At 72.1% G+C, this 56295-nt stretch carries 51 protein-coding genes (1 of these 51 only partly in view); 22 read left to right on the forward strand and 29 right to left on the reverse strand.

Annotation, left to right across the window (positions count from 1 at the left end):
* Nucleotides 1-236: 236 nt before the first annotated feature.
* Nucleotides 237-1409 (forward strand): acyltransferase family protein, encoded by a 1173-nt coding sequence (locus ACFW6B_RS35475; protein WP_386602862.1) that lies wholly within the window; start codon nt 237-239, stop codon nt 1407-1409.
* A 123-nt stretch (nt 1410-1532) separates the two neighbouring features.
* Here the strand turns inward: ACFW6B_RS35475 and ACFW6B_RS35480 are convergent, their stop codons facing one another.
* Entirely contained in the window at nt 1533-2192 is a 660-nt protein-coding gene (locus ACFW6B_RS35480) for a TetR/AcrR family transcriptional regulator (protein ID WP_386602864.1), read from the reverse strand.
* Between the two features lie 74 nt (nt 2193-2266).
* Between ACFW6B_RS35480 and ACFW6B_RS35485 the strand changes: the two genes are divergently transcribed.
* Nucleotides 2267-3709, forward strand: a complete 1443-nt coding sequence (locus ACFW6B_RS35485) for an FAD-dependent oxidoreductase (protein ID WP_386602964.1) — start codon at nt 2267-2269, stop codon at nt 3707-3709.
* A 3-nt stretch (nt 3710-3712) separates the two neighbouring features.
* Here ACFW6B_RS35485 and leuE read toward each other — a convergent pair whose 3' ends face one another.
* Both leuE and ACFW6B_RS35495 read right to left on the reverse strand, forming a co-directional pair.
* On the reverse strand, nt 3713-4363 hold the full coding sequence (gene leuE, locus ACFW6B_RS35490; protein ID WP_386602867.1) for a leucine efflux protein LeuE: 651 nt from the start codon (nt 4361-4363) through the stop codon (nt 3713-3715).
* A 77-nt stretch (nt 4364-4440) separates the two neighbouring features.
* The gene (locus ACFW6B_RS35495; protein ID WP_386602869.1) at nt 4441-6021 is read right to left on the reverse strand and encodes a methylmalonyl-CoA mutase; all 1581 of its coding nucleotides are present in this window, start codon (nt 6019-6021) and stop codon (nt 4441-4443) included.
* 437 nt (nt 6022-6458) lie between these two features.
* Here ACFW6B_RS35495 and ACFW6B_RS35500 point away from each other — a divergent pair, with 437 nt between their 5' ends.
* Nucleotides 6459-7832, forward strand: a complete 1374-nt coding sequence (locus ACFW6B_RS35500; protein ID WP_386602872.1) for an RNA-guided endonuclease InsQ/TnpB family protein — start codon at nt 6459-6461, stop codon at nt 7830-7832.
* Nucleotides 7833-7885: 53 nt separating this feature from the next.
* Nucleotides 7886-8770: a L,D-transpeptidase family protein gene (locus ACFW6B_RS35505; protein WP_386602875.1), complete on the forward strand. Its 885-nt coding sequence runs from the start codon at nt 7886-7888 to the stop codon at nt 8768-8770.
* Nucleotides 8771-9121: 351 nt separating this feature from the next.
* Here ACFW6B_RS35505 and ACFW6B_RS35510 read toward each other — a convergent pair whose 3' ends face one another.
* The 8 genes from ACFW6B_RS35510 to ACFW6B_RS35545 all read right to left on the reverse strand — a co-directional run bounded on the left by ACFW6B_RS35510 (nt 9122) and on the right by ACFW6B_RS35545 (nt 17203).
* Nucleotides 9122-10240 carry a hypothetical protein gene (locus ACFW6B_RS35510; RefSeq protein ID WP_386602877.1) on the reverse strand — a complete coding sequence of 373 codons (1119 nt, stop codon included), beginning with the start codon at nt 10238-10240 and terminating at the stop codon, nt 9122-9124.
* Nucleotides 10240-10902, reverse strand: coding sequence for an RNA polymerase sigma factor (locus ACFW6B_RS35515; RefSeq protein ID WP_386602879.1), 663 nt, complete (start codon nt 10900-10902; stop codon nt 10240-10242). The genes ACFW6B_RS35510 and ACFW6B_RS35515 overlap by 1 nt, the downstream gene beginning before the upstream one ends.
* A gap of 501 nt (nt 10903-11403) precedes the next feature.
* Nucleotides 11404-12192, reverse strand: coding sequence for a hypothetical protein (locus tag ACFW6B_RS35520; RefSeq protein ID WP_386602882.1), 789 nt, complete (start codon nt 12190-12192; stop codon nt 11404-11406).
* A 288-nt stretch (nt 12193-12480) separates the two neighbouring features.
* Nucleotides 12481-13098 (reverse strand): RNA polymerase sigma factor, encoded by a 618-nt coding sequence (locus ACFW6B_RS35525; protein WP_386602884.1) that lies wholly within the window; start codon nt 13096-13098, stop codon nt 12481-12483.
* 163 nt (nt 13099-13261) lie between these two features.
* The gene (locus tag ACFW6B_RS35530; protein WP_386602886.1) at nt 13262-13642 is read right to left on the reverse strand and encodes a hypothetical protein; all 381 of its coding nucleotides are present in this window, start codon (nt 13640-13642) and stop codon (nt 13262-13264) included.
* Nucleotides 13643-13816: 174 nt separating this feature from the next.
* Nucleotides 13817-14389, reverse strand: coding sequence for a hypothetical protein (locus ACFW6B_RS35535; protein ID WP_386602888.1), 573 nt, complete (start codon nt 14387-14389; stop codon nt 13817-13819).
* 210 nt (nt 14390-14599) lie between these two features.
* A complete protein-coding gene (locus ACFW6B_RS35540) occupies nt 14600-15472 on the reverse strand; it encodes a DUF4328 domain-containing protein (protein WP_386602890.1) in 873 nt (290 codons plus the stop codon).
* 174 nt (nt 15473-15646) lie between these two features.
* A complete protein-coding gene (locus tag ACFW6B_RS35545; protein WP_386602966.1) occupies nt 15647-17203 on the reverse strand; it encodes a glycoside hydrolase family 20 protein in 1557 nt (518 codons plus the stop codon).
* Between the two features lie 558 nt (nt 17204-17761).
* Here ACFW6B_RS35545 and ACFW6B_RS35550 point away from each other — a divergent pair.
* The 6 genes from ACFW6B_RS35550 (at nt 17762) to ACFW6B_RS35575 (ending at nt 22695) form a co-directional block, all read left to right on the forward strand.
* A complete protein-coding gene (locus ACFW6B_RS35550; RefSeq protein WP_386602968.1) occupies nt 17762-18334 on the forward strand; it encodes a 2-oxo-4-hydroxy-4-carboxy-5-ureidoimidazoline decarboxylase in 573 nt (190 codons plus the stop codon).
* Nucleotides 18335-18501: 167 nt separating this feature from the next.
* The gene (gene sdhC, locus ACFW6B_RS35555; RefSeq protein WP_386602892.1) at nt 18502-18882 is read left to right on the forward strand and encodes a succinate dehydrogenase, cytochrome b556 subunit; all 381 of its coding nucleotides are present in this window, start codon (nt 18502-18504) and stop codon (nt 18880-18882) included.
* A gap of 5 nt (nt 18883-18887) precedes the next feature.
* Nucleotides 18888-19379: a succinate dehydrogenase hydrophobic membrane anchor subunit gene (locus ACFW6B_RS35560; protein WP_386602894.1), complete on the forward strand. Its 492-nt coding sequence runs from the start codon at nt 18888-18890 to the stop codon at nt 19377-19379.
* Nucleotides 19380-19402: 23 nt separating this feature from the next.
* The gene (sdhA, locus tag ACFW6B_RS35565; protein WP_386602896.1) at nt 19403-21157 is read left to right on the forward strand and encodes a succinate dehydrogenase flavoprotein subunit; all 1755 of its coding nucleotides are present in this window, start codon (nt 19403-19405) and stop codon (nt 21155-21157) included.
* Entirely contained in the window at nt 21157-21927 is a 771-nt protein-coding gene (locus ACFW6B_RS35570) for a succinate dehydrogenase iron-sulfur subunit (protein ID WP_386602898.1), read from the forward strand. Before sdhA ends, ACFW6B_RS35570 begins: the two co-directional genes overlap by 1 nt.
* 156 nt (nt 21928-22083) lie before the next feature.
* Nucleotides 22084-22695, forward strand: a complete 612-nt coding sequence (locus ACFW6B_RS35575; RefSeq protein ID WP_386602901.1) for a Uma2 family endonuclease — start codon at nt 22084-22086, stop codon at nt 22693-22695.
* Between the two features lie 52 nt (nt 22696-22747).
* Here ACFW6B_RS35575 and ACFW6B_RS35580 read toward each other — a convergent pair whose 3' ends face one another.
* From ACFW6B_RS35580 to ACFW6B_RS35595, 4 genes are all read right to left on the reverse strand, one after another.
* Complete coding sequence (locus ACFW6B_RS35580) at nt 22748-23515, reverse strand: DUF5707 domain-containing protein (RefSeq protein WP_386602904.1); 768 nt, start codon at nt 23513-23515, stop codon at nt 22748-22750.
* Between the two features lie 93 nt (nt 23516-23608).
* Nucleotides 23609-26074 (reverse strand): DUF4132 domain-containing protein, encoded by a 2466-nt coding sequence (locus ACFW6B_RS35585; RefSeq protein ID WP_386602906.1) that lies wholly within the window; start codon nt 26072-26074, stop codon nt 23609-23611.
* Between the two features lie 2 nt (nt 26075-26076).
* Nucleotides 26077-26469, reverse strand: coding sequence for a hypothetical protein (locus tag ACFW6B_RS35590; protein WP_386602908.1), 393 nt, complete (start codon nt 26467-26469; stop codon nt 26077-26079).
* A gap of 49 nt (nt 26470-26518) precedes the next feature.
* Complete coding sequence (locus ACFW6B_RS35595) at nt 26519-27169, reverse strand: Uma2 family endonuclease (RefSeq protein WP_386602910.1); 651 nt, start codon at nt 27167-27169, stop codon at nt 26519-26521.
* 193 nt (nt 27170-27362) lie between these two features.
* Between ACFW6B_RS35595 and ACFW6B_RS35600 the strand changes: the two genes are divergently transcribed.
* From ACFW6B_RS35600 to ACFW6B_RS35610, 3 genes are read left to right on the forward strand one after another with little or no spacing between them, the layout of a single operon-like run.
* The gene (locus ACFW6B_RS35600; RefSeq protein WP_386602913.1) at nt 27363-27770 is read left to right on the forward strand and encodes a hypothetical protein; all 408 of its coding nucleotides are present in this window, start codon (nt 27363-27365) and stop codon (nt 27768-27770) included.
* A gap of 5 nt (nt 27771-27775) precedes the next feature.
* Nucleotides 27776-28291 carry a thiol-disulfide oxidoreductase DCC family protein gene (locus tag ACFW6B_RS35605; protein WP_386602915.1) on the forward strand — a complete coding sequence of 172 codons (516 nt, stop codon included), beginning with the start codon at nt 27776-27778 and terminating at the stop codon, nt 28289-28291.
* Nucleotides 28292-28300: 9 nt separating this feature from the next.
* Nucleotides 28301-29119: a TetR family transcriptional regulator gene (locus ACFW6B_RS35610; protein ID WP_386602917.1), complete on the forward strand. Its 819-nt coding sequence runs from the start codon at nt 28301-28303 to the stop codon at nt 29117-29119.
* 92 nt (nt 29120-29211) lie between these two features.
* Here the strand turns inward: ACFW6B_RS35610 and ACFW6B_RS35615 are convergent, their stop codons facing one another.
* On the reverse strand, nt 29212-31626 hold the full coding sequence (locus tag ACFW6B_RS35615; RefSeq protein ID WP_386602970.1) for an MMPL family transporter: 2415 nt from the start codon (nt 31624-31626) through the stop codon (nt 29212-29214).
* Nucleotides 31627-31786: 160 nt separating this feature from the next.
* On the opposite strand from ACFW6B_RS35615, the gene ACFW6B_RS35620 reads away from it, so the two are divergent.
* The 3 genes from ACFW6B_RS35620 to ACFW6B_RS35630 all read left to right on the forward strand — a co-directional run bounded on the left by ACFW6B_RS35620 (nt 31787) and on the right by ACFW6B_RS35630 (nt 36205).
* Nucleotides 31787-32476 (forward strand): response regulator transcription factor, encoded by a 690-nt coding sequence (locus ACFW6B_RS35620; RefSeq protein WP_386602919.1) that lies wholly within the window; start codon nt 31787-31789, stop codon nt 32474-32476.
* Nucleotides 32473-33927, forward strand: a complete 1455-nt coding sequence (locus ACFW6B_RS35625; RefSeq protein WP_386602921.1) for a sensor histidine kinase — start codon at nt 32473-32475, stop codon at nt 33925-33927. The genes ACFW6B_RS35620 and ACFW6B_RS35625 overlap by 4 nt, the downstream gene beginning before the upstream one ends.
* Nucleotides 33928-34129: 202 nt before the next feature.
* Nucleotides 34130-36205 carry a sulfatase-like hydrolase/transferase gene (locus ACFW6B_RS35630; RefSeq protein ID WP_386602923.1) on the forward strand — a complete coding sequence of 692 codons (2076 nt, stop codon included), beginning with the start codon at nt 34130-34132 and terminating at the stop codon, nt 36203-36205.
* 63 nt (nt 36206-36268) lie between these two features.
* Here ACFW6B_RS35630 and ACFW6B_RS35635 read toward each other — a convergent pair whose 3' ends face one another.
* The 3 genes from ACFW6B_RS35635 to ACFW6B_RS35645 all read right to left on the reverse strand — a co-directional run bounded on the left by ACFW6B_RS35635 (nt 36269) and on the right by ACFW6B_RS35645 (nt 39615).
* Nucleotides 36269-37825 (reverse strand): ABC transporter substrate-binding protein, encoded by a 1557-nt coding sequence (locus tag ACFW6B_RS35635; RefSeq protein WP_386602926.1) that lies wholly within the window; start codon nt 37823-37825, stop codon nt 36269-36271.
* 145 nt (nt 37826-37970) lie between these two features.
* On the reverse strand, nt 37971-39356 hold the full coding sequence (locus ACFW6B_RS35640; RefSeq protein ID WP_386602928.1) for a metallophosphoesterase: 1386 nt from the start codon (nt 39354-39356) through the stop codon (nt 37971-37973).
* Between the two features lie 16 nt (nt 39357-39372).
* The gene (locus tag ACFW6B_RS35645) at nt 39373-39615 is read right to left on the reverse strand and encodes an SCO4848 family membrane protein (protein ID WP_386602972.1); all 243 of its coding nucleotides are present in this window, start codon (nt 39613-39615) and stop codon (nt 39373-39375) included.
* 112 nt (nt 39616-39727) lie between these two features.
* Here ACFW6B_RS35645 and ACFW6B_RS35650 point away from each other — a divergent pair, with 112 nt between their 5' ends.
* Complete coding sequence (locus ACFW6B_RS35650) at nt 39728-41062, forward strand: D-alanyl-D-alanine carboxypeptidase family protein (RefSeq protein WP_386602930.1); 1335 nt, start codon at nt 39728-39730, stop codon at nt 41060-41062.
* Here ACFW6B_RS35650 and ACFW6B_RS35655 read toward each other — a convergent pair.
* The 4 genes from ACFW6B_RS35655 to ACFW6B_RS35670 form a co-directional block, all read right to left on the reverse strand.
* The gene (locus tag ACFW6B_RS35655; protein ID WP_386602932.1) at nt 41016-42059 is read right to left on the reverse strand and encodes a YihY/virulence factor BrkB family protein; all 1044 of its coding nucleotides are present in this window, start codon (nt 42057-42059) and stop codon (nt 41016-41018) included. The genes ACFW6B_RS35650 and ACFW6B_RS35655 overlap by 47 nt on opposite strands.
* Entirely contained in the window at nt 42047-42499 is a 453-nt protein-coding gene (locus ACFW6B_RS35660; RefSeq protein ID WP_386602974.1) for a GtrA family protein, read from the reverse strand. Before ACFW6B_RS35660 ends, ACFW6B_RS35655 begins: the two co-directional genes overlap by 13 nt.
* A 167-nt stretch (nt 42500-42666) precedes the next feature.
* A complete protein-coding gene (locus tag ACFW6B_RS35665) occupies nt 42667-43611 on the reverse strand; it encodes a decaprenyl-phosphate phosphoribosyltransferase (protein ID WP_386602934.1) in 945 nt (314 codons plus the stop codon).
* Nucleotides 43604-44161 carry a phosphatase PAP2 family protein gene (locus ACFW6B_RS35670; protein ID WP_386602935.1) on the reverse strand — a complete coding sequence of 186 codons (558 nt, stop codon included), beginning with the start codon at nt 44159-44161 and terminating at the stop codon, nt 43604-43606. Before ACFW6B_RS35670 ends, ACFW6B_RS35665 begins: the two co-directional genes overlap by 8 nt.
* Before the next feature lie 142 nt (nt 44162-44303).
* Between ACFW6B_RS35670 and ACFW6B_RS35675 the strand changes: the two genes are divergently transcribed.
* A complete protein-coding gene (locus tag ACFW6B_RS35675; protein ID WP_386602938.1) occupies nt 44304-45653 on the forward strand; it encodes an FAD-binding protein in 1350 nt (449 codons plus the stop codon).
* Between the two features lie 111 nt (nt 45654-45764).
* Nucleotides 45765-46520, forward strand: coding sequence for a decaprenylphospho-beta-D-erythro-pentofuranosid-2-ulose 2-reductase (locus ACFW6B_RS35680; RefSeq protein ID WP_386602940.1), 756 nt, complete (start codon nt 45765-45767; stop codon nt 46518-46520).
* An 8-nt stretch (nt 46521-46528) separates the two neighbouring features.
* Here ACFW6B_RS35680 and ACFW6B_RS35685 read toward each other — a convergent pair whose 3' ends face one another.
* Together ACFW6B_RS35685 and trpS are read right to left on the reverse strand one after the other, a co-directional pair.
* Nucleotides 46529-47110: a 2'-5' RNA ligase family protein gene (locus tag ACFW6B_RS35685; RefSeq protein WP_386602942.1), complete on the reverse strand. Its 582-nt coding sequence runs from the start codon at nt 47108-47110 to the stop codon at nt 46529-46531.
* Between the two features lie 228 nt (nt 47111-47338).
* Entirely contained in the window at nt 47339-48352 is a 1014-nt protein-coding gene (trpS, locus tag ACFW6B_RS35690) for a tryptophan--tRNA ligase (RefSeq protein WP_386602945.1), read from the reverse strand.
* 387 nt (nt 48353-48739) lie between these two features.
* Here trpS and ACFW6B_RS35695 point away from each other — a divergent pair, with 387 nt between their 5' ends.
* Complete coding sequence (locus ACFW6B_RS35695) at nt 48740-49444, forward strand: hypothetical protein (protein ID WP_386602947.1); 705 nt, start codon at nt 48740-48742, stop codon at nt 49442-49444.
* Between the two features lie 108 nt (nt 49445-49552).
* On the opposite strand, the gene ACFW6B_RS35700 is transcribed toward ACFW6B_RS35695, so the two are convergent.
* Nucleotides 49553-50998 (reverse strand): glycine hydroxymethyltransferase, encoded by a 1446-nt coding sequence (locus ACFW6B_RS35700; RefSeq protein ID WP_386602949.1) that lies wholly within the window; start codon nt 50996-50998, stop codon nt 49553-49555.
* A gap of 330 nt (nt 50999-51328) precedes the next feature.
* On the opposite strand from ACFW6B_RS35700, the gene rocD reads away from it, so the two are divergent.
* A complete protein-coding gene (gene rocD / locus ACFW6B_RS35705) occupies nt 51329-52543 on the forward strand; it encodes an ornithine--oxo-acid transaminase (RefSeq protein WP_386602977.1) in 1215 nt (404 codons plus the stop codon).
* A gap of 93 nt (nt 52544-52636) precedes the next feature.
* On the opposite strand, the gene ACFW6B_RS35710 is transcribed toward rocD, so the two are convergent.
* Both ACFW6B_RS35710 and ACFW6B_RS35715 read right to left on the reverse strand, forming a co-directional pair.
* Entirely contained in the window at nt 52637-53821 is a 1185-nt protein-coding gene (locus tag ACFW6B_RS35710; protein ID WP_386602951.1) for a glutathionylspermidine synthase family protein, read from the reverse strand.
* Between the two features lie 92 nt (nt 53822-53913).
* Nucleotides 53914-54255 (reverse strand): hypothetical protein, encoded by a 342-nt coding sequence (locus ACFW6B_RS35715; RefSeq protein ID WP_386602953.1) that lies wholly within the window; start codon nt 54253-54255, stop codon nt 53914-53916.
* 132 nt (nt 54256-54387) lie between these two features.
* Between ACFW6B_RS35715 and ACFW6B_RS35720 the strand changes: the two genes are divergently transcribed.
* Nucleotides 54388-55242, forward strand: a complete 855-nt coding sequence (locus ACFW6B_RS35720; protein ID WP_386602979.1) for a hypothetical protein — start codon at nt 54388-54390, stop codon at nt 55240-55242.
* 52 nt (nt 55243-55294) lie between these two features.
* On the opposite strand, the gene ACFW6B_RS35725 is transcribed toward ACFW6B_RS35720, so the two are convergent.
* A protein-coding gene (locus ACFW6B_RS35725; protein WP_386602955.1) for a PLP-dependent aminotransferase family protein crosses the window boundary here: on the reverse strand, nt 55295-56295 show its 3' portion. 391 nt of this gene lie beyond the right edge of the window; 1001 of the gene's 1392 nt are visible here — the last part of the coding sequence; its start codon lies beyond the right edge, outside the window; the stop codon is at nt 55295-55297.

Here is a 56295-nt window from a genome sequence, read left to right on the forward strand (position 1 = left end):
TGCCGGTACATCACATGCCCGTCGCCACCGACAGCCACATCTCCGTCCAACGGCGACGGGCGGATGTACCGGCACGGCCCCGACCCACCCACCGCCGGGAGAGTCTTCAACGCGACGGCAACCCGTAGATGAACTCCCGTGGGCGAGACGACGAACCGGCCTCGTCAGACCGTAAGCATCCCCGACTATCGGACTAACGTGCTGTGGGCCAGCTGAGTCCCATTGAGGGGAACCTTGTGATCGACACGCCCGAGGAGGCCCGCGGGACGTCGACCGGCACCGTGGTCCGTACCGTCCTGCCACCCGCCGAGACGTCCGCCGCGTCCGCCGCTCCCCGACCCGCGGCACCCCGGGAGAACCGGCTGCGCGCCCTCGACGGACTGCGGCTCGTCGCGGCCCTGATGGTGGCGGGGTACCACTACGGAGGCCGGGACGGCGAGGTGGTCCGGGCCTGGGGCAGTTCGCCCAAGCACCAGTTCCCCACCCTGCACCACCTGTTCGCCTACGGCTGCCTCGGCGTGCAGGTCTTCTTCGTGATCAGCGGCTTCGTCATCTGCATGAGCGGCTGGGGCCGGCCGCTGCGCTCCTTCTTCGCCTCCCGCGCCTCGCGGCTGCTGCCCGCCTACTGGGCCGCGATCGTCATCGTGACCGCCGTGTTCGCCCTGCCCGTCGTCGCGTACGAGACGGTCTCCCCCAGTGACACGCTGGTCAACCTCACCATGCTCCAGCAGCCGCTGGGCGCCGACCGGGTGCTCGGCGTGTGCTGGACCCTGTGGGCGGAGGTCCGCTTCTACGCCCTCTTCGCGCTGTGCATCGTGCTGCCCGGGGCGAACCGGCGGCGCGTGATCCTGTTCTGCGCCGCCTGGACCCTGGCCGCGGCCATCGCCCAGGGCGTGCACGAGCCCCTGCTCGACGTGGTCCTGATGCCGGAGTACGCCCCGTACTTCATCGGCGGTGTCGGCCTCTACCTCGTCCACCGCGACCGCCGCGACGCGTACGCGTGGGGCATCGTCGGCGTGAGCTGGCTGATCGGCCAGCACTACGCGGTCCAGCGCCTGTGGCACGCCCCGAACCCGGAGTTCTTCTCCGACCGCTCGTCCTACGGCATCGTCCTCGTCGTCACCTTCGGCTACGTCGCCGTCGCCGCGATCGCGCTGGGCTGGCTGCGCCGGGCGAACTGGCGCTGGCTGACGGTCGCGGGCGCGCTGACGTACCCCTTCTACCTGGTCCACGAGCACCTGGGCTGGGTCGTCATCGAGACCTACCACCGGACGCTGCACATCCCGTCGTACGGCACGCTCCCGGCCACGGTCGCCACGATGCTGCTGCTCGCCTGGCTGCTCAACCGGTTCGTGGAGGACCGGCTCACCCCGAGGCTCCGCACGGCCCTGTCGAAGCCGCGCCCGTAGAACCTGCCGTTCGGACCATGCGGCGGATCGCGGCCGACCTGCCGCCCCCCCTGCTCACCCGCGCGATCCGCGCCGCCCGCGCGAGCGGGGCCCCGGCGGGGCGCCGACGGCCGTCGGCCGGGATCAGCCGATGCCGTAGCGCGCCTCGACGCCCGCCACGATCAGCGCGAGCCCCTCCTCGAAGTGCCGCTCGTAGTCCTCGAAGATCTCCGCGCCCGCCGCGGCCGACAGCGGGAAGTCGGCCATGCGGCGGGCGCGTTCGTCCATGTCGTACCCCTCGCGGCGCTCGCCCGGCAGCGGCTGGACGCCCTGCTCCTCGGTGACGAAACCGATCGTGTACGCGTACGAGGTGGACGTCGCGCGCACCGCCTGCGCGAGGGTGAACCCCGCCCCGGTGAAGAGCGTCAGGGTCCGCTCCATCTCGACGGCGTGCAGGGTGCCCGTGAAACGTGAACCGCTGAAGACCTTGGCGCCGTCGCGGTAGCTCAGCAGGGCGGCGCGCAGTCCGCGGTTGGCCGCGATCAGCCGCTCCCGCCAGCCGTCGCCCCCGGCCGCCCCCGGGTCCTCGACCATCCGGCGGTACATCTCGGTGGCCATCTCGTCGAGCAGTTCCTGCTTGTTCTTGAAGTGCCAGTAGAGCGCGGGCGCCTGGACGTTCAGCTCCTTGGCGATGGCCCGCAGGGTCAGGCCGTCGAGGCCCGCCTCGTTGAGCAGCCGCAGGGCGGTCTCGACGACCTGCTTCTTGTCCAGCCTGGGGGCCCGCTGGGGTCTCTGGGTAACCACGCTTGACAGTTTAACGCCGTTAAGGGCATGCTCGCGGCATGGAACTTAACAGCGTTAAGGAAGAAGGCATGAGCATGACATCCAAGCCCGGTGCGAACGTGGACGTGGACGTGCTCGTCGTCGGAGCGGGCCCCACCGGCCTCGCCCTCGGCGCCGACCTCGCGCGACGGGGCGTGGACGCGCTCGTCGTGGAGCGGGGCGAGGGGCTCGCGCCGGGGTCGCGCGGCAAGGGACTCCAGCCGCGCACCATGGAGGTCTTCGACGACCTCGGCGTCCTCGACGCAATCCGCGCCGCGGGCGGCGACTACCCGGTCGGGATGATCTGGCAGGACGGCCGACGGGCCGGCGAACACCGGATGTTCGACCCGGCCGAGCCGACCGACGACTCGCCGTACAACGCGCCGTGGATGGTGCCGCAGTGGCGCACGCAGGAGATCCTCCTCGCGCGGCTGGAGAAGCTCGGGGGCCGGGTCGCCTTCGGCCGCGAGGTGGTCGCGGTCGCCCAGGACGAGGACGGGGCGACCGTGGAGTTCGCCTCCGGCCCGCCGGTCCGCGCCCGGTACGTCGTCGCCGCCGACGGCGGCCGCTCCGTGGTGCGGCACGCGCTCGGGATCGCCATGACCGGCGAGACCGTCGACCCGGACCCGGTCCTCGTCGCGGACGTGCGGATCACCGGGCTCGACCGCGACAACTGGCACGTCTTCCCGCCGCGCGAGGACGCCGGAGTCGGCTTCATGGCGATCTGCCCGCTGGCCGGCACGGAGGACTTCCAGCTCGTGGCGCAGTTCCCGGAGGGCACGGACGTCGACCTGTCGCCCGAAGGCGTCCGCCGGACCGTCGCCGCCCGCTCCCACCTCTCGCCCGAAGCCGTGACCGAGGTGCGCTGGGCCTCCGACTTCCGGCCGCGCGCGGCGCTGGCGGACCGCTTCCGCGCCGGGCGGGTCTTCCTCGCCGGGGACGCGGCGCACGTCCACTCGCCGGCCGGCGGCCAGGGCCTCAACACCAGCGTCCAGGACGCCTACAACCTGGGCTGGAAGCTCGGCGCGGTGCTGCGCGGCGAGGCTCCCGCGTCCCTCCTCGACACCTACGAGGAGGAACGGCTTCCCGTCGCCGCCGACGTGCTCGGCCTGTCCACGAGGATCCACCGCGGCGAGGCCCGCCGCGGCGGGGAGACCCGTCAGCTCGGCCTCGGCTACCGCGGCTCCTCCCTCGCGGCGGAGACCCGCGCGGACCTGCCGGACGAGGCGCTCCGCGCGGGAGACCGCGCCCCCGACGGAACCGTGGACGGCGTACGCCTCTTCGACGAGTTCCGGGGACCGCACTGGACGCTGCTCACGGTCGGCACGGTCACGAGCCCGCCGGTGCTCCCCGGCGTCCGCACCGTGCGCGTCGGACCGTACGAGTGGTACGGGACCGGGGTCTTCCTCGTCCGCCCCGACGGCTACGTGGGCTGGGCGGGCACCGACGCGCGGGGCCTGCCGGAGTACGCGGCCCGGGTGGGGCTGAGCATCGGCTGAGCGCTACGCGCTGGCGAGCGTGAGCTTGACCGCGAAGCCGAGGAAGAGGGCGCCGGCGGCGCTGGTGGCCCCCGCCGAGAGGCGCTTGCGCCGGCGGAAGGCCGCCGCGAGGCGCGTACCGCTGAATATCAGGGCGGTCAGGTAGAGGACGCTCGCGAGCTGGGCGAAGGCGCCGAGCACGACGAACGAGAGGGCCGGGTAGGCATAGCCCGGGTCTACGAACTGAACGAAGAAGGCGACGAAGAACAGGATCGCCTTCGGGTTGAACAGGCTGATCACCAGCGCCCGCCGGAACGGCCGCTCCCCCGCCACCGACTCGGTCTCCGCGCTCTCGGCGACCGCTTCCCGGCGGGACCGCCACATCGACCGTGCGGCGCGCAGCATCCCGACCGCCAGCCAGGTCAGATAACCGGCACCGGCGTACTTCACGATGCCGAACAGCACGGCGTTCGTCTGGAGCAGCGACGCCACACCGGCGGCCGACAGGGTCATCAGCACGGTGTCCCCGCACCACACACCCGCGGCCGCGGTGTACCCCGTGCGGATGCCCCGGCGGGCGGCGACGGACAGCACGTAGAGCGAGTTCGGCCCCGGCAGCAGGACGATCAGGACGAGGCCCGCGAGATAGGTGGGGAGATCGATGACACCAAGCATGGAAGGGAGTGTCGCACGGGGGTACGACATCACGTCCGACTGTCTCGCCGTTCAGTCGCCGGAGGGACTCACCCGGCTCAGAAGGTGTCCGACGGTACGTACGTCCCCCAGATCTCGCGCAGCGCGTTGCAGACCTCGCCGACCGTGGCGCGGGCGCGCAGGGCGTCCTTCATCGGGTACAGGACGTTGTCCGTGCCCTCGGCGGCCTTCCTCAGGGCGGCGAGGGCGGTGTCGACGGCCTCCTGGTCGCGCTCGGCGCGGAGCCGGGCCAGGCGTTCGGCCTGCCGGGCCTCGATGGCCGGGTCGACGCGCAGCGGCTCGTACGGCTCCTCCGCGTCGAGCCGGAAGCGGTTGACGCCGACCACCACGCGCTCGCCGGAGTCGGTCTCCTGGGCGATGCGGTAGGCGGAGCGTTCGATCTCGCCCTTCTGGAAGCCGTGCTCGATGGCCCCGACGGCGCCGCCGAGGTCCTCGACCCGCGTCATCAGGGCGACGGCCGCCGCCTCGACGTCGTCGGTCATCCTCTCCACGGCGTAGGAGCCCGCGAAGGGGTCGACCGTCGCCGTCACGTCCGTCTCGTGGGCGAGGACCTGCTGGGTGCGCAGGGCCAGTCGGGCGGATCTGTCGGTGGGCAGCGCGATGGCCTCGTCGAAGGAGTTGGTGTGCAGCGACTGGGTGCCGCCGAGGACCGCGGCGAGGCCCTGCACCGCGACCCGGACGAGGTTCACCTCCGGCTGCTGCGCGGTGAGCTGGACGCCCGCCGTCTGGGTGTGGAAGCGCAGCATCAGCGACCTGGGGTTCCTCGCGCCGAACTCGTCCCGCATCACCCGGGCCCAGATGCGCCTGGCCGCGCGGAACTTGGCGACCTCCTCCAGGATCGTCGTACGGGCGACGAAGAAGAAGGAGAGGCGGGGGGCGAAGTCGTCGACGTCCATGCCGGAGGCGACGGCGGTGCGGACGTACTCGATGCCGTCGGCGAGCGTGAACGCGATCTCCTGCGCGGGAGAGGCGCCCGCCTCGGCCATGTGGTAGCCGGAGATCGAGATGGTGTTCCACCTCGGGATCTCGGTCCCGCAGTACTTGAAGATGTCCGCGGTCAGCCGCAGGGACGGCTTGGGCGGGAAGATGTACGTGCCCCGGGCGATGTACTCCTTGAGGACGTCGTTCTGGACGGTGCCCGTCAACCGGTCGGCGGGGACGCCCTGTTCCTCGCCGACGAGCTGGTACATCAGCAGCAGCAGCGCGGCGGGCGCGTTGATCGTCATCGAGGTGGAGACCTCGTCCAGCGGGATCCCGTCGAACAGGACGCGCATGTCCTCGACCGAGTCGACGGCCACGCCGACCTTGCCGACCTCGCCGTGCGCGAGCGGGGCGTCCGAGTCGTGGCCCATCTGGGTGGGCAGGTCGAAGGCGACCGACAGGCCCGTCGTGCCGTGGGCGATGAGCTGCCGGTAGCGGGCGTTGGACTCCACGGCCGTACCGAACCCCGCGTACTGGCGCATGGTCCACGGGCGTCCCGTGTACATCGACGGGTACACGCCTCGGGTGTAGGGGTACGCGCCGGGCGCGCCGAGCTTCTCGGCCGGGTCCCAGCCGTCCAGTGCCCCGGGGCCGTAGACCGGTTCGATGGGCAGTCCGGACTCGGATTCGCGCGTCATTGCTCCGCCTCCCGTGAAGTGGCCCGACGACAGTGATGCGCCCTCGGCGACGGACTGTAGCGGCCGGGGCACGGCCGGTGGAGAGGCCCGCGCCGGGACCTTGCTCACATACTCGTCCGCGGGCCCGTTTCCCGCCCCTTGTCGCCGGACGACGGGTCGTCGCATGGTTCTCTTCCACCTTGCTTTCGGGCAAGGTGACCGGCCCTTCAGGGCCGGGGTGAATGCCCGCTCCCGCGGAGCGGGGCAGGTGAAGCCGAATCGCCGCCAGGGCGATTCGGCGTCTCGGGAGAGACGGCGGCGAGGCCGGCCTTGAGCAGGTGCGGCAACTCGGAGTCGACGGTGGTCGGGCGGGACGGTGGCCGGGAATGGTCACTCGCGCGGGTGATGTCGGTCGATGGCGTGGGCGACCGGGGAACGTGCTGGCTAAGTTCACGGCCATGGCACGGTTTCGGATGTACCCGACGAGTGAGCAGGCGGGCGTCATGCTCGGCCACTGCGCGCACGCCCGGTACGTCTGGAACCTCGCCGTCGAGCAGCACGCGCACTGGTACCGGGGCCGCAGGGCGGCGCCCGGCTTCGCCGAGCAGTGCCGTCAGCTCACCGAGGCCCGGCGCGACAACGCATGGCTGGCCTCGGGCAACGCCGATGTGCAGCAGCAGGCCCTGAAGGATTTCGCCACAGCCAAGAACGCCCGCTTCACCTCCGGGTTCGGTGAGCCGACCTGGCGCCGGAAGCACGTGCACGAGGGCTTTCGCGTCATCGGTACCGACCGCATCGGGGAGTTCGAGGCGGACGGCTCGCCGAGGCTCAACGCGAAGACCGGAAAGCAGGTCATGGGCCGCTCGGTCGTGGTGCAGAAACTCAACCGCAGGTGGGCGCGGGTGAAGGTGCCCGGCTGCGGCTGGGTCCGCTTCCGGCTCAGTCGCAACGGCAGGGGATCTCAGTTACCGAAGGCGAAGACGTTCCGTGTCACCTTCCGTAACGGACGGTGGCATGTGGCGTTCGCCGTCGTCCCCGCCCCCGTCGACGGGCCCGGCACGGGTGAGGTCATCGGCGTCGACCGGGGCGTGGCCATCACCGCCGCCCTCTCCGACGGGCGGAAACTGAACTGCCCGCAGCTCACCGTCAGGGAACGCGCCCGGATCCGCAAGCATCAGCGCCGGGCCGCCCGCGCGCCCAAGGGAAGTGAGCGCAAGGCCGCCGAGTACGCGAAGGCCGCCCGTATCAAGGCCCGTGAGGCAAACCGGCGCAAGGACTGGTGCGAGAAGACCAGCACGATGCTCGCCCGCGGCTATGACCTGGTGCGGTTCGAGAAACTGAACATCACGAACATGACCGCCTCCGCGAGGGGGACGGTCGAACAGCCCGGCAGGAAGGTCGCCCAGAAGGCCGGGCTGAACCGGGCGATCCTCGCCCAGGGCTGGGGCCTGCTCCGGCAGCGCACCGGACACAAGGCCCCCGGCCGGGTCGAGGACGTCCCCGCCCCCTACACCAGTCTGCGCTGCAGTCTCTGTGGCTGGATCGACAAGAACTCGCGCAAGAGCCAAGCCGAGTTCTGCTGCTCCTCCTGCGGCTTCACCTGCAACGCGGACACCAACGCAGCAGTCAACGTCGCGGCAGGACAGGGCGGGATCCCCCGCCCCCGGCGAACAGCCGGTGCCGGAGGGGTGACAACGGCCACCAGCCGCTCGAACACCCGTGAACCCCAACCCGTACGGGTTGAAATCCCCCTCTTTTTAAGAGGGGGAGGATGTCAACATGCCGCCCCGTTCGCAACCGGTCACCCGCGGGGAGCATCTCAGGTGACATGAGGGCGGGACGGGGGCCTGGTGTGCACGACAGGACGGGTGGAACAGGGGTCCGGATGCGTACGACTGGCTTGAGGAGATCGCTGGCCGCGCTCGCGGCGCTCGCCGTGGTGAGCGGCTGCACGGCGCACGCCGTGGACGCGCGGGGGAAGAAGCCGCCGGTGAGGATCGACGGTTCGCTCGCCCCGGCGCCCGGCGAGCGGGGGAAGGACGACGGCAGGCCCGCCGCCTCCCCGCCCGGGGGGAAGGGCGGCGCGTCCGGTTCCGCGGACGCGGGGAAGGACGGGGGCCGGCCCGCCGCGGAGCCCGCCGAGGTGCTCTGGTCCCGGGGCGACCGGGGCGACGACATCCGCAGGGCGCAGGCCCGGCTGCACCAGGTCGCCTGGCTCATCACCCCGCCGACGGGGACGTACGACGCCCGCACGGTCGCGGCCGTGAAGGGGTTCCAGGGCAAGCGGGGCCTGCCGCGCACCGGTGATCTGGACACCGTCACCTGGCAGCGGCTGCGGAGGATGACGCACGAACCGGCCGCCTGGGAGCTCTACCCCTACGGCGGGCAGCCGGCCGCGAAGCCCGACCCGCGCTGCATGAAGGGCCGTGTGCTGTGCGTCAGCAAGACGAGCCGCACCCTGCGCTGGATGGTCGACGGCAGGACGGTCTCGCGGATGGACGTCCGGTTCGGCTCGCAGTACACGCCCACGCGCGAGGGGGTGTTCACCGTCTACTTCAAGTCACGCCACCACGTGTCGACGATCTACCACACGCCGATGCCGTACGCGATGTTCTTCAGCGGCGGCCAAGCGGTGCACTACTCCTCGGACTTCGCGGCCCGCGGCTACTACGGCGCCTCGCACGGCTGCGTCAACGTGCGGGACGAGGGGAAGATCGCGGCGCTGTTCGCGCAGGTCCGCACGGGCGACAAGGTCGTCGTCTACTGGTGAGGGCCCCGCGCGGAGGCGGGGCGGCGAGGAATGGGCGCGGGCGGGACCGGGGGAACGTGTCCCGCCCGCGCCGGTTGCACGAAGCCGTGGGTACGGGGGGAACCCCGGCTCCGTGCTACGGCCGATGACCAGTCGGCTCATCACGTACTGCGCCGGGGCGGTCGAAAATGTCACACCCGGCCGATAAAAGTTTCAACGAATCACAAAAGCGCAGGTCAGAGGGGTTTCACGGCAGGCCGGTTCGGACGGCCGACAGGGTGACGACGCATCGGCCGACGAGCTGACGGCGTGACAGCACGTGGCGGAAAAGCGCTGCTCCGCGGCCGGCGGCCGACGCCCGTGAGGGCCCGTTCACAGGAACGTGGCGACCGGCAGGCCCGGCGTCGTTCCCGGGCCCGCCTCCCGGGCCGGGCCCGACGAAGGGGACCACGACGGCGCGACCGGCAGGAGCGGAGCCGGTCCCGGACGCAGGGGGAACGGGGCTCTGACACCGTTGTCCCGGTGGTCGTTGCCGTCCGGCCCTGTGTGGTGGCCGTCGCCGTCACCGCCACCGTCACCGCCGCCCGAGTCTTCCTGGCCGCCCTGGCCGGAATCCTGCCCCGTCCCCTGTTCACCCCCGTCGCCCCGACCGTCGCCGGTGCTCCGGCCCGGTCCGCGGCCGAGGACGCCCGAGCAGTACAGCCTCACCCGGGCACCGCCGCCCGCCACGTGCTCCAGGATGCGCCTGCGGTCCTCGTCGAGGTCCTTGCCGTCGAGGACGTCACGGCAGTACGAACGCGTCCGCTTCCACCACTCGCGGGTGCGTTCGGTGCCCTGGCCGGAGCCGGGAGTCGGCAGACCGCTCCCGTAGCCGGGCCCCGCGGACGCGGAGGGGTCGGCGGACGGTTCGCCCGACGGATCGTCAGGGACCGGCACCACGGCGCCGTTTCCGCCGGAGACCCCGGGCGAGGGCGAGGCCGTGGGCGGGGCCGAGACGAGCGGACGGTCCGGGGTCCGTACCGCCGTGACCGTCGCGGCCGGGCCCGGGTGTTCGCGCGTGAACGGCGTCGGCAGGACTCCGGTTCCGGCCGCGACGGCGACGCCGCCGACCATCCCGACGGCCAGCACCGCGGCGAGCCCGAAGCGGGTCGGCCGTCCCCAGCGCGTCCGGCGTCCGTGTGCGGCGGGGCGTCCGATGCGTACGAGACCGGTGTCCGCGGCGTGCGCGCCGGACCGCGCGCGACCGTGCCGGCCGAGCTGCGCGGCGACACCGTCCCCGCCCTCGCGCGCCTTGCGGAACGCGGCCAACGCGGCTGCCTCGCCCGGGAGTTCGTCGCTGGTCGGCTCGGGTGCGGCGGCCAGTGCGCCGAGGGCCGCGGCGAGGCGGTCCGCCTGCTCGCGCGTGCCGGGGTCGACGGTTTCCAGCGGCTCCCCGTTCAGCAGACGCTCCGCGGCGTCCCGGTCAAGCCACTTGTACTGCTCGTCGGCCATCACATGTCCTTCTGCGCCCGCGAACGCGTATGCGTCACACCGGCGGACGTCACCGCGCGGACACGGGAACCTCGTTGCGGGGGAACGGCGTCGAGCCCGCCGACGGATTCCGGATCGGTTCCGAGCAGTTCCGCGAGCCGTTTCAGGCCCCGGTGCGCGGCCGTCCGGACGGCTCCGGGGCGCTTGCCGAGGGCCTCGGCGGCCGTCTTGGCGTCGAGACCGACCACGACACGCAGGACGACGGCCTCCGCCTGGTCCTGCGGGAGCTGGGCTATGAGCGAGAGGGTGCTGCCGGTGGACAGCGCCTCCATCGCCTCGGTCGCCGTGTCGGACTCGGCGGCCTTGCCGGTCAGCTCGGTCTCGTCGCCGCCTATCGCGGGACGGCGTCCGCGCATCCGTATGTGGTCCAGGGCGCGGTTGCGGGCGATCCTCGCCGCCCAGCCGCGGAAACGGTCCGCGTCCCCGCTGAAGCGTTCCAGGTCACGGGCTATCTGGAGCCACGCCTCGGACGTGACGTCCTCGGCGTCCGGCTCGCCCACCAGCGTCCGTACGTATCCGAGCAGGCGTGGGTGCACCGCCCGGTACACGGTCCGGAACGCGGTCTCGTCCCCGTCCTGTGCGGCAAGTACCGCGGCGGTCAGCTCCGCGTCGTCCCCCAGCACCCCCGCGCCCCTCTTTGCGCATCGACCGGCACCGCTCTCGCGGGCCGGGTTCTCACCGTCGTGTCTTCCTCGACGGACGGTTGCGGTCTCAGGTCCGCGTGGTCGTGGTCCGCCGCCCCACGCGGTTCTGCTCCCGGGCCCCCCACGTGGTCGTGGTCCCCGGTTCGCCGCATGGCGGTACCAGGTCCCTCGTGGTTGCGGTCGTCCTCTCCCCGCACCGGCGCGAAAGGCACGTTACGGCCTGAAACTGCTCCCCGTCCATGTTCGTACAACGTGCAACTACATGGTGACCGTGCGAGGTGTGACACAAAACGCAGTCCCGGCGCTGTAGAGAGTACGGGTCGCCGCGCGGCCCGTGCCGCGCGACGGCCGGGGCCTCTCCTGTGGGGGGTGGCGGCCCCGGCCGTTGCCATCGGCGAGGAAGCCCGCCGAAGCCCTCGGCGTCCGGCCCCGTGGCCTTCCGGCCCGGCCCGTGCCACGGCCGCCTCCGTCTACCGACGTCTACCGATCGCCCCGGGACTTCGCCGGCTTCGGGCTCGCGGCCCGGCTCCCCCGGCCCGGCGCCCCGTCCGTCCCCCCGGACCCCTCCGCGTCCCGCGCGTTCTCCGCGCCGCCCGCCCCCTTCGCGCCCTTCGCCCCGGTACGCGCGGCCGGTCGCCCGGCGCAGAACGCCTCGACCTCGTCCTCACCCCCGGCGGCCGCGACGAGCCGCCGCCAGGTCCGCGCGTCCAGGGCGCCGCCCCGGTCCTTCACCGACGCGTACGCGCGGCAGTGGGCCTCGGTGTCCCGGGCCAGCGGCGGACGGCTCACCGGGCCGCCCGGGGCGAGGGCTCCGGGAGCGGCCGGCGCCGTGGCCCCGGGGAACCGGTCCGGGGCGCCGGCGGACGGACGGGCAGCGGCTCTGCCCCGGTCCGCGTCGTCGCGCGAGACCGGTCCGATGCCCGCGACGGCGACGCCCCCGAGCGTCAGGCCCGCCAGCAGCACGGCGAACGCGGCCCTCAGCGAGCGGCCCGGCCCCTTCCGCTCCTTCGGGCGCCAGTCGTCCCGCCGCCGGGTGCGCGCGGTGTGCGCGCCGCCGTCCCGGGCGACCCGGAAGGCGGCCACGGCCCGCGTCTCCGCCGCCCCGTCGCCCGCCCGGCCGCGCATCGCCGCGGCGAGGAGCCCCTCCAGCGGGGTCCGGCCGTCCCCGGGGTCCGCCGCGGGAACCACGCGGGGACCGGGGGCAGCGCCGTCGCCGACGCGCCGTTCACCCGCGTCCGGCCGCGCGTCCGGTTCCCTGTGCGGTTCCACGTCCGGTTCCCTCTCCGCCTGCCGCTCCGCCCTGCAGCTCCTCGCCGTACCAGGACTCCGCTCCGCACTCCACGCCGTACAACGTCCCCGCCCCGTGTGCCGTCCCGCGTCCGCGGAACGGCACCCCGGGCGTCCCGGCCACGAACGGCGGCCCGTCGCCGCACGGCAGCCGTCCTCCGCGTGACGGCCGTCCGCCGTGCACCATCCGTACACCGGTCGAGTTCCTTCCGCCGTACGACGACGCGATTCCGGACGACGGCGCGGTGCCGGCCGTTCCGGACGTACTACTCATCCCGACTCCCCCAGCGTCCGGGACTCCTCATCCGTCACACCCGCGACGCCGAGCTGGCGCGCGAGCCGCTTCAGACCGCGGTGGGCGGAGGTGCGCACCGCGCCGGGGCGCTTGCCGAGCACCCGTGCCGCGGACGGTCCGTCGAGGCCGACGACCACCCGCAGGAGCACGGCCTCGGCCTGGTCGCGCGGCAGCCCCGCGACCAGTTCGAGGGCGTACTCGGTGGACAGGCTCTCCAGCGCCTCGTCCTGCGTGCTGTGCCTGCCCGGCAGGTCCAGCGCGTCCTGTTCGATGGTGGTTCCCCGGGGCCGCACCCGCAGCCGCCGCAGGTGGTCAAGGGCCCGGTGCCGGGCGATGGTCGCGGTCCAGCCGCGGAACCCCGCGCCGTCACCCCGGAACCGTCCCAGGTCACGGGCGATCTCCAGCCAGGCGTCGGACGCCACGTCCTCGGCGTCGTCGCCGACGATGCCGCGCAGGTAGCCCAGCAGTCCGGGCTGCACGATCCGGTACGCGGCCGCGAAGGCGACCTCGTCGCCCTCCTGCGCCCGCGCCACGGCCACGCCCAGTTCCGCGTCGTACGGCTGCGCGCGGCGGGTTTCCCCTCCCTGGCCCAACACTGTCCTCGTCCGCACCGAGTTCGCCCGAATGTGCCCGAATGTGCCTGTCGGCGCGGCCGTCCGCGTCGACACCCTCATGGTCATCTGCGTCGGGTCCCACGGAAGTGTCACAGTGCGTCAGACGCTCCGCCCGGGCCCGCCGGAGCGCCCGACCGGGACCTCAGCGGGCGGCCTCGCGGCACAGCAGGCCCAGGGAGCCGTCGCCCGCGTAGCGGCGGCGGGCCTCCTCGATCGGGTCCCACAGCCGTCCGTCGGGCGTACGGAGCCGGTGCTCGCCGCCGGTCTCCCACCACTCGGCGCCGGTGTGACGGGCGACGACCTCACCGGCGTACGCCCCGAACCCGCGCAGCACGCTCTCGACGGCGGCGTACGGGGCACCGTCCCCGCGTATCTCGTCGATCACCCGGTCGACGCGCTCCAGGCTCCGCGCCGAGTAGTCGAGGCGCAGCCGGGCGCCCTCGCGCATGGCCGCGACCGTGTCGGCCGCCCAGCGGACGGGCTTCGTCGCGGCCGGGGGCCGCGTTGTCTGAGTTGCGTTCACACCCGGTAGAGCGCGGCGGCGGCGGGATTCATCACGCGTCCGGGCAGGGGTTCGCGACACCGCCCCAGGACCGCCATCTCCACCCCAGGACCCTCACAGATGCCCCTCGCGATCAAGGTTTGAGGTGCGCCGGAGCCGTTTCCTCCGGCGCACCCTCGCACGCTCGTCCCGGTTCTAAGCCCGTCCGCGTGCCCTGCGCGAGACCACCGCCCGCAGGACGCGCCGCCCCTCGGTCGAGGCGTCCAGCGCGAGCCGCAGCCCGCCCTGGCCGTGCTCGGCGAGCAGTTCCAGGACGGAGACCTGGCGGCGCAGCTCGGCGGCGACCAGCGGGGACATGCCGTCCGTACGCCCCTCGCGGCGCGCCGTCACGCACGCCTCCGCGTCGTCGGCGTGGTCGAGGAACCGGTGCACCTGCAGCGCCGCCACCGAGCAGGCGTCCGACCAGGCCCGCAGCTCCTCCTCGGAGGGCTTGACCGGGACGGCGTCGAGCATGCCCCGGGCGATCAGGGCGGCGTGGTCCTCGTCGGTCACGGCCGGCTCGGGGTCCTCCGCGTCCATCTTGGCGCGCGCCTCCTCCAGACGCGTTCCCCACTCGGCCCAGGCGTCCGCCTCGGCCAGGCTCGCCCACAGGGGCCGCAGGACGTCGTCGTCGCCGCCCAGCAGCGGTACGCACCGGTCCAAACAAGCCAGACCGCTCGCCGCCAGACCTCGCTCGTCGGCCCGAGCGATCAGTTCCACCAGACTCATCACGACTCCCTCGAAATGCCTCGACAGGGCGCCCTTGCCTTACGGAGCCCGCACTTCCCCTTACTGCGTGCAACGGAGCAGGAGTGTCACAGTGCCATCCCACCCTGCCTGGCGCATGCCCGGATGAACAGGTTTTCGGCCAAAACCGTGCGCGGACCCGCACGGGTTCCGTGCGGGTCCGCGCGTCGGCACGGCTCGGCCACAGCCCTCTCAGTCGTCGGACGCGACCGGGCCCTCCTGCGCCTTCCGGGTCTGCATCCGGGTCAGTTTGAGGACGACGACGACGGCGAAGACCGCGGCCACGATGTCGAGGCCGTCGGCGATCATTCCCTGGAAGGCGGCGTCCCGTACCTCCCGGGGAGTCTCGGCCTTGCGGTAGAGGACCGCGAAGATCCGGCCGGCCAGCAGCCCGGCGATCCAGAACGCCCACCAGGCGTTGACGAGCCCGAGCCGGCTACGGGTGCCCGCGGGGCGGCTCGCGTCCCAGATGTCCGCCATGACCTGGCGCGGGCGCCACAGGTTCACGAACGGCACGATCCAGCCCCAGAACATCCAGGACCGGGACCAGGCGTGCCCGAACGGGAGGAAGACCTCGGCGTTGATGCGGACCCGCCGGAACCAGATCAGGAAGGCGACGCCGGCGGCCAGGAGGGTGATCGCCTGCGCCTGGCCGGCGCGCATGGAGAGCAGGTCCGCCTCGTCGGCCCTCCGCGCGAGGGACTCGAAGGAGCCGGCGCTGCCCGCGAAGCCGTCCGTGAGGGCACCCCTGACGGCACCCGCCACGTCGTACGTCTTGTAGTCCGCCCAGACCGCGAAGAGGTCGGCGGCGACCACCAGACCGAGCAGCGCGACGGTGATGCCTCCGAGGACGACCGGCGAGCGCAGCGAGGCGGGTCCGTGCGGCGACAGGAGCGGTGACAGCGGCGGCAGGGAGCGCCGCGGGGCGGGGGAGAGCACCGGGGCGGTGGAAAGCTCCGGGGCCTCGGCCCGCTCCCGGGGCTGCGGCGGGACGGGCCCCTCCGGCGCGGGCTGCGACGGGACGGACCCTTCCGGCACGGGCTGCGGCGATGACGGCGCGGTCATGAAACCCCCCAGATCCGCGTCACGGCACGGTGACGCGCGAAAGGCCGGGCGCGCCCCCTCCCCGGAGGTCGCGCCCGGCATACGAACAAGCAAGCGGAAAATAAGGTTCTGGACCTCGCCGCGTCCAGTCCGTTCCGACGGCCCGGTCGGCCCGTCACCACGAGCCGGTGCCCCTCAGCTCACCTGGTCCGCCAGCGCCTTGAACCGGGTCCAGGAGAGGGACGGCGTCCGCTGGTCCCACAGTTTCTGGGTCAGTGCGCGCAGCGGCATGCGGATGCCCGCCGCGACCTGGTCCTGGGTCTGGGAGTTCGAGAGGTCGCACCAGACGGCGAAGGAGCCGCCGAGGATCCGGGAGTCGTACTTCGCGGGGACCGGGGTGGATCCGCGCACGACGAGGGGGGTCCACTGCTCGTAGATGCGCTGCCCCGTCGGGTAGACGAAGGTCTGGGGCTCACCGAGGACGTAGTACAGGTACTCGTCGTTGTAGTTGACGACCTCGCGGCCCGCGCCCAGGTACTCCACCGGCTGCCGGGCGCCGATCTCCTTGCCGGTCCAGTACGCCACCCTGAGGTCGCCGTCGGCCGGGACGTCGCTGCTGCGGAAGAAGCCGTCGTTCCAGGCCCGCGCCGTGCGGCCGTGGCCCTGGACCACCTCGGCCCGGTCGTTCAGCCAGCCGGTCGTGAGGTCGGTGACGCCCGCGCCCGCTCCGTACTTCTTCCTCGCCGCGGTGACGAGCTGCGGGAAGGACGCCGCCGGGTCCGCCACCGTCAGGGCCTGGTACTCGTCACCGCCGAGGTGCCATTCAGTGCCGGGGAAGAGACCCGCGTACTCGTCGAGCAGATCGTCGACGATCTTCGCGGCGGCGGGCTTGGAGATGTCGACGGCGCCGCGGACGGGGACGCCCGACACATTGCGGAGCTGGAGGTCGGGGTGTGCCGCGATGACCGCGCCGAGGTGTCCCGGGGAGTCGATCTCGGGCACGACGGTGATGTGCCGGCTCTTCGCCAGGGCGACGATCCGGCGCACCTCGTCCTTCGTCAGGTGCTGCCGCGAGACGATCTCGGGGTGCGTGTCGGACTCGATGCGGAAGCCCTGGTCGTCGGAGAAGTGCAGGCCGAGCTGGTTGTACTTCAGGTCCCCGAGCTCGCGCACCCGGTCCTCGATCCAGGCCGCCGTGAAGTGCTTGCGCGCGGTATCGAGCATGAAGCCGCGGACCGGTTTCGCGGGCCGGTCGCGCACGACGCCCTCCGGCGCCGTACCGCCGCCGCGCACCTCCTGCTTGAGGGTGCGCGTGCCGTGGAAGACCCCGGCCTCGGCGGGTCCCGTGACGGTGACCCGGCCGTTCCCGACGGTGAGGGTGTACGACTCCGGGCCCTCCTTCCCCTTGTCGAGGCCCAGTTCGACGTCCCCGGCCCCGGCGGCCGCCCGCCCCCCGTACGTCAGTTTGAGCTCGCCCGCGAGCAGCCTGCCCTCGTCGGCGAGGCGGTTGTCGCGCACGACGACCCGGCCGCCGGCGGCCGGGCGCCAGCCGGGGCCGCGGGCCGCGGTGTGCTCGCGCACGGCGGGGACGGTGCGGGGCGCCTCGGAGAGGGGGTAGTGCCGGGTCGGCGAGGGGCTGGGGGCGGCCACGGCGCGCGACCGGTCCTCGGACGGCGACCCCGTTCCCGGCGACGTCCCGCCTCCGTCGGGCCAGACCGCCACGGCCACCGCGACGACACCGGCGACCGCCAGACCGGCCGCGACGAGTTTGCCCCGTCCGTTCTGTCCCGTCCGCCGCCGACGCGGCGCACGCCGCCTGCCACCACTCACTCCGCCACCCTCGTCTCACCGCGCCGCTCCACGGCGCTCACTTCACGGCGCCGGCTCCCCGGCGCCCGCTTCTGGACATCGACCCGCGGCGCCCGCCTCCGGCGGGCACTCCACGGGCCCGCTCCGGGCGCCGGCTCCGCGGCGCCCGTCTCACCGCGCCCTCGGCGCCGTGCCGCCACCGGGCCGGTCGGCGTCCCCTTCAGGTGTACTCCCCCTATCGAGGCGTCCCCTCCGGAACACCTCGCCGCACCGGCTCCGCTCCCACCGCAACTCTGCCCTGGCCGTCATCGCAATCGTCCACCGCCCGCTCCGAAACTCTCCCGTGCGGGTGAAATCCGGGCATCCGTCGGACAGGTCCTGACACACCTCGATAGCGTGAGCAGCACAACTTTCACTTCCGCCCCTGCCGAAACACACGTATCGCACGCACGTCACGCTCACCGGACGGCGCGCGTCCCACCCCCACGCCGAGGACCCACGCTGACGTCTCACCGTCTCCCACGCCTCCCCGGCCAGGTCGCCCTCCCCGAGCAGAAGCGCGCGGAACCGCTCCCGGTCCGCCTCGACGGGTTCAACTCCGCACCCGCCGAAGAGGTCACCCGCGCCCTGCTCACCTGCTGCCGCAGCCTGCGCTGGGTGCACCGTCTGGCCGACCACCGCCCCTACCCGGACCTCGGCGCCCTGCTGGCCGCGGCCGACGAGGCGGCGTACGACCTGACCCCCGCCGACCTGGCCGAAGCCCTGGCCGGCGAATCGCTCACGCCGCTGCCGGACGGTGCGTACTCCGCCGCCCACACGGCACTGAGCGCCGCGCACGCCGCGTACGAGAGCAGATTCGGGCACGTGTTCGTCATCTGTCTGGACGAATTCTCTCCCGGCGAGGCACTCGACCAGGTGCTCGTCGGCATCCGGTCACGCCTGGCGAACGACCCCGAGGAAGAGCGGATCACCACCGCCGACGAGCTGCGCAGACTGGCCCGCGGCCGACTGACCCGGCTCGTCCGTCATTTCGCCCAAGAGCCGCGATCCGTCGACACGCGGCGCCCGGAATAGCCCGAACGTGCCTGATTGATTGCCAGTTTGATCACATTGATAGGGCCGCTGTAAGCGTTCCGACAACACGTCGCTACGATGGCCGGGGCCGGTGGACCGTACCCGGCCGGGCCCGACCGACAGAGAAGCCGGCGCGGCCCCAATCCCCGCTCCCGGAGGGTTCTTCCGTGCCGGCTGGAACGCTGTACCGCGGCCGGGAAGGAATGTGGTCCTGGGTGGCTCACCGAGTCACCGGCGTCCTCATCTTCTTCTTCCTGTTCGTACACGTGCTGGACACCGCTCTCGTCCGTGTCTCCCCCGAGGCCTACGACGACGTCGTGGCCACGTACAAGACGCCGATCGTCGCGCTGCTGGAGTACGGCCTCGTGGCCGCCATCCTCTTCCACGCGCTCAACGGCCTGCGTGTCATCGCCGTCGACTTCTGGTCCAAGGGCCCGCGCTACCAGAAGCAGATGCTCTGGTCCGTCGTCGGTATCTGGGTCGTGCTGATGTTCGGGGCCCTGTACCCCGTCCTCGGTCACGCATTCCGCGAAGTCTTCGGGAGCTGACGCAGATGTCCACTACTGACACCGCCGCTTCCGGCATCGGCCCCGTGGAGGGCGCCGGAGACCACTCGGCCTACGGCGTCGACAATCCGGCCCCGTTCATCGAGGCCCCGCGCAAGCGCACCAAGAAGACCCCCAAGTCGACCCGCGGCAACTTCGAGATGTACGGCTGGCTCTTCATGCGCCTGTCCGGCATCGTCCTGGTCGTCCTGGTCCTCGGCCACCTGCTGATCCAGCTCGTCCTCGACGGCGGCGTCTCCAAGATCGGCTTCGCCTTCGTGGCCGGCCGCTGGGCGAGCCCCTGGTGGCAGACCTGGGACCTCGCGATGCTGTGGCTGGCCATGCTGCACGGCTCCAACGGCCTGCGTACCGTCATCAACGACTACGCGGAGCGCACGAACACGCGTCTGTGGCTGAAGGGCCTGCTGTACACCGCCACGGTGTTCACGATCCTGCTGGGCACGCTGGTGATCTTCACCTTCGACCCGAACATCCGCTAGGCACGGGGCTGAGGCAACCACTCATGAAGATCCACAAGTACGACACCGTCATCGTCGGCGCCGGCGGCGCCGGCATGCGCGCCGCCATCGAGGCGACGAAGCGCAGCCGCACCGCCGTGCTGACGAAGCTCTACCCCACCCGCTCCCACACGGGCGCCGCGCAGGGCGGCATGGCCGCCGCGCTCGCCAACGTGGAGGAGGACAACTGGGAGTGGCACACCTTCGACACGATCAAGGGCGGTGACTACCTGGTCGACCAGGACGCCGCCGAGATCCTCGCGAAGGAGGCCATCGACTCGGTCCTCGACCTGGAGAAGATGGGCCTGCCGTTCAACCGGACGCCCGACGGGACGATCGACCAGCGCCGCTTCGGCGGTCACTCCCGCAACCACGGCGAGGCCCCGGTCCGCCGGTCCTGCTACGCCGCGGACCGCACCGGCCACATGATCCTCCAGACGCTGTACCAGAACTGCGTCAAGGAGGGCGTGGAGTTCTTCAACGAGTTCTACGTCCTCGACCAACTCATCACCGAGGTCGACGGGGTCAAGCACTCGGCGGGCGTCGTCGCCTACGAGCTCGCGACCGGCGAGATCCACGTCTTCCAGGCGAAGTCCGTGATCTACGCGTCCGGCGGCACCGGCAAGTTCTTCAAGGTGACCTCCAACGCGCACACGCTGACGGGTGACGGCCAGGCGGCCGTCTACCGTCGCGGGCTGCCGCTGGAGGACATGGAGTTCTTCCAGTTCCACCCGACCGGCATCTGGCGCATGGGCATCCTGCTGACGGAGGGCGCCCGCGGTGAGGGCGGCATCCTCCGCAACAAGGACGGCGAGCGCTTCATGGAGAAGTACGCGCCGGTCATGAAGGACCTCGCGTCCCGTGACGTCGTGTCCCGCTCCATCTACACCGAGATCCGTGAGGGCCGCGGCTGCGGTCCCGAGGGCGACCACGTCTACCTCGACCTCACCCACCTCCCGCCGGAGCAGCTCGACGCCAAGCTGCCCGACATCACCGAGTTCGCGCGCACCTACCTCGGCATCGAGCCCTACACGGACCCGATCCCGATCCAGCCCACCGCGCACTACGCCATGGGCGGCATCCCGACGAACGTCGAGGGTGAGGTCCTGTCGGACAACACCACCGTCGTCCCGGGCCTGTACGCCGCCGGTGAGGTCGCCTGTGTCTCCGTGCACGGCGCCAACCGTCTCGGCACGAACTCGCTCCTGGACATCAACGTCTTCGGACGCCGGGCCGGCATCGCGGCCGCGGAGTACTCGGCGAAGGCCGGCTTCGTGGAGCTCCCGGAGAACCCCGCCGAGCAGGTCGTGAACCAGGTCGAGCGCCTGCGCGCCTCCACGGGCACCGAGCGGGTCGCCGAGATCCGCCGGGAGCTGCAGGAGTGCATGGACGCCAACGTGATGGTGTTCCGCACCGAGCAGACGATCAAGACGGCCGTGGAGAAGATCGCGGAGCTCCGCGAGCGCTACAAGAACGTCTCGGTCCAGGACAAGGGCAAGCGGTTCAACACGGACCTGCTGGAGGCCATCGAGCTGGGCAACCTGCTCGACCTGGCCGAGGTCATGGCCGTCTCCGCGCTCGCCCGCAAGGAGTCCCGCGGCGGCCACTACCGCGAGGACTACCCGAACCGCGACGACGTCAACTTCATGCGCCACACCATGGCGTACCGCGAGGTCGGCGAGGACGGCACCGAGTCCATCCGTCTCGACTACAAGCCGGTCGTCCAGACCCGCTACCAGCCGATGGAGCGTAAGTACTGATGGCTACTCCCACTCTGGACAAGGCGGACGCGGCCGAGCCCGGTTTCGCCGACTCCCCCTACATCACCGCCACGTTCCGCATCCGCCGCTTCAACCCGGAGGTCTCGGCGGATTCGGTCTGGGAAGACTTCCAGATCCAGATCGACCCCAAGGAGCGTGTCCTCGACGCGCTGCACAAGATCAAGTGGGACGAGGACGGCACGCTCACGTTCCGCCGCTCCTGCGCGCACGGCATCTGCGGGTCGGACGCCATGCGGATCAACGGCAAGAACCGGCTGGCCTGCAAGACGCTGATCAAGGACCTGAACCCCGCGAAGCCGATCACGATCGAGGCCATCAAGGGCCTGACCGTGCTGAAGGACCTCGTGGTCGACATGGACCCGTTCTTCCAGGCGTACCGCGACGTGATGCCCTTCCTCATCACGAAGGACACCAACGAGCCGACGCGCGAGCGTCTGCAGTCGGCCGAGGACCGCGAGCGGTTCGACGACACCACCAAGTGCATCCTGTGCGCGGCGTGCACGTCGTCCTGCCCGGTGTTCTGGAACGACGGCCAGTACTTCGGTCCGGCCGCCATCGTGAACGCCCACCGCTTCATCTTCGACTCGCGTGACGAGGCCGGGGAGCAGCGCCTGGAGATCCTCAACGACAAGGACGGCGTGTGGCGTTGCCGCACGACGTTCAACTGCACGGACGCCTGCCCGCGCGGTATCGAGGTCACCAAGGCGATCCAGGAAGTCAAGCGCGCGCTGATCACGCGCCGCATCTGACGTCGTTTCCGGTACGTCACCACGGGCCCCGTTCCTCCGAGGAACGGGGCCCGTGCGTGTGTCACGCCACGATCGGGTGATGCGTAACGAAAGGGACACTCTCGGCCCGACCGGCCTACGATGATGCTCTCGACACCAGCCCACAGGAGGCACGTGATGTCCGCAGCATCCGTCGAGCGGCCCCACGACGACCGTCCGCTGATCGCGGAGGCGAACCGTCTCATGGACCGCAACCCGGGCTACCGCGTCGAGATCATCGGAGGCCAGATCCTCGTGTCCCCGCCGCCGGACGGTGCCCATGCCAGCGCCCTGACCGACCTCATGCTCCCGTTCCTGGCAGCCGGACTGCACGGAGCGGAGTCACAGGTGCTCCAGGGCATCGGCCTCTGGCTGCCGTCCGGCGCGGAGGACTACGCCGTCCCGGACCTCGCTCTGGTGGACGCCGACTTCCGAGAGCACCTCGTCGAGAACAACTGCTACGACCCCGTCTGCTTCCGCCTCGTCCTGGAAGTCACCTCCAGCAACTACCAGTCCGATCTGCGCACCAAGGTCTCCGCGTACGCCGGTGCCGACGTGCCCGTGTACGTCATCGTCGACCGCAAGCACCGGCGCCTCCACGTGCTCACCGACCCGGCCGGGGGCGGATACGGCAACCACCGCGTCCACGCCCCCGGCGAACTCGTCGCCCTGCCCGACACCATCGGCGCCAAGGTCACCCTCGACGTGGCCGAGATCCTCGCATCGGGCGGCCCCGAACCGGCACCCTGATCAGGGCCGACCACGGATCCTGATCGCTGTCGGCCCTGATGGCCTGGAGGTGTTACCGGACGTCGACGTAGTCGCCGACGGCCACCTTGGCCGCCGTGGTGGAGTTGGTGTTGTACTTCCAACGCCAGTACCCGTCTTCACCGGCGACCACGACTTCCTGCAGATCGCCCTGAGCGTTGGTGTACGAGGTACCCGCGGACGCGTAGGTGTCGGCGGTGCGCTTGCGGAACTGCAGCTTCACCGACTGGCTCTGGTAGGGCTTGTAGGTGTGGGTTTCCCAGTTGGCCCGGGTCAGCTTGCCCGTCACGGTGATGTAGCGACCCCTGGTGACCGGTTCCGGCGAGGCGTTCACGGTCAGGTTCGTCGCGCGCTTCACGTAGGTGAGGGCGGCGTTCTCCTTCGTCGTGTAGCTGTCGTCCTTGGCGAGGACGACGACTCCGGCGTGCCAGCTGCCGGCCATGCTGTTCTTCAGCTGGTACGTCGGGTCGATCTTGTACGTCTGGGTGCACGTCGAGGTGGTGGCGTTGACCGCGGTGCAGGTTGCCGGGCCCTCGGGCAGGTCGCCGCCGTTCGGCGCGTCGAAGTCGCCGTGGTAGAGCCAGCTCCCGACGGACTTGATGCCGGAGGGGTGGCTGGCGGTGACGGTGACCTTCACGGTCTTCACCGCCGTGGTGCCGATAACGATGTCATCGCCGTCGTTGATCCTGACCTTGGTGATCGTCGGCCTGGTCTCCGCCGGGGCGGCGTGAGCGGCAGGGACCACAAGGGAGCCGGCTACGACCGCCGCACCGGATAAGGCCATGAAAGCGCGCATGCGCATGTTTCTCCCCGTGAAGTGAGAAGTTTCCGATGTGTTCATGAGTGACACCTGGTGAGACACCTCAACGACCTTATTGGTTGCGGCAGTTGGCGCTCAAACAGAAATGGCGTCGGCCCGGCGGATCTGGCTGGTGATGGTCGGGTCGGTGATCGCCGTGTCCTTCGCCAGCATCATCGCCTTGCTGAGGATGACCGCCAGGGTGCGGTCGCCCTCGAAGGGCAGGTAGCCGGTCTCGGGGCCGCCGCCCGCCTTGGGGACGATGCACAGGTACTGGTCGTTCGGGGTCATCAGGATGTTGCCCGAGCCCAGATGGATCTTGTAGGTGCGCAGCTCGCCCCTGACGTGCAGGAACCGGCCCTCGACCGTGCAGCGGTCGGCGATCGCGAGGCGGGGCACGAGACGGGTCAGCAGCTCCCGGCGGGTCTCGGCGCTCTGGTTCAGGTCGCCGAAGCCGTACGACGTCCAGTACTCCTGGTAGCGGCCGCCGGGGCCGCCGTCCTGCCAGGTCGGGTCGTTGCCGACACTGGAGACCCCGACGAACAGGTCGACGTCACGCAGGACCTCGGACAGGACGAGCGGCGGGATCTCGGTGAGCGCCAGGGGCTCGACCGGGTCCTGGCCGTCACGCAACCACATGCTGTACTCGCCGCCGTAGCAGTGCGCCGAGTTCTCGGGGGCGTCGAGCGGGTAGAAGCGCACCTGGTCGGTGCGCAGCCGCAGGTAGCTGCCGGTCTCGGTGGTGTCCTCGCCGTACTCGCCGTCGCCGCTGATCCAGTACTCGGCGCGCAGCCCCCACTGCGGCAGTTCCCTGGTGGCCGGGGGCGCCGAGTCGTCGACGCAGAGGCGGAGCTTGTTGCGCCAGCCCCGGACGGCGGCCAGGGAGTTGAACTGGTGCTGGCGCACGAAGTGGGCGGCGAAGCGGTTCGAGTACGTGCCGGTCGCGCGCTCGGCGTCGGTGAGGAGGTACACCTCGCGGTGGGCCTGCTTGAAGGGCTGGGTGATCCCATGCCGCTCCAGCCAGTCCCGCCAGGCGACGACCTCCACGGGATCGCGGTCGACGGGGTGCCAGAGGGTGACCTCCTCGCCCGCCTTCACCGGGTCGTCGGTGAGGGTGCGCAGCTCGCCGTCGGCGAACCCGGCCGGGGTTCCGTCGACCGTCCACAAGAGGCGGCGGGCGAGGGTGCCGACGAGCGGGTGGTCGAGGTAGCGCTCGCGCCAGGTGTCGTACGCCCAGGTGCGTCGGGCGAGGAACTGCCGGTCCAGGCGCTCGGTCTGCGCCGAGAGCATCTTGTCGATGTCCTTGACGGCCGCCTTGAGCTCCTTGAGCTCCTCGGCGTGGTCGCGCCGCACGGCGGCGGGCACGCTCTTGACGGGCTTTCCGCTCGCGTTGAGCCAGCCCAGCACGGTGCGTGAGCCCTGGACGTCGACGAGCGCGGTGGTCTCGCCGAGTTCGTGGCGCGCCCGCCCGACCTCGGTGAGCCCGTACGCCGGGACGGCCAGTTCCTCGATCTCCGCCCGGCTCAGGCCGAGGGCGGTGGCCTTCGCCTCCAGGAAGCCGTCGACGATCTTGGCCGTGGGCTTGTAGGTCACCCGGGTGGCCAGCCGGGCCAGTTCGGCGAGGGCCGCCTCGCCGTCGAGGCGGGAGAGCGCGACGACACCGGCGTTGGCGACCTTCGGATTGCGCGGGCCGATTCCGGCGACCTTCTTCAGGGAGGTCTCGACGAGCGCCCCGAGGGCCCGCGCGGAGTCGGGGTGGGGCGGCAGCAGGGAGACCAGCCAGGCGAGGCCGCGCAGGGCGTTGGCGTTGTACGGGTCGTAGGAGTCGTTCACGTCCGAGCCGTAGACCTGGCCGGTCAGCAAGAAGGTCCGGGGGCGGCCGGCGAGGGCGAGCCAGGACAGCGCGGCGGCGCGGACCCGGTCGGCGCCGAGGGCCTCGACCAGCGCCCGCGCCTGCTTGTCCCACTTGGCGGAGGGCTTGGAGGCTGTGGCCGTCAGCAGATGGGCGAGCAGGGCCTGCCAGTCGGGGGTGGAGGCGTCCCTCATGGCCTGCTCGGCCCATTCCTCACCGACGTTGAGGACGGGCTCCGTGAGCCGCTTCGTCAGGTCCGTGACGCGGTAGGCGTTCATGCCCGTGCGGCGGAGCACCGCGACGACGGCCGGGTCCAGTTCGCGGCCGGCCGCCAGCTCGGCCTCGGCCACGAGGTCCATCCGTGTCGCGTACCAGACGGTGTACTGCCTGCCGAGTTCCTCGAGTTGCTGCGCCCGCTCGTCGGCGAGCGGGTACTCCGGCAGGCCGTGGGAGATGACGGCGAGCACGGTCAGCACGTTGCTGCGGGGGCCCGATCTGCCGCCGAGCGAGTGATAGCCCTCCGCCAGCGCGCCGGCCAGCCGGGTCCGCTGCTCGGCGGGCAGCGCTCTCAGCAGGTCCAGGATCTCGGTCCAGCCGCTGCCCCAGTGGCCCTTGTTGGCCGCGGCGACCCTGAGCACGCCGGTGGCGAGCTCTCCCATGTTGCCCTCGTCCGCCCACACGCGGATCCGCTGCGAATAGGTGGCGGTCATCGTCATCCCCCCACCAGCGCGACGAGCTTGAGGAAGGTGACCTCGGTGCCCAGGACCAGCTCGATCTCCTCGTCGGGGTCGGTGACCTGACGGTCCCCCACGAGCACCAGGAAGCCGTTCCCGGCGAAGGCCTTCAGCGCCAGCCCGGTCTGCGCCTCCGGGTCTATCCGGCGGGGCGTGCGCAGCGCGTAGCCGTTCAGCACGCGCTCGGTGTCCTCGGGCTGGACGAGCCCCTGGAACACCTCGGGCGTGTTCGCGTTGTACTCGGCGACCTCCTGGAAGACCCGCCGCCGGATCAGCTCACGCACCGTGAGCCGCTCCTCGGCGATCTCGAGCCCCCAGCCCGCGCCCCGCTCCCCACTGGTCGTCTCGTCGACGAACGTCACCATTCCCATGCCGACAGACAGTACGAGCCCCCACTGACAACCGGTCACCGGGCCCGGGTCAGCCGTCCCGTCCCGGCTCCGTCGTCGGCTCCGAACCGCCCCTCCGTCTGTCGACGGCCGTCAGATCGATGTCGATCACGAAGGGGACGGAAACCTTGAGCCGGTCGTGGAAGATTCCGGTGAGGGCGTACGACCTGGTGGCCGGGTCCAGCTCGTAGACGTAGACGACGGGCAGGCCCTTGCCCTCGTCCTGTTCGACGCGCCAGAAGTTCGGGACCCCGGCCTCGGCGTACTTGCGGGGTTTGACCTCCCGGTCGCGTTCGCGGGAGTCGGGCGAGACCACTTCGACGGCCAGGAGGACGTCACCGGGCTCGTACCAGGTCTGGCCGGGCCCGGTGTTCGCGTCCACCGGAAACACCATGACGTCCGGCTCGGGCCGGTTCTTGATGTCGAGTCTGATCGTCATCTCGCGCATGACATCGAGATGTTCCGGCGCCTGCTCCAGGAGAGCGTTCTCCAGCAGACGCATGCAGCGTCCGTGAAAAGCGGTCTGCGGACTCATGAAGACGAGACTCCCGTCGATCAACTCCGTGTGCGGGGGGAGGCCCGGAATCCGGTCGAGGTCGTCCGCGGTCCAGCCCTCGGGGGGCGGGATCGGCCAGCGGTACGCCGGCTCGCCGTCGAGCCCGTCCTCGGATGCGGCGCTCATCAGTGCTCCCATGGGCTGGAGTCTCGCCTGTCGGTTCAGCGTACCCAGGGGGGACGAGAGGCGCTTCACCTCAACGGGTGATCACGCGTTCGATCCGCGGCCGCCCGCCCCGGATTCGACTTGAACATGTTCAAAAGGAGGTCTACATTCATCTCCGACAGCGTTTTGAACGCGTTCAAGAAAGGGTGGGGGCATGGACCTCACGGTCGTCGCTTACGTCATCTATCTGCTGGTCAGCATCGCGCTGACGGTGTGGGTGGCCCGCACGCTGAGCCACAACGGACGGATCTTCCTGTCGGACGTCCTGCACGGGAACGAGAAGCTCGCCGACGCCGTCAACCACCTTCTGGTGGTGGGCTTCTACCTCGTCAACCTGGGCTTCGTCGCCCTCTATCTGAACCAGAGCGACGAGATCTCCAACGCCCGCGAGATCTTCGAGGCCCTGTCGACCAAGCTCGGTGTCGTCCTGCTGGTGCTCGGCGTCATGCACCTGGGGAACGTCTACGTCCTCAACAAGATCCGGCGGCGGGGCGTCATGGAGCGGGAGCAGACACCGCCGGTGCGGCCGACGGACTGGGCCGCACCCACGGCCGGGGCGTGAGAGCGGTGACCGGCACACCGGCCACCAGGGACCGGGACGCGGCGCGCGTCCCGGTCCTCGGGCTCACCGTCCTCTACGACCCGCGCTGCTCCCTGTGCGCCTTCCTGAAGAAGTGGCTCGCCGGGCAGGCCCAGCTCGTACCGCTGCGGTTCGTGCCGGCCGGCTCCGAGGAGGCCGCCCGGAGCTACCCGCGGCTCGACCACCGCGCCACCCTGGACGAGATCACCGTCGTGGGGGACGCCGGACAGGTCTACCAGGGAGCCGCCGCCTGGATCGTCACCCTGTGGGCGCTGCGCGAGTACCGGGCGCTGGCCCACCGGCTCAGCACCCCCGCGGGCGCGAAGCTGGCCAGGGGCGCGACCCTCGCCGCCGCCAAGTGGCGCGAGGCGCAGGCGCGGCAGCGGTGGGGCGGCGGCGCGTACGAGTGGGGCGACGGCTGGAGCTACGACCCGGTCGCCGGATGGACCTTCGATCCGCCCGCCTGCGACAGCGGCGGATGTACGACGGTTCCCAGTCGTTAGGCTCGTCCCGTGCCAGCACCGACAGACAGCCCCGGCCCCATCGACCCCACCGGGTCCTCCGAGCCCGCCGCGGCTTCCGGACCCGCCGCGGCCCGCGAGCCCGTCAAGTCCCCCGGCAAGGAGGCGAAGAGCCCGGCGAAGAGCGAACAGACCCGGGCCCTGATCCTGGAGACCGCGATGCGGCTCTTCCAGGAACGGGGGTACGACAAGACGACGATGCGGGCCATCGCCCAGGAGGCCGGGGTCTCCGTCGGCAACGCGTACTACTACTTCGCCGGCAAGGAACACCTGATCCAGGGCTTCTACGACCGGATCGCCGCCGAACACCAGGAGGCGGTCCGGGAGGTGCTGGCCCGCGAGACGGACCTGGAGGCCCGGCTCGGCGGAGTCCTCAAGGTGTGGCTGGACATCGCCACGCCGTACCACGAGTTCGCCGTGCAGTTCTTCAAGAACGCCGCCGACCCGGACAGCCCGCTCAGCCCCTTCTCCCCCGAGTCGGAGCACGCGCGCCAGGAGGCGATCAGCGTCCACAAGGAGGTGCTGGCGGGGGCGAGGACCAAGGTGCCGGAGGAACTGCGCGAGGTACTGCCCGAGCTGATGTGGCTCTCCCAGATGGGGCTCGTCCTGTACTGGGTCTTCGACCGCACCGAGAACCGCGAGCGCAGCTACCGGCTCGCCGAGCGCGGCGCGCGTCTGACGGCGCGCGGTGTCTCGCTGGCCCGCTTCCGGCTGCTGCGGCCCCTCGTCCACGAGGTGCACGAGCTGTTCACCGACTTCCTCCCGGGCATGACGAAGGCCCTGCCCGACCCGGCGAAGAAGACGGACTGAGGGCCCGCCCGTCCCGGCGGGACGAACGGACCGAGGGGCGCCCGCCGAGGCGGGCGCCCCCGTGCGCCGTCGGGGTCCGGCGCCCGGCGGTCTCAGTTGACCGCGTCGGCGTCCACCTCCCCCTGGACCAGCTCCACGTCGTACACCAGCGGCTCGTCGGTCACGACGACCTGCTGCGCCCGCGCCCCGTACGAACGGGCCGTCACCGACAGCAGGTACGTCCCCGGAGCCGGGACCGAGACGATGTAGGAGCCGTCGGCCAGCGAGGTCACCCGGTCGAGCTGCCGGCCGCCCTTGGACAGCAGCGTGAGGACCGCCCCGTCGACGGCCTCGCCCTCCGCGTCCCGGACGAACCCGTGCACGGCCGAGGCGCCGCCGCCGGCCTGCTCCACCTCCTTCGACGGCTCCTCCGCGGGCTCCACCGCCAGATGCGGCAGCCGCTTGTCCAGCCCCGCGGGCAGCCACCAGTTGGAGTCGCCGAGCAGGTGCATCGCGGCGGGGACCAGCGCCGTACGGAGGATGAAGGCGTCCAGGGCGACCGCGGCCGCGAGGCCGACACCCGCCATCGCCGCTCCCGCGTCACCGCTCAGGACGAAGGCGAGGAAGACGCACACCATGATCAGGGCGGCCGAGTTGATGACCCGGCCGGTCTCCGCCAGCCCGACGCGCACCGCCCGCGCGTTGTCCTTCGTGTGCACCCATTCCTCGTGCATGCGGCTCACCAGGAACACCTGGTAGTCCATGGAGAGGCCGAACAACAGCGAGAGCATGATGACGGGCAGGAAGGCGTTGATCGGCCCCTCCTTGCCGAGGCCCAGCAGGTCCAGGCCCCAGCCCCACTGGAAGATCGCGACCAGGACGCCGAAGGACGCGGCGGCCGCGATCAGGTTCATCAGCGCGGCCGTCAGCGGGACCACCAGGGAGCGGAAGGCGATCAGCAGGAGCAGGAAACCGAGCCCGATGATCGTGGCGATGAACCAGGGCAGCCGGTCGCCGGTGATCGTGGCGAAGTCCTTCGACACCGCGGTCACACCGCCGACGTGGGCCTTCGCCCCGGCGTCCGGGATCACCCGGTCGCGCAGGGTGTCGATGAGGTCGTCGGTCCTCGCCGACTGCGGCGAGGTCGTCGGGACCACCTGGATCACCGTCACCCCGTTCGCGGGCGGCAGCGCGGCGACCGCGGCGACCCCGGGCGTGCCGCCGATGCTCTTCGCCAGGGCGTCCGTGTCACCGCCGGTCACGACCACCTGCAAGGGACCGTTGAAGCCGGGCCCGAAGCCCTCGGCGAGCAGGTCGTAGGCCTGCCTGGTCGTCGTCGCGCCGTCGTCGTTGCCCTGGTCGGTGGCGCCGAGGCGCAGCGACAGGACGGGCAGCGCGAGGACCACCATCACGGCCAGCGCGAGGGCGGCGATCGTACGGGGACGGCGCTGCACGCTCGTCGACCAGCGGGCCGCGGCCCCGCTCACCTGCTCCGGTTCCGGGCCCTTCGCCGCCAGCTTGCGCCGCTGGCGGCGGCTGAGCACCCGGGTGCCGAGGACGCCGAGGAGCGCGGGCAGCAGCGTGGTGGCCGCGAGCACGCTGAACACGACGGTCAGGGAGGTGCCGATGACCACGCCGTCCAGGAAGCGGAGGTTCGTCACGAGCATGCCCGCGAGCGCGATGCACACCGTGCCGCCCGCGAACAGCACCGCCCTGCCCGAGGTGTTGAGGGCGACCACCGCCGACTCCTCGGCATCCAGGCCGCGCAGGAGACCGCGCCGGTGGCGGGTGACGATGAACAGCGCGTAGTCGATGCCGACGCCGAGGCCGATCAGGGTGGCCAGCAGCGGGGCCAGGTCCGGGATGTCCGTGGCGTGGCTGAGCAGTTGCGTGGAGAACAGCCCCGTGCCCACGCCGAAGACCGCGATGCCGATCGGCAGCAGCATCGCGAAGAGCGAGCCGAAGGCGAGGAAGAGGACGACGGCCGCGGCCAGGATGCCGACCATCTCGGCGAGCCCGGTGGGCGGCTCCTGCACCCGCTGGATCGCCTGGCCGCCCAACTCCACCTGGAGTCCTGCCCGTTCGGCGCCCTGCGCGGTGTCGACGACGTCCTGCACCAGTTCCTTGGGCACGGCGTTCGCCTGCTCGGCGAAGGTGATCTGGGCGTACGCGATCGTGCCGTCCCGGCTGATCTGCGCGGCGCCCCGCTCACCCTCGTACGGCCCCGCGACCTGGCCCACGCCCTTCATGCCCGCGATCTCGTCCAGCACGGGCTGCATCCGGTCGCGCACCGAGGCGTCCCGGGCCGTGCCGTCCGCGACCTTCCACACCACCGTGTCGGTGTCCCCCGCGCTGTCCGGGAAGGCCTTCTCCATCTGGTCGTACGCACGCTTGGAGTCCGTGTTCGGAAGGGAGAACACGTTCGCGTAGTCCGTGCCCGCGGTGGTCGCCGCGAAGCCCAGACCGAACAGCGCACCCACCCACAGCAACAGGACCACCAGCCGGTGCCGATAGCACCACCGTGCCAATGCCGCCACGTTCAACGCTCCTTAGTCGGTCGGTCCCCCAGGTCCTGGACACCAGGATTCGCGGCCGGGCGCGCGGGGGGACACGACCCGCGCATGACTCTCAAGGAACTCCAAGGCACGATCGGCCCCCGCCGCCGACGGCCCGGCCGATACTGGGGACATGACCGCTCACGAGGGAGCCACCGTCCTCGTCGTCGAGGACGAGCCGAGCATCGCGGACGTCCTCACCATCGCGCTGCGCTACCACCGCTTCGAGGTGATGGCCGCGGGATGCGTCCGCGAGGCGCTCGCCCTCGCCGAACGCACCCGCCCCGACGCGGCACTGCTCGACGTGATGCTCCCGGACGGCGACGGCCGGGCGCTCGGCCGTGAACTGCGCCTGCGGCAGCCGGACCTGGCCGTCGTCTTCCTCACCGCGCGGGACGCGCCCGCCGAGATCGTCGGCGCGCTCGGCTTCGGCGACGACTACATCACCAAGCCGTTCAACATCGACGAGGTCGTCGCCCGCATCACCGCCGTGCTGCGCCGCACCAGGCCCGACGACGTCCTGCCGCAGCGCCCGCCCCTGCGCCACGGCGACCTGGAGCTCGACGAGACGACGTACCGCGTCCACCGCGCGGGCACCACGGTCGAGCTCACCCCCACCGAGTACGCGCTGCTGCGCTTCCTCGTCCGCAACGGCGGCCGGATCGTGCCCAAGGAGCAACTCCTGCGCCACGTCTGGCAGTACGAGCACCCGGCCGAGTCGACGGTCGTCGAGACGTACATCAGCTACCTGCGGCGCAAGCTCGAACCGCTGGGCCCGCCGGTGATCCAGACCCGCCGGGGCGTGGGGTACGGGCTCATATGAACCCGCTCGCCCTGCCCGGCCACCGCCCCGCGCGCCGCAGGCACGGCACCCACTCGCTGCGCGGCCAGCTCACGATCGCGAACGTGGGACTGCTGGCCCTCGGCATCGTGGTGGCGACCGCCGTGAGCCTGATGGGCATGCGGCACTACCTCCTCGACCAGGTGGACGCCCAGCTCCTCAAGACCCGCGACTCACTGGGCGGTTCGCAGCTCACCATGCGCCAGATCGACTCGCTGAGCGCCCTCGCGTTCGTGCACGAGCGGATCGGGCCCGCCGCGTACGAGTCGTCGAAGCCGGAATCGATCTTCGCGGCCGTCGACCGCGGCGGCCGGGCCGTCGAGGTGGCCGGCTACGAACCCACCGACACACAGCGCGCGTTCGCCGCCGCCGTGGACGACCCCGACGGCCTCGCCCGCGCCGCCGACCCGCGTGACATCACCGTGCGCGGCGCCGACTACCGGGCGACCGGGACACGGCTCGCCGACGGGACCTACGTCCTGTTCGCCAACTCGACCGACGGACTGCACAAGGGCATCGCGAAGGCGCTCAAGCTCGATCTGACCGTGGGCACCCTGCTGCTGGCGCTCCTCGCGTGTCTGACGATGTTCAGCGTGCGCCGCCGGATGCTGCCGCTGGAGGCCATGGTGGAGACCTCGTCCGCCATCGCCGAGGGCGACCTGACCCGGCGCGTCCCCTCCAGCCAGCATCCGACCCAGGAGGTCGAGCAGCTGCGGCTCGCGCTCAACTCCATGCTCCACCAGGTCGAGTCGGCCTACCGGACGCGCGAGGACAGCGCCGCCCAGCTCCGCCGGTTCGTGGGCGACGCCTCGCACGAGCTGCGCACCCCGCTGGCGGCGATCCGCGGCTACCTCCAGCTCTACGAGAAGGGGATGCTGACCGATCCCGCCGAGCGCAGGCGGGCCTGGGACCGGATGAACGCGGAGACCGAGCGCATGGGCCGGCTGGTCGACGAACTGCTCACCCTGGCCCGCCTCGACCAGCGGCCCGAACTGCGCTTCAGGAACGTCGACCTGAGCCGGCTCGTGCGGGACGCGGCCGCTGACCTGCGCGCCCAGCAGCCCGGCCGCCCGGTGACCGTGGACGCCGAGGGAACGCTGCTCGTGCAGGCCGACGAGTCGGGGCTGCGGCAGGTGCTGGGCAACCTCGTGGGCAACGTACGCACCCACACACCCGGCGACGTGCCCGTGCGGCTCGGTCTGGAGCGCGCGGACGGCGTCCTGCGGCTGTGCGTCGCGGACAAGGGCCCCGGGCTCGCGGAGGAGGACGCGGCGCGCGTCTTCGACCGCTTCTTCCGGGCCGGCGGCGGCGCGGGCAGCGGGCTCGGCATGGCGATCGTGGAGGGCGTGGTGCGGGCCCACGGGGGAAGCGTCGCGGTACGGACGGCACCCGGAGAGGGCCTGGCGGTGACGGTGACGTTGCCGGTGCGGTGAGAACGCGGGAACAGACGGGGCGCGACCGCCGGGAAATCTCCTCTCGCACCGCGTTGACCTGCGGAAACAGGCTTGGGCAGAAGCTGACCGAGGCGGTTGAACACGGGCTGCCGCGGCCCCGTACACCACGACGAGGGCGCTTCGGTCGCTTTTGACCGGCTCGCCACGCCACCAGCGCGCACCGCACGGAAGGACCGCCGGGTTGTCGTTCAACACGAGCTCTCGACAGCTGCCGAACACGGACACCGGTTCCGGCACCGGCCCGGACGAGGACGCCGCCGCCCCGGGTGAGGGAGGGGCAGCGGCCGGGTCGGCCCCCGACGTCACCGCGGCCGAGGGGGCCGCCCCGCTCCGTTGCGGCGAGCCGGAGGAGACCCCGGCGGAAGCCGTCCCCGGTGAAGGAGCGGACGCCGACGGGACCGACAGCGGGACGGCCGCCGACCCGGCCGGGGCCGAAGCACCCGACGGGACCGACGCGGAGGCGGTCACGTCCTCGCCCGAGGACGCCTCCGACGCCCCGGACGCCCCCGGTACGGCCGCCGGGGACGCGGCCGGCGGGAACCCGGTCGGCGAGGACACGGCCGGCGGGGAGGTGCCGCCGGGAGACGAGCCGCCCGTGCCCGGTGGGGGGAGCGGGTGGCGGGACCGGCACCCCGTCGCCGCCCGCGCCCTCGCCCGGACGACGACCCTCGCCGCCGCCGCGTTCGTCCTGTTCGCGCTGCTCATGCCGAGCCGGGCGGACGAGTTCCGGCCGGCCGAATTCCTGCGGATACCGGTGGAGGCCGTCTTCGGCGCCGCGCTGCTGATCGTCCTGCCCCGCCGGCCCCGGATCGCGCTGTCGGCGCTCGCCGGGCTGGTCCTGGGTGTGCTGACCGTCCTGAACATCCTCGACATCGGCTTCAACGAATACCTCGGACGGGGCTTCAACCTCGTCCTCGACTGGCCCCTGTTCCGCGACACGCAGGCCTACCTGGAGGACACGTTCGGCCACGGCGGCGCGCTCGGCATCGCGGCGCTGGCCGTGGCGCTCGTGATCGCGATACTCGTCCTCATGACGCTGTCGGTCGTCCGGCTGGGCGACCTGGTGGCCCGGAACACCGCGATCGCGACCCGCACGACACTGGTCCTGGCGATGGCCTGGGTCACCTGCGCGACGCTCGGCGTGCAGTACACGGGCGTGCCCATCGCCTCCGAGCACGTCGCGCTGGTCGTCCAGGACCGGGCGGCGCGGGTGCGGAAGACCCTGCGGGACGAGGCCGAGTTCGTCCGGATCTCCAAGAAGGACGTCTTCGCGAACACGCCGCCCGGTGAACTGCTCACCGATCTGCGCGGCAAGGACATGATCATCACGTTCATAGAGAGCTACGGCCGCAGCGCCGTCGAGGACCCGGTCGTCGCACCGGGCGTCGAGGCGACCCTGACCGCGGAGAACAGCAAGCTGACCCGGGCCGGTTTCGCGGCGAAGAGCGGCTGGCTCACCTCGGCGACGTACGGCGGCAACAGCTGGCTCGGTCACTCGACGTTCCTGTCGGGCCTGTGGATCAGCAACCAGCAGCGCTACCGCACCGTGACCGCCGGCGACCACCTCACCCTGATCAGCGCCTTCAAGAAGACCGGCGACTACGACACCGTGGGCATCATGCCGGGCGTCCAGAAGGGCTGGCCCGAGCAGAAGTTCTACGGCATCGACAAGGTCTACGACGCCTTCCACCTCGGCTACGAGGGGCCGAAGTTCAGCTGGTCGCCCATGCCCGACCAGTACGCCCTGGCCGCGTTCGAGCGCCTGGTGCACGGCAGGAAGCACGACAAGCCGCTGATGTCGACGATCATCCTGACCTCCAGCCACCAGCCCTGGGCGCCCATCCCCCGGACGGTCCCCGAGGACCAGGTCGGCGACGGCTCGGTCTACGACGCGATCGAGAAGGCCGGCAAGAAGCCCGGCGGCATCATCACCAGCTCGCGGAAGTCGAAGGTGGAGTACGGCAAGGCGATCTCGTACTCGGTGACGAGCCTGATCGACCACCTGGTGAAGCACGGCAACGAGAACACCGTGCTGGTCTTCCTCGGGGACCACCAGCCGATGGCCCGGGTCAGCGGCGCCCACGCCAGCCGTGACGTGCCCGTCTCGATCGTCGCCAAGGACCCCGCGGTGCTCGACAAGATCGCCGACTGGGGCTGGACGGACGGCCTGCGGCCCGGGCACGACGCCCCGGTGTGGAAGATGAGCTCGTTCCGCGACCGCTTCCTGACGGCGTACGGATCCACTCCGCGCCCCTAGGGCGTGGCTGCGTACCGCCGTGGCGTCGGGGGGCCCCCGCCCCCCGGGCCCCCCCGGCCGCCGTCACAGCCAGCTCAGTCGCCAGAGGCGGAAGACGCCGGTCCCGTCGGACAGGTACTGGCCGCCGCCGACGTCCTCGCTGCTGATGACGTAGTCCTTGCGCTGCCACAGGGGGATCAGCGGGACGTCCCGCGCGACCTGTGTCTGGAGCCGCCGGAACGCGTCCGCCGTACGGCTCCGGTCGGCGTCCCGCCGGGTCTCCTCGATCAGACGGTCGACGTTCTTGTCGCTGTAGCCGTTCTTCATGCTGTTGCCGGTGCCGACGAGCGACGCGCCGAAGGTGTCCGCGTCGGGATAGTCGGCGACCCAGCCGACCGCCCAGGCGTCCAGCCCGCCCTCCGCGTACTTCTTCTGGAACTCGGTCCACTCGTATCCCCGGGTCGTCACCTCGAACAGTCCGCCCGTCTCCAGCTGCCACTCCAGCTCGGCCGCCTCCTCGCCCGCGGCTCCCCGTCCCTCGGCGAACCCGTAGGTGAAGCGCACGGGCGGCGAGACCCCGGCCTCGGCCAGCAGGGCCCGTGCCTTCTCGGGGTCCGGGTTCGGATAGGTGTCGAAGAACGAGGTGGAGTGCCCGGTGATCCCCGCCGGGATCAGCCCGTACAGCGCGTCGGTGGTCCCCCGGTACGTCCGGTCGACCAGCCTCTCGCGGTCGACCAGCGAGGCGAGGGCCTGCCGGACGCGCCGGTCGTGCAGCGGCGAGCCCTCGCGCACGTCGAGGACGAGGTTGCGGGTCTCGGCGCTGTCGGCCTCCGTGACGCGTTGCGCGGGGTCGCTCGGCGAGAGCGCGGCGAGCGCGGCGGGCGGGAGCTGGCGCGCCACGACGTCGAGGTCCTTGGCCCGCCAGGCGGCCTGCAGGGCCTCCGAGTTGGCGTAGTAGCGCAGCACGACGGGCCTGCCGAGGTCGTCGACGGCGCCCTTGTAGCGGGGGTTGGGTTCGAGGACGGCCTTCGCGCCCGGCGCGTACGTCTTCAGGACGTAGGGTCCCGTGCCGTCGGCGCCGAAGCCGGTGCGCAGGCTGCGCCGGGGGTAGCGGGTGCTGTCGACGATCGATCCGGCGCCGGTCGCCAGCTTGAACGGGAAGGTCGCGTCGGGCGAGGACAGACGGAAGGTGACGGTCCGGCCGCTCGCGTCCACGTCGGCCAGGCCGGAGAGGAGGGAGGCCGGCCCGACCGCGTCGTCGATGCGCTTGACGCGGTCGAAGGAGAACTTCACGTCCGCGGCGGTCATCGTGCGCCCGCTCGCGAACGTCAGGTCGTCACGGAGTGTGCAGCGGTACGTGCGCAGCCCCGTGCCGGTGAACGCGCAGCTCTCGGCGGCGTCCGGGACGGGCTTGGCGCCGCCGGGCTCGATGGTCAGCAGCGACTGGAAGACGTTGCCGAACAGGGCCCAGGATCCGGCGTCGTAGGCACCGGCCGGATCGAGCGAGGTGACGGCGTCCGTCGTCCCCACCGTGATGGTGCGGTTGCCGTTCCCCGTGGCCGGCAGGAGCTGCCGGCCGGCCAGGGCCGTGCCCGCCACCACGAGCACCATCGCCGGAATCCATAAGCGAACCGATCGCATCGGTGCCCTCCCCAGGCGCCCCGCACGCAACTCCCTCAGTGACGCGGATCACCTAACCACAGGAGTTTCGCACGGGGAAGCGAATCGGGAAGAGTGCTCACGGCCGACGAAAATGATCTTTTCCACCCCTCTTCACAGGGGACTCTCAGGCTTCGCGCGAGGCCAGCTCGACGACCGTGATGTCCGAGGGAGCGCCGACCCGGGTCGGCGGCCCCCAGGCTCCCGCCCCCCGGGAGACGAAGAGCTGGGTGTCGCCGTAACGCTCCAGGCCGGCGACCGTCGGGTTGGCGGCGGCCGCGACGAGGCTGCCCGGCCAGAGCTGTCCGCCGTGGGTGTGTCCGGACAACTGGAGGTCGACTCCGTGGCGTACCGCTTCATGGATCTGCACCGGTTGGTGGGCGAGCAGCACACAGGCCCGCGCTTTGTCGCGGTCTCCGAGCGCCTTGCCGAAGTCGGGGCCCTGCCCCTCGCTCTCGCCCCGCAGGTCGTTCACACCGGCGAGGTCGAACGCGGGCAGCTCGGTCCGCGCGTTCTCCAGGGGGCGGATGCCCAGTTCCCGTACCTCCTGGAGCCACTGCTCGGCTCCGGAGAAGTACTCGTGGTTCCCGGTGACGAAGTAGGACCCGTGCCGGGCGCGCAGACCGGCGAGCGGCGCGGCGGCGGGGCCGAGGTTCTTCACGCTGCCGTCGACCAGGTCGCCGACGACGGCGATCAGGTCGGGCTGGGTGGAGTTGATCGTGTCGACGACCTTCTGCGCGAATCCGCGTCCGAGCAGCGGCCCGAGGTGGATGTCGCTCACGACGGCGATCCGGAAGCCGTGGGCGGACCGGGGCAGTCTGGCGAGCGGTACGGTGACCCGCTTCACCCCGGGTCCGCGCAGCACGCCGTACGTCCCGTGGCCGACGGTCCCCACGGCGACGGCCGCGGCCGCGCCTCCCACGACCCGCGAGACGAACAGGCGCCGCGACGGCGCGGGGACGGCCTTCGCCGGTCCGGCGGGTTCCTCGCCGTCCGCGGGCCCCGTCGATCCGGCCGGTTCCACCGGGGCCACCGGCTCCACCGGGGCCACCGGCTCCGCGGGTTCGGACCGCGTCTTCCGCGCGGGTGCCGCGCCGGAGGCGGACCGCACGCTCTCGCGCGGCTCCGCGCCCTCGGCCGCCGCGGGGGCCCCGGCCCCCTCGGCCCCATCGGCCCCCGGTCGCCGGGCCGTCCGGCGCCCGTCGGCCCACCGCAGGAGCGGCCGCACCGACTCCCCTGCCAGCAGCGCCAGTACGAGGTAGAGGCCCAGCGGCATCCACAGGAACCCGGGCCAGGACAGGGTGCGCTGCAGCCAGAAGGGAGCGTCCGCGCGCTCGCTCGCGAGGGCGCCCACCGTCAGCAGCGGCGCGGCGACGAAGACGGCCGTGCCCAGTCGGCGGGCCGGTCCGGGCCCGCTCGTGGTGTCGCGCACCAGCCTGCGCCAGGCGTACCAGTGCATCCCGAAGAGCACGGCCAGCACGCTCAGGCCTACCAACACGAACAAGATGACCATGACGCCGTATCCCCCGTTATGACGTCTGGCGCAAAGCGCGTACGCCGCGCAACCCGATGACCCCGATGACCGTCCCAAGGACAAACGACACGACGGCGAGCGTCAGGTGCACCCAGAAGTACGCCGTCGGATCACCCGCGTCGTCGAACGCGAGTCCACTGGCGTCTTCCCAGAGATTCTTAGCGAAAGTGACCCAAATGACCCAGCTCCACGCCCCGAAGGCGAGCAGGAACCAGGACACGGGGCGGCTGAGCTTCATGCGTTCAGTATCGCCGTCGCCCACCGTGGTCCGGCGCCGGGGTGGAGAGGGCGAAGCGGCTCCCCCGAACGGTGGCGGGAATTCCCGCCACAACCCCTGTACTTTCTCGATCGTGCCCGCCTCGAAGAAGACCATTCAGCGATCCTTGTTGATCACTTCCGCCACTTTGCTGACCCTTTCCGTCACCGCGCCCGCGTTCGCCGACACCGTCGACGCGAGCCCGACGGCGAGCCCGACGGCAAGCCCCTCGACCTCCCCGTCGCCCTCTTCCCCGGCCTCCCCGTCGGCCACTCCCCCGGCGAACATGTCGAGCCTCGGCGGCGAGCGGCTCGGCCGGCCCGGCAACCAGGTGGACCTCGGCGGCGGCGCCCCCGTCCTGCCCGCGGACATCAGCGCCCGTTCCTGGATCGTCGCCGACGCCGAGTCCGGTGACGTCCTGGCCGCGCACAACGCGCACTGGCGGCTGCCCCCGGCGAGCACCCTGAAGATGCTGTTCGCCGACACGGTGCTGCCCAAGTTCCCGAGGACCACCTCGCACAAGGTGGCCGCCTCCGAACTGGCGGGCGTCGGCGCGGACTCCAGCCTGGTGGGCATAAAGGCGAACCGGACGTACACCGTCCACGACCTGTGGCTCGGCGTCTTCCTGAAGTCCGGCAACGACGCCGTGCACGTGCTGTCCGCGATGAACGGCGGCGTCCCCGAGACGGTCGAGGACATGCAGCAGCACGCGGACGACCTCCAGGCCCTCGACACGCACGTGGTGAGCCCGGACGGCTACGACGCCAGGGGCCAGGTGTCGTCGGCCTACGACCTGACGCTGTTCGCCCGGTCGGGACTCCAGAAGAAGGACTTCCGGGAGTACTGCTCGACGGTGCGGGCCACGTTCCCCGGTGCGGCGGCCGGGAACAAGAAGGGCACGTCCGGCCGCGCGTCCGTCGAGATCCGCAACACCAACCGGCTGCTGTCCGGTGACAGCGACATCACCCCGTACCAGGGCATCGCGGGGGTGAAGAACGGCAACACCACCCACGCGGGCGCCACCTTCACCGGTGTCGCCGAGCGCGGCGGCAAGGTGCTGCTCGTCACGGTCATGAACCCGGAGAAGAAGGAGCACAACGCGGTCTACAAGGAGGCCGCGCAGCTGCTCGACTGGGGCTTCCAGGCCGCGGGCAAGGTCCAGCCGGTGGGCGAACTGGTCGCGCCCAAGGGCGTGGACAGCACCGCCCGACCGGGCGCGAACGCCTCGGACGGGGCGAGCCCCGGCGCGGGCGCCGCGCACGCCTCCCCCAAGCCGGTGGCGGCCTCCACCGCCACCGGCAAGGGGGGTTCGAGCGGCATCGGCATCGCGCTCGGTCTGACCGGCGGCCTCCTCGCCCTGCTCGCGGGGGGCGCCTTCCTGGTCAACCGGCGCTGGCCGCTGCCGGACCTGGTGCGCCGCCGCCGCTGACCGTCCCGGGCCCGGGGTCCCGCCTCGTGCTCCTCGTGCTCCTCGTGGCCCCCGCGTCCCCGCGGGCCCCCGGGCCGGACGGCTCCCGCGAGCCGTCCGGTCCGTCCGGTGCCGCGGGCCCGCCGTCGCCCTCCGCCTCCCGGTCCCGCCCCTCGCCCGGTGTCGCCGTCCAGGCGGCGGAGTACAGGAGCAGTTTCGAGGTGAAGTTGATCCACAGGAGCAGCGCGATCGGCACCCCGAAGGCCCCGTACATGCTCTTCGACGCCACACCCCGCATGTAGCCGCTGAGCAGTATCTTGAGCAGCTCGAACCCGACGGCGCCGATCAGTGCCGCGACGATCAGCCGGCGGCGCGGCGGCTCGACACCGGGCAGCAGCGTGAGGACGTACAGCAGGACCAGGAAGCCGGCGAGCACGGCGACGGCGAAGGCGACGACCCGGAGGAGGGTGCTCCCCCAGCCGTGCTCGTCGAGGCCCACCTGCCGGGCCGACCAGCCCATCGCCGTGGACGCGAGGGTGGAGACGCCGATGGTGAGGAGCAGCGCGCCGCCGAGACCGACGAGGACTCCCCCGTCCTTGATCTTGCGCAGGACGGGGTTCTCCTCGTCGTCGGGCAGCTCCCAGACCACGCGCAGGCACTCCCGCATGGAGCCGACCCAGCTGATGCCGGTGACCAGCAGCAGGGCACCGGCGACGAGCCCGATCGTGCCGGCGTTCTGGACGAGGCCGTTGATGTCGAGCTGGTCGGAGATGCCCGGCACCTGCTCGGCGAGCTTGTCCTGAAGGTCCTTCTGCTGCTCGGTGCTGAGCGTGGCGGCGGCGATCGCCGCCGCCACGGTGAGCAGCGGGAACAGCGCCACGAAGCTGATGAAGGTCATCGCCGCGGCGAGCCGCGTCCACTTCACGCGGTCCAGCCGCTCGTACGACCGCCACGCGTGCGTGGCCGTCAGGCGTACGACCCAGGGGCCCACGCCGGGAATCCTCTTCAGCCAGTCCATGATCCGACTCTGCCCTCGCTTCGGAAAACCAGTGACCGTGTACCCCAGAAACGCAGGACCGTGGCGAGTGCCATGCCTGCTCCCGCCCCCGAGACGGTGTCCGCGCGCGGTGAGGTGAACCCGAGGCCGTAGTGGCTGACGGCGATGCACAGCAGCTGCACCAGCGCGCCCGCGACGTTCACCGCGAAGAAGACCAGGTACGGGCGCGGGCCCCGGACCGCCGCGTGCCGGTAGGTGCCGAGGGCGTTCCCGGCGTACGCCACCGAGCAGCCCGCGAGGAAGGACAGCGCCTTGGCCGTCAGCGGGCCGAGGCCCACCGGGCCGCGGAGCCAGAGGAAAAGGCCGAGGTCGGCCGCGTAGGCGAGGGCGCCGACCGCGGCGAACCCGAGGAGCTCCCGCAGAAACCGGCGCCGGGGGCGGACCTCGTCCGGGGCCGCCACCGGGCCGGAGCCCGCCGCCGAAACCCCGGCCGAGACCGAGCCGGAGGCCGAAGCCGAGCCCGCCTCCGAGGTCGAGGCCGAGGCCGCCACCGGTCCTGGGGCGGCGGCCCGGGCGTCCGTCCCGTGGCCGGCGAGGACGCCGGGTCCCGGCCGGTGCCCGGCGCTGCTCACCAGTTCGCCACGGCGAGCCCGTACATCGCCAGCCACACCAGTCCGATGAGGGCGAGCGGCCGGTCGCGCAGGACCACGTCCTCCGGTTCGCCCGCCGTGCCCCGGTCGGCGAAGACCGCGTAGCGCAGGACCGCCAGGATGAAGGCGACCATGGAGAGCTGACGCCACGGCAGCAGTCCGGCGCTCGGCACCCCGCCCTCCTCCAGGGCCCACAGGCAGTAGCCGAGGACGGAGACCCCGGCGGCGAGCTGCCAGACGAAACGCAGGTAGCCGGTCGTGTACTCGGTGAGCAGCGCTCGCGTGGCGCCCGATTTCCCGGCCATCTGCACGGCTTCGGAGTAGCGCTTCGCCGAGACCATGAACAGCGCCCCGAAACCGGTGGTGATGAGGAACCAGCGCGAGAGCGGGATGCCGAGGGCGAGTCCGCCGATCACGGCCCGCATCAGGAACCCGGTCGTGACGACGACGAGGTCCACGACGAGCACGTGCTTCAGGCTGACGCAGTAGGCGAGTTGCATGCCGAGGTACGCGGTCAGCAGCGCGCAGACGGGGGCCGAGCAGAGCCAGGCGGCGGCCGCGGGCGCGAGGACCCCGAGGGTGCCGCCGACGGCGTACGCGACCGGGACGGGGACCTGGCCCGCGGCGACGGGCCGGTGGCGCTTCACGGGGTGGGCGCGGTCGGCGGCGGCGTCCCTGGCGTCGTTGATCAGGTACACCGCGGCGGCGCAGGCCGTGAACAGGACGAAGACCAGGACGATCTGACTGGCGGCGTGCTGCGAGAAGAGGCGTCCCGCGGCGGCCGGGGCGGCCACGACGAGCACGTTCTTCACCCACTGCCGGGGGCGCGCGGTCCTGACGAGGCCCCGCAGCAGTCCGGCCAGGCTCCGCGGCGGCGGGGCGAGGACCGGGGCGCGTTCCAGGAGCGCCGTGCGCTCAGCCATGGCCGGCCCCGATCCAGCGGGCGCCCAGTCCGGCCGCCGCCGCGCCCAGGGCGGCGCCGGCGGCGACGTCCGTGGGGTAGTGGACGCCGACGACGAGGCGGGAGAGGCACATCGCGGCGGCGAGCGGCGGGACGGCGTACGCGCCGAGCGTGCCGTAGGCCACCGCCGCGGCGGCGGAGGAGGCCGCGTGCGAGCTGGGGAAGGAGTGCCGTCCGGCCGTGCGCACCCGGGGTGCCACGTGCGGGGGACGCGGACGGCGCACGATCCGTTTCACCCCCATGCTCGCGAGGTGCGCGCCGGCGGTGAGCGCCGTCGCGCGCAGCCACGCGCCGCGCCGCCCGCGGTCGGCCGCCGCCCCGGCGAGCCCCGCGGCGAGCCACAGTGCGCCGTGCTCCCCGCTCCAGGACAGGGCGCGCGCGGCGGCCGCCACGCGCGGGTTCCCGCCGTACGCGTGGAGCGCGGACAGCAGCCGCCGGTCCATGCCGTCCGGTGGACGGTCCGCGCCGTCGGGCCGCCGATCCGTCGCGTCACGGTCGTCAAGGTCGTCCATGTGATGCCACTCTCCTAGGGAGCGGCCGCGGAATTACGGCAATCTTGGACGACATCCCCTTAATCACCCATTTCGGTGAGGAGCCGGGAGCGCAGGGCGAATCGCCCCGTCGCGTACCCCGGGCGGCGCTACGGTCACGGGCATGCCTGCCGACTCCGTCTCCGTCACGGGTTGGGGCCGCACCGCCCCGACCACCGCCCGTATGGTCCGCCCGCGCACCTACGGGGAGGCGGCGGCCGCCGTCCGGGAGTGCGGGGCGCGGGGCGGGATCGCCCGGGGGCTCGGACGGGCCTACGGCGACGCCGCGCAGAACGCCGGCGGGGCGGTGCTCGACATGACGGGCCTCGACCGGATCCACGCCGTCGACGCGGACGGCGGCACGGTCCTGTGCGACGCGGGGGTGTCCCTGCACCGGCTCATGGAGGTCCTGCTCCCCCTCGGCTGGTTCGTGCCGGTGACCCCGGGGACCCGCTACGTGACCGTGGGCGGCGCGATCGGCGCGGACATCCACGGCAAGAACCACCACGTGTCCGGCTCCTTCGCCCGGCACGTCCTGTCCTTCGAGCTCCTGACGGCGGACGGCGAGATCAGGACGGTCGGGCGCGGCACCCCGCTGTTCGACGCCACGGCGGGCGGCATGGGCCTGACCGGTGTGATCCTGACGGCGACCGTCCGTCTCCAGCCGGTGGAGAGCGCCCTGATGTCCGTCGACACCGAACGCGCGGTGGACCTGGACGACCTGATGGCCCGTCTCACCGCCACCGACCACCGGTACCGCTACTCGGTCGCCTGGATCGACCTCCTCGCGCGCGGAGCGGGGACGGGGCGCTCGGTCCTGACCCGCGGCGACCACGCGCCGCTGGACGCGCTGCCCCCGCGGGCCCGGCGGCATCCGCTGGCGTTCCGCCCGTCGCGTCTGCCGGCCGCCCCCGGCTTCGTGCCGGAGGGACTCCTCGGGCGGACGACGGTGGGCCTCTTCAACGAGCTCTGGTACCGCAAGGCGCCCCGCGCGCGGACCGGTGAACTCCAGCCGATCCCGGCCTTCTTCCACCCCCTCGACGGAGTGCCGCACTGGAACCGGGTCTACGGGCGCGGCGGCTTCGTCCAGTACCAGTTCGTCGTCGGACACGGGCGGGAGGAGACCCTGCGCCGGATCGTGCGGCGCATCTCCGAACGCCGCTGCCCGTCCTTCCTCGCCGTCCTGAAGCGCTTCGGGGAGGGCGATCCGGGCTGGCTGTCCTTCCCCGTGCCCGGCTGGACCCTGGCCCTGGACATCCCGGCGGGCCTGCCGGGCCTCGGCGCCTTCCTCGACGAGCTGGACGAGGAGGTGGCGGGCGCCGGAGGGCGCGTGTACCTCGCCAAGGACGCCCGGCTGCGGCCCGAACTGCTGGACGTCATGTATCCGCGGCTCGGCGCGTTCCGGTCGCTGCGCCGGGAGCTCGACCCGCGGGGAGTCTTCACCTCGGACCTGTCCCGCCGCCTCGGTCTGTAGGAGAACCCGCGCCGTTCACCCGCGCCCGGGCCGCACCCGGCCCGCACCCGGCCCGCGGAGCGCCCGCTTCCGCACGCCCCTCCGGTTTCCCGTCTCTAGGAGCTAGCTGTCATGAAGGACGCCTTCGGATTCCCCCAGTCCCTGCTGGTCCTCGGCGGCACGTCCGAGATCGCGCTGGCCACCGCGCGCCGGATGATCACCCGGCGCACCCGCACGGTGTGGCTCGCCGGACGGCCGGTGCCCGCGCTGGAGGAGGCGGCCGGGCGGCTGCGCGGGCTCGGCGCCGACGTCCGCACCCTCGCCTTCGACGCCCTCGACCCCGAGTCCCACGAGACCGTGCTCGGCAAGGTCTTCGCCGAGGGTGACATCGACATGGTGCTGATGGCCTTCGGGGTGCTCGGCGACCAGTCCCGGGACGAGAAGGAGCCGGCAGCCGCGGTCCGGGTCGCGCAGACCAACTACACGGGCGCGGTGTCCTCGGGCCTGGTGTGCGCGCGGGCGTTGCAGGCGCAGGGGCACGGTTCCCTGGTGGTGCTGTCCTCGGTCGCGGGCGAACGGGCCCGCCGCTCGAACTTCATCTACGGCTCCAGCAAGGCGGGTCTGGACGCCTTCGCGCAGGGTCTGGGCGACGCCCTGCACGGCACGGGGGCGCACGTCATGGTCGTACGTCCCGGATTCGTGCGCACGCGGATGACGGCCCATCTGCCGGAGGTGCCGCTGTCGACCACCCCGGAGGCGGTGGCCGAGGCGATCGAGCTGGGGCTGAGGCGCCGCTCCGAGACGGTGTGGGTCCCGGGGGTCCTGCGGATGGTCATGTCGGCGCTCCGGCACACGCCCCGGGCGGTGTTCAGGCGGCTGCCGGTCTGAGACGGCCCTCAGAGCGCCGGGAGCGTGGTGTCCCGCTCGGGCGAGGTGGCCTGCGGGGGCACCACGGCGCCGCCGAAGGCGAACTCGCGGAGCTTGCGCCACACGCCGTCGGCGCCCTGCTCGTAGAGCGCGAACCCGGTGCAGGGCCACCCGGCCTCGTAGTCGGAGAGCGCCTCGAAGGCGTGGTCCATGGCCGCCTCGTCGATGCCGTGCGCCACGGTGACGTGCGGGTGGTACGGGAACTGGAGCTCGCGGGCGACGGGCCCCGAGGTGTCCCGGACCTGGTTCTGGAGCCGGGTGCAGGACTCCGCGCCCTCGGCGACCCTGACGAACACGACCGGTGACATGGGGCGGAAGGTGCCCGTGCCGGACAGCCGCATCGGGAACGGGCGCCCGGCGGATGCGACCTCGACGAGGTGCGCCTCGATCGCGGGCAGCGCCGCTTCCTCGACCTCGGTCGGCGGCAGCAGGGTGACGTGGGTGGGAATGCAGCAGGCCGCGGGATCACCGAAGCCCGCGCGCCGCTCCTGGAGCAGGCTGCCGTGAGGCTCCGGAACCGCGATCGACACGCCGATCGTTACGGTCCCCACGTCGTCTCCTGTCGTTGTCGATGGTCAGGGCTGTTCGGTGGTGCTGCGCACGGGGGGCGATCGCTCGGCCCCCGGCTTTCGACTGTACGGCGGTACGACCCGCAATCGGCCGTCGCGGGAGTGTCGCGCTCGTCTCGTACTGACTGCCGAAGGTGATGTGGTAGGGGCCGTGCCGTCGTCCGACGGACGGGCGGGCAGGGCCGCCGACAGGGCGGCCGGCCCCGGCCGTCAGTGCTTGGCGGGCAGGAACCCGACCCGCTCGTACGCCTGGGAGAGCGTCTCCGCGGCGACGGCGCGCGCCTTCTCGGCGCCCTTGGCCAGGATCGAGTCCAGCGTCTCCGGGTCGTCCAGGTACTGCTGGGTGCGCTCCCGGAACGGCGTCACGAAGTCGACCATGACCTCGGCGAGGTCCGTCTTCAGCGCGCCGTACATCTTGCCCTCGTACTCCTGCTCCAGCGCGGCGACCGACGTGCCGGTGAGGGTGGAGTAGATGGTGAGGAGGTTGCTGACGCCCGGCTTGTTCTCCGCGTCGTACCGGATGACGGTGTCCGTGTCGGTGACCGCGCTCTTGACCTTCTTCGCGGTGACCTTCGGGTCGTCGAGCAGGTTGATGAGCCCCTTCGGCGTCGAGGCCGACTTGCTCATCTTGATCGACGGGTCCTGGAGGTCGAAGATCTTCGCCGTCTCCTTGAGGATGTACGGCTTGGGGATCCTGAACGTGTCGCCGAAGCGGCCGTTGAAGCGCTCCGCGAGGTCACGGGTCAGCTCGATGTGCTGGCGCTGGTCCTCGCCGACCGGGACCTCGTGGGCCTGGTACAGCAGGATGTCCGCGACCTGGAGGACCGGGTACGTGAAGAGGCCGACGCTCGCGCGGTCGGCGCCCTGCCTGGCGGACTTGTCCTTGAACTGGGTCATGCGGGATGCCTCGCCGAAACCGGTGAGGCAGTTCATCACCCAGGCGAGCTGCGCGTGCTCGGGGACATGGCTCTGGACGAAGAGCGTGCAGCGCTCGGGATCGAGACCGGCGGCGAGGAGCTGCGCGGCGGCGAGCCGGGTGTTGGCCCGGAGGTCCGCGGGGTCCTGGGGAACCGTGATCGCGTGCAGGTCGACGACCATGTAGAACGCGTCGTGGGACTCCTGGAGCGCCACCCACTGGCGGACGGCGCCGAGGTAGTTGCCGAGGTGGAACGAGCCTGCCGTGGGCTGGATTCCGGAGAGCACGCGAGGACTGTCAGAGGCCATGTTCACCATTCTCTCAGGTGCGGGGCCCGGCTCCGGAACTGGCCGGAAAGAGACGGGACACGGGCGGGACGGCGCCGCGGACCCGGAACCGCACCCTCCGGATCTCCGGCCGATCGGCACAGACGGTGACGATTTCGCTCACCTGAGCGGCTTTCGAACACTCGCCGTCATCGAAGTGCAACGGTGAGGTGACGTTCCGGCCCGAGGGGGTGTTTTCGAGGTGCGCGAACGCTTAGAAATGCCGGACCGCCCGGTAACCGGATTCGGAAAGGGCGGAGCGCTGCTCGGACGTCGCCGTCGAGGGGAACCCCGGCGGGTCCGTCGGCGTACCCAGAAATTGGCACAACGATGTGCGGGCCGGCTCTGCGTCGGCCGGTTGGGAATTCCATGCGCGGGCTTCGTGAACTGGTCACGGTGGTGGGGGCGTTGGGCGCGACCGCCGCGGCGGCGGTGTCGGTGGCACCGGCCGCCCTGGCCGACCCGGCGGCGGTCGCACCGGCGGTCCGGGAGAGCGCCGGGAACACCGCGCAGAGCTCCTCGGGCGACAGCCCGGACATCGTCCTCACCGTCGCCGGTGACACGGGACTGCCGACCACCATGCACAGCGGCGATCCGGATTTCGGACGGCTGTGGCGGCTTCTGTCGCCCCGGTACACGGGGCCGAAGAAGACGCCCGACGAGTGGGCGGACGGCCGCCTCCCCGCTCCCCAGGTCACGGTGATCTGGGGGGTCACAAATCCCGGGGGTGACGTCAGCATCGAGCGCCAGGACCAGGTGTTCCTCACCGCGGACGGCGCGCCGTGGGTGCGGTCGAATCTGGCTCCCGACCTGGTGGGCGGCGACTTCCGCTGGCACCGGGCGCCGCTCTCGGTGTTCGCCGAGCTGCTGAAGGAAGGAAAGCTCTTCGGCTCCGGATCGCCCACCTCCGCCGTCCGGGTGGCGCTCGACCCGGCGGCGTGGGCGGTCCCCGGACTCGCCGCGGGCCTGGCCCTGGGCGTCGGGGCCACGTGGTTCGTCCGCCGCGCGACGGTCCGGCGCGTGAACACCGAGCCACTGCGGGAGCCGCGCCAGGAACTGGTCGAGGTCTGCTGACCGGACGGCGCCGATCGTCCGGCGCCGTCCGGCCCGGTCGCCTCGCGCCGGACGGCTCACGATCCGTCCGGTCCCGGGGCCGGACGGATCCGGCCCCGGTGCGGCGGGTCAGCCGAGGTCGATCTCCGGGTAGAGCGGGAAGCCGGTGAGCAGGTCGCTCGCGCGGTGGGCGATCTCGTCGGAGATCTTCGCGTCCAGGACGTGCTGCGCCTTGGACGGGGCGCCCTTGGCGGTGGTGCCCGCCTCGGCGGCGGTCAGGACCCGGTCGATCAGACCGGCGATCTCGTCCATCTCGGTCGCGCCGAGACCGCGGGTGGTCAGCGCGGGGGTTCCGATGCGGATGCCGGAGGTGTACCAGGCGCCGTTCGGGTCGGCGGGGATCGCGTTGCGGTTGGTGACGATGCCCGAGTCCAGCAGCGCGGACTCGGCCTGGCGGCCCGTCAGGCCGTAGGAGGAGGCGACGTCGATGAGGTTGAGGTGGTTGTCGGTGCCGCCGGTGACCAGGGTGGCGCCCCGGCGCATCAGGCCCTCGGCCAGGGCGCGGGAGTTGTCGACGACGGCCTGGGCGTAGTCGCGGAACTCCGGGCGGCGGGCCTCGGCGAGCGCGACGGCCTTGGCGGCCATGACGTGGGGCAGCGGGCCGCCGAGGACCATCGGGCAGCCGCGGTCGACCTGCTCGGCGAGGGTCTCGTCGCACAGGACCATGCCGCCGCGCGGGCCGCGGAGCGACTTGTGCGTGGTGGTGGTGACGATCTGGGCGTGCGGGACCGGGTCGAAGTCGCCGGTGAGGACCTTGCCCGCGACCAGGCCGGCGAAGTGCGCCATGTCGACCATGAGCGTGGCGCCGACCTCGTCGGCGATCTCGCGCATGATCCGGAAGTTCACCAGACGGGGGTAGGCGGAGTACCCGGCGACGATGATCAGCGGCTTGAACTCGCGGGCGGAGACGCGCAGGGCCTCGTAGTCGATGAGACCGGTGGCCGGGTCGGTGCCGTACGAGCGCTGGTCGAACATCTTTCCCGAGATGTTCGGGCGGAACCCGTGGGTGAGGTGGCCGCCGGCGTCCAGGGACATGCCGAGCATGCGCTGGTTGCCGAAGGCCTGACGCAGTTCGGCCCAGTCGGCCTCGGTGAGGTCGTTGACGTTGCGGACGCCGGCCTTCGCGAGGGCCGGGGCCTCCACGCGGGCGGCGAGGACGGCCCAGAAGGCGACGAGGTTGGCGTCGATGCCGGAGTGCGGCTGGGCGTAGGCGTGCTCGGCGCCGAACAGCTCGCGGGCGTGCTCGGCGGCGAGGGCCTCGACGGTGTCGACGTTGCGGCAGCCCGCGTAGAAGCGGCGCCCGACGGTGCCCTCGGCGTACTTGTCGCTGAACCAGTTGCCCATGGCCAGGAGGGTGGCCGGGGAGGCGTAGTTCTCGGACGCGATCAGCTTCAGCATGTCGCGCTGGTCGGCGACCTCCTGGCCGATGGCGTCCGCGACGCGGGGCTCCACGGCCCGGATCACGTCGAGGGCGCTGCGGAAGGCGGTGGACTCGGTGGAAAGGGGCTCTGACATGACGGCCTCCGGACGTTGCTTTCAGCGTTCACGGGTCGGCCCAGGCGCACGGCACTTTGTTGCCACGACTCCTCGCCCGGACACTCCGGGCTCCTCGGGACGGCCTGCTTCTTCGTCCGGAGGTCCGGGATCGCCCCGGGAAGCCACAGCGCGGGTGCCGCTCCCCGATGGTCGGTCCCATCCCAGCGCGCCAGTCACGGCCCCGCCGGTCAGCCTACCGGGCGCGCCGGATCACCGGGGTCCCCGGTCCACCATGCGAGCGACGATAGGAAAGAGGCCATGAGCCCACCCCCGTGCCGCTCGCCCGAGAACGGAGATCCCGTGACCACCATGGATGCCAGGGAGACGACGGAGGCGTTCATCGCCTCGGCCGACGCGCACAGCGCGCACAACTACCACCCGCTGCCGGTCGTCGTGGCGACGGCGGACGGGGCCTGGATGACGGACGTCGAGGGACGCCGCTTCCTCGACATGCTGGCCGGATACTCGGCGCTGAACTTCGGCCACGGCAACCGGCGGCTGATCGAGGCCGCCAAGGCGCAGATGGACCGGGTGACGCTGACGTCGCGGGCGTTCCACCACGACCGGTTCGCGGACTTCTGCCGGGAGCTGGCCGCGCTGTGCGGCATGGAGACGGTCCTGCCGATGAACACCGGCGCGGAAGCGGTCGAGACCGCCGTGAAGACGGCCCGGAAGTGGGGGTACCGGGTCAAGGGCGTCCCGGCCGAGATGGCGAAGATCGTGGTCGCGGGCAACAACTTCCACGGGCGTACGACGACGGTCATCAGCTTCTCGACGGACCCGGAGGCCCGGGCCGACTTCGGCCCGTACACCCCGGGCTTCGAGATCGTGCCGTACGGCGACCTGACGGCCATGCGGGCGGCGGTCACGGAGAACACGGTGGCCGTGCTGCTGGAGCCCATCCAGGGGGAGGCGGGGGTGCTGGTGCCGCCGGCCGGTTATCTGCCGGCCGTGCGGGAGCTGACGCGGGAGCGGAACGTGCTGTTCGTCGCGGACGAGATCCAGTCGGGTCTGGGGCGCACCGGCCGTACGTTCGCGTGCGAGCACGAGGGTGTGGTGCCGGACGTGTACGTCCTCGGGAAGGCGCTCGGCGGCGGGGTGGTGCCGGTGTCGGCCGTGGTGTCGAGCGCTCAGGTGCTGGGGGTGTTCCGGCCCGGGGAGCACGGGTCGACCTTCGGCGGGAATCCGCTGGCCTGCGCGGTGGCGCTGGAGGTGATCGCGATGCTGCGGACGGGCGAGTACCAGCGGCGGGCGGCCTCGCTCGGCGAGCGTCTGCACCGGGAACTGGGCCTGCTGAAGGACTCCGGCCACGTCACGGCGGTGCGCGGGCGCGGCCTGTGGGCGGGCGTCGACATCGCCCCCGCGTACGGCACGGGCCGGGAGGTCTCGGAGCGGCTGATGGAGCGGGGCGTCCTCGTCAAGGACACCCACGGCGTCACCGTCCGGATCGCCCCGCCGCTGGTCGTCTCCGAGGAGGACCTGGACTGGGGCCTGGCGCAGTTCCGGGCCGTGCTGGGGGCGTAGGGCCCCGGACCCGGGAGGACCCGCGACGGACCCCGGGCCCGGGAACACCTGGGCCGGACCCCGGGCCCTGGAAGACCCGCGGGCGGACACGCCCTAGAGGATCACGTGGGGCAGGAAGCGGGCGTACCCGTCCGTGATCGGTCCCGAGGACTCCCGGATGCCGAGGCCCGCCGGTTCGTCCTCGACGACCCAGGCGCCGAGGACGACACGGTTGCCGTCGAAGGACGGGAGCGGCGCCAGCTCCTGGTAGCAGCAGGCCTCTTCCCGTACGACGGGAGCGGCGCCCGCCTCGTGGATCGTCACACCGGCGCCCTCTCGGCCGAGCAGGGGCTTGGCGACGTAGCCCTTCGTGCGGGCCAGCTCGCGCGGGCCGTCGAGGTAGGCGGGGAGCAGGTTCGGGTGGTCCGGGTGGAGCTCCCAGAGGACGGCCAGGAGCGCCTTGTTGGAGAGGAGCATCTTCCAGGCGGGCTCGATCCACAGGGTCGTACCGGTGCCGCCGCCGTTGTCGAGGGTGTCCAGGACGTGGCCGGCGAACGCGTCGGTGGTGAGCCACTCCCAGGGGTAGAGCTTGAAGCAGCTGCGGATGAACGCGAGCCGGTTGTCGACGAAGCGGCCGGAGAGGGGGTCCCAGCCGATCTCCTCCATGGAGATCCAGTCCGTGTCGAGACCGGCCTGCTCCGCGGTCTCCTTCAGGTAGGCGACCGTCATCAGGTCCTCGCCGAGTTCGTCCACGGCGGAGTGCGCGAAGTAGAGCGGGCCGCCCGGCGGCAGGAGGGCGCCCTGCCTCTTCCAGGCCGCGACGAGGCGTTCGTGGAGGGAGTTCCACTGGTCGGCGCCGGGGAAGCGCTCCTCCATCCAGAACCACTGCGGGCTCGCGGCCTCGACCAGCGAGGTCGGTGTGTCGGCGTTGTACTCGAGGAGTTTCGCCGGGCCCGTTCCGTCGTAGCGCAGGTCGAAGCGGCCGTAGACCGACGGGAGTTCGGCGCGCCGGTGCCAGGCCTCGGATACGGCGGCCACGACCCGGGGGTCGTCGATGCCGAGGTCGGCGAAGCGCCCCCGCTCGACGATGTGGCCGGCCGCCGCCAGGCACATGGCGTGCAGTTCCTCGACGACCTCCTCCAGCGCCTCCACCTCGGGCAGCGAGAAGACGTAGTGGGCGCTCTCGTCCCAGTAGGGGCGCAGGGAGTCGTCGGGGTGGCGGGTGAGGGGGTAGATCAGCCCCTGCCCCTCGACGGTCTGCTGCCAGCCGGGACGGGGGGTGATGGTGCGGCGTTCCATGAAGTGCGTGGTTCTCCGTCTCGGCGGGTGGGTTCTCCGTCTCGGCGGCGGGCCGGGGGCCGGGGCCCTCGCTCCGGCCCCCGGGCCGCGGGTCAGCCGCCGGAGCTGCCCTCGCCGCCGCCGAAGCCGCCGCGGTGGACGCCGCCGCCCGAACCCCCGGTGCCGCCGGAGCCGCCGGGCTTGGCGAAGGAGCCGCCGTCGACCCAGCCGCTCTTCTTGTCGCCGCCGTAGTACCAGCCGGTGTGGTACGACCCCGAGGAGGACTTGCAGTTCTTGTCCGCGACGACCTCGTAGCCCTTGGCGGCGTTGTAGCTGTCGCGGTCGACGCAGCGCTTGTCCGGGTCCGAGGAGCAGGCGGTGAGTGTCGCCGCGAGGAGTCCCATGCCGCCGAGGACGACCGTTCCCGAGCGCAGTTGCCGCCGTACGTCTGCCATGTTCGTTCCCCCGTTTGTTCTTTGAAGTTCGCTTTTTGATTGAAGACGACAGATTAGAGATCCCGCGTCCCGCGAGTCCACGACGGCCCCCGAAGAGGGACCGTCCCCTACAGTCGCTTCGTGCTCTTTGGAATGATCTGCGCCCTTGGTGCCTCGGTCTGCTTCGGTACGGCGACGGTCCTGCAGGCGATGGCCGCACGGGCCGCGGGCGAGGGCGGGACGGGCGAGGGGGCGGGAGGCGCGGCCGTCCTGCTGCTGCGGGCGCTGCGGCAGTGGCGCTATCTGGCGGGACTGGGCCTCGACGGGGTCGGGTTCGTGCTCCAGATCCTCGCGCTGCGGTCGATCCCGATCTACGCGGTCGGCGCGGCCCTCGCGGCGAGTCTGGCCGTCACCGCGGTGGTCGCCTCGCGGCTGCTCCACGTGCGCCTGAGCCGGGTCGAGTGGGGCGCGGTGGCGGTGGTGTGCGCCGGGCTCGCGATGCTGGGGCTCGCGTCCGGGACGGAGGGGGACCGGACGGGGTCCCCGGCGTTGAAGTACGCGATGCTGGGGACGTCCCTGGCCGTCCTGGTGCTGGGGCTCGTCGGCGGACGGCTGCCCGACCGGGGGCGGGCACTCGCGCTGGGCCTCGGAGCGGGATTCGGGTTCGGGGTGGTCGAGGTGGCGGTACGGCTGATCGCCGACCTCGACCCGGGCGGGCTGCTGGCCAACCCGGCGACGTACGCGCTGCTGATCGGCGGCGGCGCCGCGTTCCTGCTGCTCACCACGGCCCTGGAGCGGGGGTCGGTGACGACCGCCACCGCCGGTCTCGTCATCGGGGAGACCATCGGGCCCGCGCTGGTGGGGGTGGTGTGGCTGGGCGACCGCACCCGCGAGGGGCTGACCTGGCTGGCGGTCCTCGGTTTCGCGGTGGCGGTGGCGGGGGCCCTGGCGCTGGCACGGTTCGGCGAGGCACCGGCGACGGAGCCGTCCGTACCGGTGTCGTCGTGAACCGTGCGGCCCGCGTGCGCCCCGGTGGACCCGTTCGATCACGCACCCCCCTTCAGGGAAGCGCCCGGCACAGCGCGTCGAGGGCGCCCGACCAGGCGTGGTCCGGCGGCGTGCCATAGCCGACGACCAGGGCGTCCCGGTGCGGCACGAGCGCGTCCGGATGACGGTGGCGGGAGAGGCCGTGGACGGCCAGGCCCTGGAAGGCCGCGGCCTGGACGACCGACCGCTCGGTGCCCGGCGGGAGCCGGAGCACGGCGTGCAGCCCGGCCGCGATGCCGGTGGCGCGCACGTCGGGCGCGCGGGTGGCGAGCGCCGCGACGAGGGCGTCCCGGCGGCGCCGGTAGCGCAGCCGGGCGGAGCGGACGTGACGGTCGTAGGCGCCGGAGGTGATGAACTCCGCCAAGGTGAGCTGGTCGAGCGCCCCGGTGGACCAGCCGCCCTCCCCCTTCAGGGAGACGACCTCGTCCACGAGCGACGGCGGCAGGACCAGCCAGCCGAGGCGCAGCGCGGGCGCCAGTGACTTGCTGGCGGTGCCCAGGTGGACCACGTGGTCGGGGTCGAGGCCCTGCAACGCGCCGACGGGCTGGCGGTCGTAGCGGAACTCGCCGTCGTAGTCGTCGTCCAGGACGAGCCCGCCGGTGCGGCGCGCCCAGGCGACGACGGCGGCCCGGCGGTCCGGGTGCAGGGGCACGCCCATCGGGAACTGGTGGGCGGGGGTGAGGAGTACGGCCCGTACGCCCGTCATGTCACGGGTGTCGGTGCCGAGTTCGTCGAACGGCAGGGGGACCGTGCGCAGGCCCGACCGGTGCAGGAGCGTCCAGTGCACGTCCAGCCCGTACGACTCCACGGCGACCGAGCGGATCCCCCGCCGCCGCAGGACCGTTCCGAGCAGCGTGAGTCCGTCCGAGAAGCCGGAGCAGATCACGATGCGCTCGGGGTCGGCGCGCACGCCCCGGGCGCGGGAGAGATAGCCCGCGAGGGCGGTGCGCAGTTCGGGGCGGCCGCGCGGGTCTCCGTAGCCGAGGGCCTCGTGCGGGGCGCGGACCAGGGCGC

The sequence above is a fragment of the Streptomyces sp. NPDC058751 genome (assembly GCF_042746485.1).
In the GTDB taxonomy this organism is placed as follows: domain Bacteria; phylum Actinomycetota; class Actinomycetes; order Streptomycetales; family Streptomycetaceae; genus Streptomyces.

What these genes read in the sequence shown, in the direction of transcription:
- ACFW6B_RS35485 (WP_386602964.1), top strand. Translation starts at nt 2,267, where the DNA reads ATGACATCCAAGCCCGGTGCGAACGTGGACGTGGACGTGCTCGTCGTC.
- leuE (WP_386602867.1), bottom strand. Translation starts at nt 4,363, where the DNA reads ATGCTTGGTGTCATCGATCTCCCCACCTATCTCGCGGGCCTCGTCCTG.
- ACFW6B_RS35495 (WP_386602869.1), bottom strand. Translation starts at nt 6,021, where the DNA reads ATGACGCGCGAATCCGAGTCCGGACTGCCCATCGAACCGGTCTACGGC.
- ACFW6B_RS35500 (WP_386602872.1), top strand. Translation starts at nt 6,459, where the DNA reads ATGGCACGGTTTCGGATGTACCCGACGAGTGAGCAGGCGGGCGTCATG.
- ACFW6B_RS35505 (WP_386602875.1), top strand. Translation starts at nt 7,886, where the DNA reads ATGCGTACGACTGGCTTGAGGAGATCGCTGGCCGCGCTCGCGGCGCTC.
- ACFW6B_RS35510 (WP_386602877.1), bottom strand. Translation starts at nt 10,240, where the DNA reads ATGGCCGACGAGCAGTACAAGTGGCTTGACCGGGACGCCGCGGAGCGT.
- ACFW6B_RS35535 (WP_386602888.1), bottom strand. Translation starts at nt 14,389, where the DNA reads ATGAGTCTGGTGGAACTGATCGCTCGGGCCGACGAGCGAGGTCTGGCG.
- ACFW6B_RS35540 (WP_386602890.1), bottom strand. Translation starts at nt 15,472, where the DNA reads ATGACCGCGCCGTCATCGCCGCAGCCCGTGCCGGAAGGGTCCGTCCCG.
- ACFW6B_RS35560 (WP_386602894.1), top strand. Translation starts at nt 18,888, where the DNA reads ATGTCCACTACTGACACCGCCGCTTCCGGCATCGGCCCCGTGGAGGGC.
- sdhA (WP_386602896.1), top strand. Translation starts at nt 19,403, where the DNA reads ATGAAGATCCACAAGTACGACACCGTCATCGTCGGCGCCGGCGGCGCC.
- ACFW6B_RS35570 (WP_386602898.1), top strand. Translation starts at nt 21,157, where the DNA reads ATGGCTACTCCCACTCTGGACAAGGCGGACGCGGCCGAGCCCGGTTTC.
- ACFW6B_RS35575 (WP_386602901.1), top strand. Translation starts at nt 22,084, where the DNA reads ATGTCCGCAGCATCCGTCGAGCGGCCCCACGACGACCGTCCGCTGATC.
- ACFW6B_RS35580 (WP_386602904.1), bottom strand. Translation starts at nt 23,515, where the DNA reads ATGCGCATGCGCGCTTTCATGGCCTTATCCGGTGCGGCGGTCGTAGCC.
- ACFW6B_RS35585 (WP_386602906.1), bottom strand. Translation starts at nt 26,074, where the DNA reads ATGACCGCCACCTATTCGCAGCGGATCCGCGTGTGGGCGGACGAGGGC.
- ACFW6B_RS35590 (WP_386602908.1), bottom strand. Translation starts at nt 26,469, where the DNA reads ATGGGAATGGTGACGTTCGTCGACGAGACGACCAGTGGGGAGCGGGGC.
- ACFW6B_RS35595 (WP_386602910.1), bottom strand. Translation starts at nt 27,169, where the DNA reads ATGAGCGCCGCATCCGAGGACGGGCTCGACGGCGAGCCGGCGTACCGC.
- ACFW6B_RS35600 (WP_386602913.1), top strand. Translation starts at nt 27,363, where the DNA reads ATGGACCTCACGGTCGTCGCTTACGTCATCTATCTGCTGGTCAGCATC.
- ACFW6B_RS35620 (WP_386602919.1), top strand. Translation starts at nt 31,787, where the DNA reads ATGACCGCTCACGAGGGAGCCACCGTCCTCGTCGTCGAGGACGAGCCG.
- ACFW6B_RS35625 (WP_386602921.1), top strand. Translation starts at nt 32,473, where the DNA reads ATGAACCCGCTCGCCCTGCCCGGCCACCGCCCCGCGCGCCGCAGGCAC.
- ACFW6B_RS35635 (WP_386602926.1), bottom strand. Translation starts at nt 37,825, where the DNA reads ATGCGATCGGTTCGCTTATGGATTCCGGCGATGGTGCTCGTGGTGGCG.
- ACFW6B_RS35640 (WP_386602928.1), bottom strand. Translation starts at nt 39,356, where the DNA reads ATGGTCATCTTGTTCGTGTTGGTAGGCCTGAGCGTGCTGGCCGTGCTC.
- ACFW6B_RS35645 (WP_386602972.1), bottom strand. Translation starts at nt 39,615, where the DNA reads ATGAAGCTCAGCCGCCCCGTGTCCTGGTTCCTGCTCGCCTTCGGGGCG.
- ACFW6B_RS35655 (WP_386602932.1), bottom strand. Translation starts at nt 42,059, where the DNA reads ATGGACTGGCTGAAGAGGATTCCCGGCGTGGGCCCCTGGGTCGTACGC.
- ACFW6B_RS35665 (WP_386602934.1), bottom strand. Translation starts at nt 43,611, where the DNA reads ATGGCTGAGCGCACGGCGCTCCTGGAACGCGCCCCGGTCCTCGCCCCG.
- ACFW6B_RS35670 (WP_386602935.1), bottom strand. Translation starts at nt 44,161, where the DNA reads ATGGACGACCTTGACGACCGTGACGCGACGGATCGGCGGCCCGACGGC.
- ACFW6B_RS35675 (WP_386602938.1), top strand. Translation starts at nt 44,304, where the DNA reads ATGCCTGCCGACTCCGTCTCCGTCACGGGTTGGGGCCGCACCGCCCCG.
- ACFW6B_RS35680 (WP_386602940.1), top strand. Translation starts at nt 45,765, where the DNA reads ATGAAGGACGCCTTCGGATTCCCCCAGTCCCTGCTGGTCCTCGGCGGC.
- trpS (WP_386602945.1), bottom strand. Translation starts at nt 48,352, where the DNA reads ATGGCCTCTGACAGTCCTCGCGTGCTCTCCGGAATCCAGCCCACGGCA.
- ACFW6B_RS35695 (WP_386602947.1), top strand. Translation starts at nt 48,740, where the DNA reads ATGCGCGGGCTTCGTGAACTGGTCACGGTGGTGGGGGCGTTGGGCGCG.
- ACFW6B_RS35700 (WP_386602949.1), bottom strand. Translation starts at nt 50,998, where the DNA reads ATGTCAGAGCCCCTTTCCACCGAGTCCACCGCCTTCCGCAGCGCCCTC.
- rocD (WP_386602977.1), top strand. Translation starts at nt 51,329, where the DNA reads ATGGATGCCAGGGAGACGACGGAGGCGTTCATCGCCTCGGCCGACGCG.
- ACFW6B_RS35710 (WP_386602951.1), bottom strand. Translation starts at nt 53,821, where the DNA reads ATGGAACGCCGCACCATCACCCCCCGTCCCGGCTGGCAGCAGACCGTC.
- ACFW6B_RS35715 (WP_386602953.1), bottom strand. Translation starts at nt 54,255, where the DNA reads ATGGCAGACGTACGGCGGCAACTGCGCTCGGGAACGGTCGTCCTCGGC.
- ACFW6B_RS35720 (WP_386602979.1), top strand. Translation starts at nt 54,388, where the DNA reads ATGATCTGCGCCCTTGGTGCCTCGGTCTGCTTCGGTACGGCGACGGTC.